At 70.2% G+C, this 56610-nt stretch carries 51 protein-coding genes, 3 tRNA genes and 1 pseudogene (1 of these 55 only partly in view); 37 read left to right on the forward strand and 18 right to left on the reverse strand.

From position 1 onward, the window contains the following. The 7 genes and pseudogenes from ACIBJH_RS20280 to ACIBJH_RS20310 all read left to right on the forward strand — a co-directional run. A pseudogene (locus ACIBJH_RS20280) lies at nucleotides 1–96 on the forward strand (6-phosphogluconate dehydrogenase); the annotation flags it as partial. Between the two features lie 62 nt (nucleotides 97–158). Then, a complete protein-coding gene (gene recF / locus ACIBJH_RS20285) occupies nucleotides 159–1280 on the forward strand; it encodes a DNA replication/repair protein RecF (protein ID WP_399118210.1) in 1122 nt (373 codons plus the stop codon). Then, nucleotides 1277–1813 (forward strand): DUF721 domain-containing protein, encoded by a 537-nt coding sequence (locus ACIBJH_RS20290; protein ID WP_399118211.1) that lies wholly within the window; start codon nucleotides 1277–1279, stop codon nucleotides 1811–1813. Before recF ends, ACIBJH_RS20290 begins: the two co-directional genes overlap by 4 nt. A gap of 353 nt (nucleotides 1814–2166) precedes the next feature. Continuing rightward, a complete protein-coding gene (gene gyrB / locus ACIBJH_RS20295) occupies nucleotides 2167–4227 on the forward strand; it encodes a DNA topoisomerase (ATP-hydrolyzing) subunit B (RefSeq protein ID WP_399118212.1) in 2061 nt (686 codons plus the stop codon). A 42-nt stretch (nucleotides 4228–4269) separates the two neighbouring features. After that, on the forward strand, nucleotides 4270–6864 hold the full coding sequence (gene gyrA, locus ACIBJH_RS20300; RefSeq protein ID WP_399118213.1) for a DNA gyrase subunit A: 2595 nt from the start codon (nucleotides 4270–4272) through the stop codon (nucleotides 6862–6864). An 18-nt stretch (nucleotides 6865–6882) separates the two neighbouring features. Continuing rightward, on the forward strand, nucleotides 6883–7707 hold the full coding sequence (locus ACIBJH_RS20305) for a DUF3566 domain-containing protein (protein WP_399118214.1): 825 nt from the start codon (nucleotides 6883–6885) through the stop codon (nucleotides 7705–7707). Nucleotides 7708–7843: 136 nt separating this feature from the next. Beyond that, nucleotides 7844–7920 (forward strand) — tRNA-Ile (locus ACIBJH_RS20310). 64 nt (nucleotides 7921–7984) lie between these two features. Here the strand turns inward: ACIBJH_RS20310 and ACIBJH_RS20315 are convergent. After that, complete coding sequence (locus ACIBJH_RS20315) at nucleotides 7985–8884, reverse strand: nuclease-related domain-containing protein (RefSeq protein WP_399118215.1); 900 nt, start codon at nucleotides 8882–8884, stop codon at nucleotides 7985–7987. Between the two features lie 249 nt (nucleotides 8885–9133). After that, a complete protein-coding gene (locus tag ACIBJH_RS20320; protein WP_399118216.1) occupies nucleotides 9134–9496 on the reverse strand; it encodes a DUF6344 domain-containing protein in 363 nt (120 codons plus the stop codon). Nucleotides 9497–9833: 337 nt separating this feature from the next. Between ACIBJH_RS20320 and ACIBJH_RS20325 the strand changes: the two genes are divergently transcribed. Both ACIBJH_RS20325 and ACIBJH_RS20330 read left to right on the forward strand, forming a co-directional pair. Continuing rightward, nucleotides 9834–9962, forward strand: coding sequence for a DLW-39 family protein (locus ACIBJH_RS20325; protein ID WP_003999697.1), 129 nt, complete (start codon nucleotides 9834–9836; stop codon nucleotides 9960–9962). A gap of 152 nt (nucleotides 9963–10114) precedes the next feature. Continuing rightward, entirely contained in the window at nucleotides 10115–11485 is a 1371-nt protein-coding gene (locus ACIBJH_RS20330; RefSeq protein ID WP_399118217.1) for a hypothetical protein, read from the forward strand. Nucleotides 11486–11513: 28 nt separating this feature from the next. Here ACIBJH_RS20330 and ACIBJH_RS20335 read toward each other — a convergent pair whose 3' ends face one another. Together ACIBJH_RS20335 and ACIBJH_RS20340 are read right to left on the reverse strand one after the other, a co-directional pair. Then, nucleotides 11514–12839: a serine/threonine-protein kinase gene (locus tag ACIBJH_RS20335; RefSeq protein ID WP_399118218.1), complete on the reverse strand. Its 1326-nt coding sequence runs from the start codon at nucleotides 12837–12839 to the stop codon at nucleotides 11514–11516. A 141-nt stretch (nucleotides 12840–12980) separates the two neighbouring features. After that, nucleotides 12981–13529 (reverse strand): DNA-binding protein, encoded by a 549-nt coding sequence (locus ACIBJH_RS20340; RefSeq protein ID WP_019073558.1) that lies wholly within the window; start codon nucleotides 13527–13529, stop codon nucleotides 12981–12983. Between the two features lie 180 nt (nucleotides 13530–13709). On the opposite strand from ACIBJH_RS20340, the gene ACIBJH_RS20345 reads away from it, so the two are divergent. Further along, nucleotides 13710–13782, forward strand: a tRNA-Ala gene (locus ACIBJH_RS20345). A gap of 427 nt (nucleotides 13783–14209) precedes the next feature. Here the strand turns inward: ACIBJH_RS20345 and ACIBJH_RS20350 are convergent. Continuing rightward, nucleotides 14210–14920, reverse strand: coding sequence for a DUF5324 family protein (locus tag ACIBJH_RS20350; protein ID WP_399118219.1), 711 nt, complete (start codon nucleotides 14918–14920; stop codon nucleotides 14210–14212). 320 nt (nucleotides 14921–15240) lie between these two features. Here ACIBJH_RS20350 and ACIBJH_RS20355 point away from each other — a divergent pair, with 320 nt between their 5' ends. Together ACIBJH_RS20355 and ACIBJH_RS20360 are read left to right on the forward strand one after the other, a co-directional pair. Then, nucleotides 15241–15768, forward strand: a complete 528-nt coding sequence (locus tag ACIBJH_RS20355) for a peptidylprolyl isomerase (RefSeq protein ID WP_399118220.1) — start codon at nucleotides 15241–15243, stop codon at nucleotides 15766–15768. A 97-nt stretch (nucleotides 15769–15865) separates the two neighbouring features. Then, nucleotides 15866–16777 carry a rhomboid family intramembrane serine protease gene (locus ACIBJH_RS20360; protein WP_399118221.1) on the forward strand — a complete coding sequence of 304 codons (912 nt, stop codon included), beginning with the start codon at nucleotides 15866–15868 and terminating at the stop codon, nucleotides 16775–16777. Between the two features lie 247 nt (nucleotides 16778–17024). Here ACIBJH_RS20360 and crgA read toward each other — a convergent pair whose 3' ends face one another. Next, nucleotides 17025–17279: a cell division protein CrgA gene (crgA, locus tag ACIBJH_RS20365; protein ID WP_019073554.1), complete on the reverse strand. Its 255-nt coding sequence runs from the start codon at nucleotides 17277–17279 to the stop codon at nucleotides 17025–17027. Between the two features lie 142 nt (nucleotides 17280–17421). On the opposite strand from crgA, the gene ACIBJH_RS20370 reads away from it, so the two are divergent. From ACIBJH_RS20370 to ACIBJH_RS20395, 6 genes are read left to right on the forward strand one after another with little or no spacing between them, the layout of a single operon-like run. Beyond that, the gene (locus ACIBJH_RS20370; protein ID WP_399118222.1) at nucleotides 17422–18201 is read left to right on the forward strand and encodes a DUF881 domain-containing protein; all 780 of its coding nucleotides are present in this window, start codon (nucleotides 17422–17424) and stop codon (nucleotides 18199–18201) included. Nucleotides 18202–18222: 21 nt separating this feature from the next. After that, entirely contained in the window at nucleotides 18223–18912 is a 690-nt protein-coding gene (locus tag ACIBJH_RS20375; RefSeq protein ID WP_399118223.1) for a class E sortase, read from the forward strand. Nucleotides 18913–18938: 26 nt separating this feature from the next. Then, nucleotides 18939–19127: a hypothetical protein gene (locus ACIBJH_RS20380; RefSeq protein WP_200713825.1), complete on the forward strand. Its 189-nt coding sequence runs from the start codon at nucleotides 18939–18941 to the stop codon at nucleotides 19125–19127. Continuing rightward, on the forward strand, nucleotides 19124–19762 hold the full coding sequence (locus tag ACIBJH_RS20385; protein ID WP_043675957.1) for an aminodeoxychorismate/anthranilate synthase component II: 639 nt from the start codon (nucleotides 19124–19126) through the stop codon (nucleotides 19760–19762). The genes ACIBJH_RS20380 and ACIBJH_RS20385 overlap by 4 nt, the downstream gene beginning before the upstream one ends. Next, entirely contained in the window at nucleotides 19759–20853 is a 1095-nt protein-coding gene (locus ACIBJH_RS20390; protein WP_399118224.1) for a class E sortase, read from the forward strand. The genes ACIBJH_RS20385 and ACIBJH_RS20390 overlap by 4 nt, the downstream gene beginning before the upstream one ends. Before the next feature lie 6 nt (nucleotides 20854–20859). Beyond that, the gene (locus ACIBJH_RS20395; protein WP_399118225.1) at nucleotides 20860–21615 is read left to right on the forward strand and encodes a class E sortase; all 756 of its coding nucleotides are present in this window, start codon (nucleotides 20860–20862) and stop codon (nucleotides 21613–21615) included. 81 nt (nucleotides 21616–21696) lie between these two features. Here ACIBJH_RS20395 and pknB read toward each other — a convergent pair whose 3' ends face one another. The 6 genes from pknB to ACIBJH_RS20425 all read right to left on the reverse strand — a co-directional run bounded on the left by pknB (nucleotide 21697) and on the right by ACIBJH_RS20425 (nucleotide 29836). Continuing rightward, the gene (gene pknB, locus ACIBJH_RS20400; protein WP_399118226.1) at nucleotides 21697–23682 is read right to left on the reverse strand and encodes a Stk1 family PASTA domain-containing Ser/Thr kinase; all 1986 of its coding nucleotides are present in this window, start codon (nucleotides 23680–23682) and stop codon (nucleotides 21697–21699) included. Nucleotides 23683–23852: 170 nt separating this feature from the next. Next, entirely contained in the window at nucleotides 23853–25340 is a 1488-nt protein-coding gene (locus ACIBJH_RS20405; RefSeq protein WP_399118227.1) for a peptidoglycan D,D-transpeptidase FtsI family protein, read from the reverse strand. Beyond that, nucleotides 25337–26779, reverse strand: coding sequence for an FtsW/RodA/SpoVE family cell cycle protein (locus ACIBJH_RS20410; protein WP_399118228.1), 1443 nt, complete (start codon nucleotides 26777–26779; stop codon nucleotides 25337–25339). The genes ACIBJH_RS20405 and ACIBJH_RS20410 overlap by 4 nt, the downstream gene beginning before the upstream one ends. A 27-nt stretch (nucleotides 26780–26806) precedes the next feature. Further along, complete coding sequence (locus ACIBJH_RS20415; RefSeq protein WP_399118605.1) at nucleotides 26807–28363, reverse strand: Stp1/IreP family PP2C-type Ser/Thr phosphatase; 1557 nt, start codon at nucleotides 28361–28363, stop codon at nucleotides 26807–26809. Between the two features lie 98 nt (nucleotides 28364–28461). Next, nucleotides 28462–28983 carry an FHA domain-containing protein gene (locus ACIBJH_RS20420; RefSeq protein ID WP_200713818.1) on the reverse strand — a complete coding sequence of 174 codons (522 nt, stop codon included), beginning with the start codon at nucleotides 28981–28983 and terminating at the stop codon, nucleotides 28462–28464. A 10-nt stretch (nucleotides 28984–28993) separates the two neighbouring features. After that, nucleotides 28994–29836 carry an FhaA domain-containing protein gene (locus ACIBJH_RS20425; RefSeq protein ID WP_399118229.1) on the reverse strand — a complete coding sequence of 281 codons (843 nt, stop codon included), beginning with the start codon at nucleotides 29834–29836 and terminating at the stop codon, nucleotides 28994–28996. A 432-nt stretch (nucleotides 29837–30268) separates the two neighbouring features. Here ACIBJH_RS20425 and ACIBJH_RS20430 point away from each other — a divergent pair. Next, nucleotides 30269–30352 (forward strand) — tRNA-Leu (locus ACIBJH_RS20430). Between the two features lie 90 nt (nucleotides 30353–30442). On the opposite strand, the gene ACIBJH_RS20435 is transcribed toward ACIBJH_RS20430, so the two are convergent. Then, nucleotides 30443–31096 carry an FMN-dependent NADH-azoreductase gene (locus ACIBJH_RS20435; RefSeq protein WP_399118230.1) on the reverse strand — a complete coding sequence of 218 codons (654 nt, stop codon included), beginning with the start codon at nucleotides 31094–31096 and terminating at the stop codon, nucleotides 30443–30445. A gap of 130 nt (nucleotides 31097–31226) precedes the next feature. On the opposite strand from ACIBJH_RS20435, the gene ACIBJH_RS20440 reads away from it, so the two are divergent. From ACIBJH_RS20440 to ACIBJH_RS20455, 4 genes are all read left to right on the forward strand, one after another. Next, entirely contained in the window at nucleotides 31227–31589 is a 363-nt protein-coding gene (locus tag ACIBJH_RS20440; protein WP_399118231.1) for a winged helix-turn-helix transcriptional regulator, read from the forward strand. A 140-nt stretch (nucleotides 31590–31729) separates the two neighbouring features. Then, the gene (locus ACIBJH_RS20445) at nucleotides 31730–33139 is read left to right on the forward strand and encodes a DUF2252 domain-containing protein (RefSeq protein ID WP_399118232.1); all 1410 of its coding nucleotides are present in this window, start codon (nucleotides 31730–31732) and stop codon (nucleotides 33137–33139) included. A 444-nt stretch (nucleotides 33140–33583) separates the two neighbouring features. Next, entirely contained in the window at nucleotides 33584–34429 is an 846-nt protein-coding gene (locus ACIBJH_RS20450) for a J domain-containing protein (RefSeq protein WP_399118606.1), read from the forward strand. 14 nt (nucleotides 34430–34443) lie between these two features. Continuing rightward, nucleotides 34444–34773, forward strand: coding sequence for a rhodanese-like domain-containing protein (locus ACIBJH_RS20455; protein ID WP_399118608.1), 330 nt, complete (start codon nucleotides 34444–34446; stop codon nucleotides 34771–34773). A 78-nt stretch (nucleotides 34774–34851) separates the two neighbouring features. Here the strand turns inward: ACIBJH_RS20455 and ACIBJH_RS20460 are convergent, their stop codons facing one another. Beyond that, nucleotides 34852–35985, reverse strand: a complete 1134-nt coding sequence (locus ACIBJH_RS20460) for an acyl-CoA dehydrogenase family protein (RefSeq protein ID WP_399118233.1) — start codon at nucleotides 35983–35985, stop codon at nucleotides 34852–34854. A gap of 194 nt (nucleotides 35986–36179) precedes the next feature. Here ACIBJH_RS20460 and ACIBJH_RS20465 point away from each other — a divergent pair, with 194 nt between their 5' ends. From ACIBJH_RS20465 to ACIBJH_RS20475, 3 genes are read left to right on the forward strand one after another with little or no spacing between them, the layout of a single operon-like run. Further along, the gene (locus tag ACIBJH_RS20465) at nucleotides 36180–36956 is read left to right on the forward strand and encodes a DUF5819 family protein (protein ID WP_399118234.1); all 777 of its coding nucleotides are present in this window, start codon (nucleotides 36180–36182) and stop codon (nucleotides 36954–36956) included. Continuing rightward, nucleotides 36953–38161, forward strand: coding sequence for an HTTM domain-containing protein (locus ACIBJH_RS20470; RefSeq protein ID WP_399118235.1), 1209 nt, complete (start codon nucleotides 36953–36955; stop codon nucleotides 38159–38161). Before ACIBJH_RS20465 ends, ACIBJH_RS20470 begins: the two co-directional genes overlap by 4 nt. Next, on the forward strand, nucleotides 38158–38904 hold the full coding sequence (locus tag ACIBJH_RS20475) for a TrmH family RNA methyltransferase (RefSeq protein ID WP_399118236.1): 747 nt from the start codon (nucleotides 38158–38160) through the stop codon (nucleotides 38902–38904). The genes ACIBJH_RS20470 and ACIBJH_RS20475 overlap by 4 nt, the downstream gene beginning before the upstream one ends. A gap of 71 nt (nucleotides 38905–38975) precedes the next feature. Here ACIBJH_RS20475 and paaN read toward each other — a convergent pair whose 3' ends face one another. Further along, nucleotides 38976–40667: a phenylacetic acid degradation protein PaaN gene (paaN, locus tag ACIBJH_RS20480; RefSeq protein ID WP_399118237.1), complete on the reverse strand. Its 1692-nt coding sequence runs from the start codon at nucleotides 40665–40667 to the stop codon at nucleotides 38976–38978. 172 nt (nucleotides 40668–40839) lie between these two features. On the opposite strand from paaN, the gene ACIBJH_RS20485 reads away from it, so the two are divergent. Further along, nucleotides 40840–42354: a 3-hydroxyacyl-CoA dehydrogenase gene (locus ACIBJH_RS20485; RefSeq protein ID WP_399118238.1), complete on the forward strand. Its 1515-nt coding sequence runs from the start codon at nucleotides 40840–40842 to the stop codon at nucleotides 42352–42354. Next, complete coding sequence (locus tag ACIBJH_RS20490; protein WP_399118239.1) at nucleotides 42351–42941, forward strand: TetR/AcrR family transcriptional regulator; 591 nt, start codon at nucleotides 42351–42353, stop codon at nucleotides 42939–42941. The genes ACIBJH_RS20485 and ACIBJH_RS20490 overlap by 4 nt, the downstream gene beginning before the upstream one ends. 18 nt (nucleotides 42942–42959) lie before the next feature. On the opposite strand, the gene ACIBJH_RS20495 is transcribed toward ACIBJH_RS20490, so the two are convergent. Continuing rightward, nucleotides 42960–43460 (reverse strand): Lrp/AsnC family transcriptional regulator, encoded by a 501-nt coding sequence (locus ACIBJH_RS20495; RefSeq protein ID WP_374192817.1) that lies wholly within the window; start codon nucleotides 43458–43460, stop codon nucleotides 42960–42962. A 174-nt stretch (nucleotides 43461–43634) separates the two neighbouring features. On the opposite strand from ACIBJH_RS20495, the gene pdhA reads away from it, so the two are divergent. Genes pdhA through ACIBJH_RS20530 form a run of 7 tightly spaced genes read left to right on the forward strand, consistent with a single transcriptional unit; the run spans nucleotide 43635 to nucleotide 51746 of the window. After that, entirely contained in the window at nucleotides 43635–44771 is a 1137-nt protein-coding gene (gene pdhA / locus ACIBJH_RS20500) for a pyruvate dehydrogenase (acetyl-transferring) E1 component subunit alpha (protein ID WP_399118240.1), read from the forward strand. Beyond that, nucleotides 44768–45772: an alpha-ketoacid dehydrogenase subunit beta gene (locus ACIBJH_RS20505; protein ID WP_399118241.1), complete on the forward strand. Its 1005-nt coding sequence runs from the start codon at nucleotides 44768–44770 to the stop codon at nucleotides 45770–45772. The genes pdhA and ACIBJH_RS20505 overlap by 4 nt, the downstream gene beginning before the upstream one ends. Next, on the forward strand, nucleotides 45772–47136 hold the full coding sequence (locus ACIBJH_RS20510; protein ID WP_399118242.1) for a dihydrolipoamide acetyltransferase family protein: 1365 nt from the start codon (nucleotides 45772–45774) through the stop codon (nucleotides 47134–47136). Before ACIBJH_RS20505 ends, ACIBJH_RS20510 begins: the two co-directional genes overlap by 1 nt. 54 nt (nucleotides 47137–47190) lie before the next feature. Then, a complete protein-coding gene (locus tag ACIBJH_RS20515) occupies nucleotides 47191–48246 on the forward strand; it encodes an NTP transferase domain-containing protein (protein ID WP_399118243.1) in 1056 nt (351 codons plus the stop codon). Beyond that, nucleotides 48243–49628: a molybdopterin molybdotransferase MoeA gene (locus ACIBJH_RS20520; protein ID WP_399118244.1), complete on the forward strand. Its 1386-nt coding sequence runs from the start codon at nucleotides 48243–48245 to the stop codon at nucleotides 49626–49628. Before ACIBJH_RS20515 ends, ACIBJH_RS20520 begins: the two co-directional genes overlap by 4 nt. Next, nucleotides 49625–50719 (forward strand): potassium channel family protein, encoded by a 1095-nt coding sequence (locus ACIBJH_RS20525; protein WP_399118245.1) that lies wholly within the window; start codon nucleotides 49625–49627, stop codon nucleotides 50717–50719. Before ACIBJH_RS20520 ends, ACIBJH_RS20525 begins: the two co-directional genes overlap by 4 nt. 46 nt (nucleotides 50720–50765) lie before the next feature. Beyond that, on the forward strand, nucleotides 50766–51746 hold the full coding sequence (locus ACIBJH_RS20530; RefSeq protein WP_399118246.1) for an NAD(P)H-quinone oxidoreductase: 981 nt from the start codon (nucleotides 50766–50768) through the stop codon (nucleotides 51744–51746). 12 nt (nucleotides 51747–51758) lie between these two features. On the opposite strand, the gene ACIBJH_RS20535 is transcribed toward ACIBJH_RS20530, so the two are convergent. Then, nucleotides 51759–52355 (reverse strand): hypothetical protein, encoded by a 597-nt coding sequence (locus ACIBJH_RS20535; protein WP_399118247.1) that lies wholly within the window; start codon nucleotides 52353–52355, stop codon nucleotides 51759–51761. Between the two features lie 116 nt (nucleotides 52356–52471). Here ACIBJH_RS20535 and ACIBJH_RS20540 point away from each other — a divergent pair, with 116 nt between their 5' ends. After that, the gene (locus ACIBJH_RS20540; protein ID WP_019073519.1) at nucleotides 52472–53011 is read left to right on the forward strand and encodes a bacterial proteasome activator family protein; all 540 of its coding nucleotides are present in this window, start codon (nucleotides 52472–52474) and stop codon (nucleotides 53009–53011) included. 78 nt (nucleotides 53012–53089) lie between these two features. On the opposite strand, the gene ACIBJH_RS20545 is transcribed toward ACIBJH_RS20540, so the two are convergent. Continuing rightward, a complete protein-coding gene (locus ACIBJH_RS20545; RefSeq protein WP_399118248.1) occupies nucleotides 53090–54730 on the reverse strand; it encodes a protein kinase in 1641 nt (546 codons plus the stop codon). 375 nt (nucleotides 54731–55105) lie between these two features. Here ACIBJH_RS20545 and ACIBJH_RS20550 point away from each other — a divergent pair, with 375 nt between their 5' ends. Further along, a protein-coding gene (locus ACIBJH_RS20550) for a protein kinase (protein ID WP_399118609.1) crosses the window boundary here: on the forward strand, nucleotides 55106–56610 show its 5' portion. 25 nt of this gene lie beyond the right edge of the window; only the first 1505 of its 1530 coding nucleotides appear in the window; it begins with the start codon at nucleotides 55106–55108; its stop codon lies beyond the right edge, outside the window.

A 56610-nucleotide genomic window follows, 5' to 3' on the forward strand; every position in this document is an offset into this window, starting at 1 on the left:
GCGCGGTTCGCCTCCCGCCAGGAGGACTCGCCGCAGATGAAGATGGTCGCGGCCCTGCGCAACCAGTTCGGCGGCCACGCCGTCGAGACCAAGTAATCCACAGATCCACAGGCCCCGGGCCCGTGGATCCACAACCTGGGGGAGGTCGGCGAACGACCATGCACGTCACGCATCTGTCGCTGGCCGACTTCCGCTCGTACGCCGGGGTCGACGTTCCGCTCGACCCCGGCGTCACCGCGTTCGTGGGCCCCAACGGGCAGGGCAAGACCAACCTCGTCGAGGCGATCGGCTATCTCGCCACCCTGGGCAGCCACCGCGTCTCCTCCGACGCCCCGCTGGTCCGGGTGGGCGCCGACCGCGCGATCATCCGGGCGCAGGTCAGACAGGGCGAGCGGCAGCAGCTGGTCGAGCTGGAGCTGAACCCCGGCCGCGCCAACCGGGCCCGCATCAACCGGTCCTCGCAGGTCAGGCCCCGGGACGTGCTGGGGATCGTACGGACCGTGCTGTTCGCGCCCGAGGATCTCGCCCTGGTGAAGGGGGATCCCGGGGAGCGGCGGCGTTTTCTCGACGAGCTGATCACCGCGCGGTCGCCGCGTATGGCCGGTGTGCGGTCCGACTACGAGCGGGTGCTCAAGCAGCGCAACACCCTGCTGAAGTCGGCCGCGTTGGCGCGGCGGCACGGCGGGCGGTCGATGGACCTGTCCACGCTCGACGTGTGGGACCAGCATCTCGCGCGCGTGGGGGCCGAGTTGCTCGCCCAGCGGCTCGATCTGATCGCCGCGGTGCAGCCCCTCGCCGACAAGGCGTACGAGCAACTGGCGCCCGGCGGCGGCCCGGTGGCGCTGGAGTACAAGCCGTCGGCGCCCGGTGAGGCGCACACCCGCGAGGACCTCTACGAGCAGCTGATGGCGGCGATCGCGGAGGCACGCAAGCAGGAGATCGAGCGGGGCGTCACCCTCGTAGGACCGCATCGGGACGATTTGATTCTCAAACTCGGTCAGATGCCCGCCAAGGGATACGCCTCGCACGGGGAGTCCTGGTCGTACGCGCTGGCGCTGCGGCTCGCCTCGTACGACCTGCTCAGGGCCGAGGGCAATGAGCCGGTGCTCGTGCTCGACGACGTGTTCGCCGAGCTGGACACGCGCCGCCGGGAGCGGCTGGCCGAGCTGGTGGCGCCCGGTGAGCAGGTGCTGGTGACGGCGGCGGTCGACGACGACGTACCGCATGTGCTGGCCGGGACGCGGTACAGCGTGGCGGAGGGGGCGGTGGAGCGCGTATGAGCACCGAGGACGAACCTGTACTCCCGAAGGCCGCCGAGCCCTCCGGCGTCGACCTCGCGCGCGTGGCGCTGCGCGCCGCGAAGGAACAGGCACGCGCGCGTGGGGACGCGGCGCAGCAGAAGAAGCAGGCGCGGCGCGGGGGCCTGCGCTCCGGCGCGCGCGCCGACGGCCGCGACCCGATGGCGCTCGGCGCTGCGATCAACCGGCTGCTGAACGAACGCGGCTGGGAGACGCCGGCCGCGGTGGGCGGTGTGATGGGCCGCTGGCCGCAGATCGTCGGCGAGGACCTGGCCAAGCACTGCGTACCGGAGCGGTACGACGAGGACGAGCGGGTGCTGGTCGTGCAGTGCGACTCCACGGCCTGGGCGACCCAGTTGCGGCACCTCACGCCCACCCTGGTGGCCAGGCTCAACGAGGACCTGGGGCACGGCACCGTGAGGTTGATCAAGGTGCTCAACCCCGGTGGACCGCCCCGCCGCTACGGCCCGCTGCGGGCTCCCGGCAGCACGGGTCCCGGCGACACCTATGGGTGACCGACATCACAGTGCGGGTGTCGGCGGGCAACCGGACGCGGTTGCGAACAGCGACCTGACCCAGGAGTAGCAAAGGGTTCATACCCGGAAGCGCTGAGTGCCGCTGTAAGCCTCTTTGAGCCCCGTTCCGCATATGGGGAGTCGGGAGAGACCGGTTGAGGGCGGCACATGCGGACTCAGGTACCGGCAAACCCCCATCACTGTCGGCGCTACCGGTAGACTGGAAGCAATCCCGCCCCACTTGTGGGACACACACCGAGCAACGCTGACTAAGGCTTACCAACGCAACACGCCGCAGCCGCTCCGGCCAACCGCCGGGAGCCTGGCTTGTGCTGTGCCAGAAAGGGCGCTTCGTGGCCGATTCCGGCAACCCCAACGAGAACATCCCGTCCACCGACGCCGGCGCCGACGGCGAGGCTCACTCCTCGAACGGCGAGGTCACCGGCTCGTACGACGCCAGCGCGATCACCGTCCTCGAAGGGCTGGACGCGGTCCGCAAGCGACCCGGTATGTACATCGGCTCGACCGGTGAGCGAGGCCTGCACCACCTGGTGCAGGAGGTCGTCGACAACTCCGTCGACGAGGCGCTGGCCGGCCACGCGGACACGATCGACGTCACGATCCTTCACGACGGCGGCGTGCGCGTCATCGACAACGGCCGCGGCATCCCGGTGGGCATCGTCCCGTCCGAGGGCAAGCCCGCCGTCGAGGTCGTGCTGACCGTGCTGCACGCGGGCGGCAAGTTCGGGGGCGGCGGCTACGCGGTCTCCGGCGGTCTGCACGGCGTGGGCGTCTCCGTAGTGAACGCGCTGTCCAGCAGGGTCGCCGTCGAGGTCAGGACCGACGGCTACCGCTGGACCCAGGACTACAAGCTGGGCGTCCCCACGGCCCCGCTCGCGCAGCACGAGGCCACGTCCGAGACCGGCACCTCGGTCACCTTCTGGGCCGACCCGGACATCTTCGAGACCACCGAGTACTCCTTCGAGACGCTGTCGCGGCGCTTCCAGGAGATGGCGTTCCTCAACAAGGGTTTGACGATCAAACTCACTGACGAGCGCGAGCTGGCGAAGGCCACGGCCGGTGCCGACGAGGCGGGTGCGGACGAGAAGGACGAGGTCAAGACCGTCACGTACCACTACGAGGGCGGCATCGTCGACTACGTGACGTACCTCAACTCCCGCAAGGGGGACGTGGTGCACCCGACCGTCATCGACCTGGAGGCGGAGGACAAGGAGAAGAGCCTCTCCCTTGAGGTCGCCATGCAGTGGAACAGTGGTTACAGCGAGGGTGTGTACTCCTTCGCCAACATCATCCACACGCATGAGGGCGGCACGCACGAAGAGGGCTTCCGGGCCGCGCTGACGTCACTGATCAACAAGTACGCGCGCGACAAGAAGCTGCTCCGCGAGAAGGACGACAACCTCACGGGCGACGACATCCGCGAGGGTCTGACCGCGATCATCTCGGTGAAGCTGGCCGAGCCGCAGTTCGAGGGCCAGACGAAGACCAAGCTCGGCAACACCGAGGCGAAGACCTTCGTACAGAAGGCCGTCTACGAGCACCTGAACGACTGGCTGGACCGCAACCCGAACGAGGCCTCGGACATCATCCGCAAGGGCATCCAGGCGGCCACCGCGCGCGTGGCGGCCCGCAAGGCCCGCGACCTCACCCGTCGCAAGGGCCTCCTGGAGACCGCGTCCCTGCCGGGCAAGCTGTCCGACTGCCAGTCGAACGACCCCACCAAGTGCGAGATCTTCATCGTCGAGGGTGACTCCGCCGGCGGCTCGGCCAAGTCCGGCCGGAACCCGCAGTACCAGGCGATCCTCCCGATCCGAGGAAAGATCCTCAACGTCGAGAAGGCCAGGATCGACAAGATCCTGCAGAACCAGGAGATCCAGGCACTGATCTCCGCCTTCGGCACCGGGGTCCACGAGGACTTCGACATCGCCAGGCTGCGCTATCACAAGATCATCCTGATGGCGGACGCCGACGTCGACGGACAGCACATCAGCACCCTGCTGCTGACCTTCCTGTTCCGCTTCATGCGGCCGCTGGTCGAGGCCGGGCACGTGTTCCTGTCGCGCCCCCCGCTCTACAAGATCAAGTGGGGCCGTGACGACTTCGAGTACGCGTACTCGGACCGCGAGCGCGACGCCCTGATCGAGCTGGGCCGGCAGAACGGCAAGCGCATCAAGGAAGACTCGATCCAGCGCTTCAAGGGTCTCGGCGAGATGAACGCCGAGGAGCTGCGCATCACCACGATGGACCAGGAGCACCGCGTCCTCGGCCAGGTCACCCTGGACGACGCCGCGCAGGCCGACGACCTGTTCTCGGTCCTCATGGGCGAGGACGTCGAGGCGCGCCGCCAGTTCATCCAGCGCAACGCCAAGGACGTCCGCTTCCTCGACATCTGAGTCGGTCTCAGCTGACCGCACCAGGAAGGATCCCCACCAGCAATGGCCGACGAGAACACTCCCAGCACGCCTGAAGAGGGCGCCATCATCGCCCAGCGCGTCGAGCCCGTAGGGCTTGAGACGGAGATGCAGCGCTCGTATCTCGACTACGCGATGTCCGTCATCGTGTCGCGCGCCCTGCCCGACGTCCGCGACGGCCTCAAGCCCGTCCACCGCCGCGTCCTGTACGCCATGTACGACGGCGGCTACCGGCCCGAGAAGGGCTTCTACAAGTGCGCCCGTGTCGTCGGCGACGTCATGGGCAACTACCACCCGCACGGCGACTCCTCGATCTACGACGCGCTGGTCCGCCTCGCGCAGCCGTGGTCGATGCGGATGCCGCTGGTGGACTCCAACGGCAACTTCGGCTCCCCGGGCAACGACCCCGCCGCCGCCATGCGCTACACCGAGTGCAAGCTGGCGCCGCTGTCCATGGAGATGGTCCGTGACATCGACGAGGAGACCGTCGACTTCACGGACAACTACGACGGCCGCTCCCAGGAGCCGACCGTCCTGCCGGCCCGCTTCCCGAACCTGCTGATCAACGGCTCGGCGGGCATCGCGGTCGGCATGGCCACCAACATCCCGCCGCACAACCTCCGTGAGGTCGCGGCGGGCGCCCAGTGGTGCCTGGAGAACCCCGAGGCCTCCCACGAGGAGCTGCTCGACGCGCTGATCGAGCGCATCAAGGGCCCCGACTTCCCGACCGGCGCGCTCGTCGTCGGCCGCAAGGGCATCGAGGAGGCGTACCGCACCGGGCGCGGCTCGATCACCATGCGCGCGGTCGTCGAGGTCGAGGAGATCCAGAACCGCCAGTGCCTGGTGGTCACGGAACTGCCGTACCAGACCAACCCCGACAACCTCGCGCAGAAGATCGCCGACCTGGTGAAGGACGGCAAGGTCGGCGGCATCGCGGACGTCCGCGACGAGACGTCGTCCCGTACCGGCCAGCGCCTCGTCATCGTCCTCAAGAGGGACGCGGTCGCCAAGGTCGTACTGAACAACCTCTACAAGCACACCGATCTGCAGTCGAACTTCAGCGCCAACATGCTGGCCCTGGTCGACGGGGTGCCGAGGACCCTCTCCCTGGACGCGTTCATCCGGCACTGGGTGGCGCACCAGATCGAGGTCATCGTCCGCCGTACGAAGTTCCGGCTGCGCAAGGCCGAGGAGCGGGCGCACATCCTGCGTGGCCTCCTGAAGGCCCTGGACGCCATCGACGAGGTCATCGCGCTGATCCGGCGCAGCGACACCGTGGAGATCGCGCGCACGGGCCTGATGGAGCTCCTGGAGATCGACGAGATCCAGGCGAACGCCATCCTGGAGATGCAGCTCCGCCGACTGGCCGCCCTGGAGCGCCAGAAGATCATCCAGGAGCACGACGAACTGCAGGCGAAGATCACCGAGTACAACGCGATCCTCGCCTCCCCGGTCCGCCAGCGCGGCATCGTCAGCGAGGAACTCGCCGCGATCGTCGAGAAGTTCGGCGACGACCGCAAGACGATGCTGGTGCCCTTCGACGGTGACATGTCCATCGAGGACCTCATCGCCGAAGAGGACATCGTCGTCACCATCTCGCGCGGCGGCTACGTCAAGCGCACCAAGGCGGACGACTACCGCTCCCAGAAGCGCGGCGGCAAGGGCGTACGCGGCACGAAGCTCAAGGAAGACGACATCGTCGACCACTTCTTCGTGTCGACCACGCACCACTGGCTGCTGTTCTTCACCAACAAGGGCCGCGTCTACCGCGCGAAGGCGTACGAACTCCCGGACGCCGGCCGTGACGCGCGCGGGCAGCACGTGGCGAACCTGCTCGCCTTCCAGCCGGACGAGGCGATCGCGGAGATCCTCGCGATCCGCGACTACGAGGCGGCGCCCTACCTGGTCCTCGCGACCAAGGGAGGGTTGGTGAAGAAGACGCCTCTGAAGGATTACGATTCGCCCCGTTCCGGCGGTGTCATCGCGATCAATCTCCGTGAGACGGAGGACGGTTCCGACGACGAACTGATCGGCGCCGAACTCGTCTCGTCCGAGGACGATCTGCTGCTGATCAGCAAGAAGGCACAGTCGATCAGGTTCACCGCGACCGACGACGCCCTGCGCCCCATGGGGCGTGCCACCTCCGGTGTCAAGGGCATGAGTTTCCGCGAGGGCGACCAGCTTCTCTCGATGAATGTTGTTCGACCCGGTACGTTCGTGTTCACTGCCACAGACGGCGGGTACGCGAAGCGCACCGCCGTCGACGAGTACCGCGTCCAGGGTCGCGGCGGCCTGGGTATCAAGGCCGCCAAGATCGTCGAGGACCGCGGTTCTCTCGTCGGCGCGCTGGTGGTCGAGGAGACCGACGAGATCCTCGCCATCACGCTGTCCGGCGGTGTGATTCGTACGCGAGTCAACGAGGTCAGGGAGACGGGCCGTGACACCATGGGCGTCCAACTGATCAACCTGGGCAAGCGCGATGCCGTCGTCGGTATCGCTCGTAACGCCGAGGCGGGATCCGAGGCGGAGGAAGTCGCCGGCGACGAAGCCGTCGACGAGACCGCAGAGGGTGTCGCGACCACCGGCACGGACGAGGGTGACGCACCCTCGGTCGAGTAGCACGAGGAGAGAGTCATCGTGAGCGGAGCCACGGGCGCCGGATCGACCGGTACGGACACGGACGGCGGCGGCCGTGGCTCCGCCGCGAACGCGACAGATCCGCACACGACCCAACTGCGTGCGATCGACGTGAAGAAGGCCGACTCGCACGCGCCCGACGCACATGGATCCCAGGGATCCCAGGGGGGAACTGTGACGGACACCCGAGGTCCGGGCACCCAGCAGCAGCAGCAGCAGTCGGCCGGGGCCGGCGCCAAGGCTCCGGCCCAGGGGCAGCAGGCGCCCCAGCCGCCCGCACCGGCCGCGCCGCCGACGGCGTCCCCGCTGCCGGGTTCGCCGCTGCCCGGTGAGCGTCAGTCGCAGCAGGCGGCCGGGCCGTACCACCCGCCGCAGGCCTACCCCACGCAGCCGCCCGGCGCCGCCCAGAGCGGTGCCGTACGGCGTCCGCGCACGGGCGCGCGCACCGCGCCCCGCACCCGCAAAGCACGCCTGCGGGTGGCCAAGGCCGACCCGTGGTCGGTGATGAAGGTCAGCTTCCTGCTCTCCATCGCGCTGGGCATCTGCACGGTCGTGGCGTCTGCGGTGCTGTGGATGGTCATGGACGCGATGGGGGTCTTCTCGACGGTCGGCGGCACGATCTCGGAGGCGACCGGATCGAACGAGTCGAACGGCTTCGACCTGCAGTCCTTCCTCTCCCTCCCGCACGTCCTGACCTTCTCGGGGATCATCGCGGTCATCGACGTCGTCCTCGCCACGGCCCTCGCGACCCTCGGCGCGTTCATCTACAACCTCTCCGCCGGCTTCGTCGGCGGCATCGAGCTGACGCTCGCCGAGGACGAGTGAGAAGTTCGACGAGAACGCGGGTGTACGGGGGTTGAAACCTCCGTCGGCGGTCCTGTGACTATCGATTTTGGGACTGCCCATGTCGTGCGCTAATCTTCAGGAGTCAGCGCGCGGGACACACTCCGCACAGCGCGGCGGGGCTATAGCTCAGTTGGTTAGAGCGCATCCCTGATAAGGATGAGGCCACAGGTTCAAATCCTGTTAGCCCCACCAGCACAAAGACCCCCAACCGATCGTGGTTGGGGGTTTTTGGCGTCTACGGCCGTTGAACCGTGGGTCAGGACTGCAGCCAGACGCGGCGGTGTCGTGCGACGGCGTAGACCTGGTCGATCTGCGCAGCCGTGAGCCTGCCGGTGAGGGGACCGAGCGCCGACACCTCGCGCTCCTGGTAGATCCGTACGGTGTACTGCGTCGCGGCGCGGTGCAGTGAGGTCACGCCGACGAAGACGAGGACAGGTTCCACCGGGACGGAGAAGCCGCAGTGCCGCTCCAACACGCCCTGGACGTAGGCCGCCTCGGCCCTACTGGCTCTGGCGTACGGGGCCGGCCGACCCCCGTTGACCTTGGCCATGGTGTCGCCCACCCAGACCGAGGCGCCCTGGTGGCACTTGGTGTTGATGCTGAAGACTCCGCCGGGGCCGATCAGTAAGTGGTCGATGTCACCACCGTTGCCCTTGGGGACGCCGTGCAGGACGCGCCAGCCGCGAGGGGCGAGCCGCGCCAACTCCCGGCTCACTCGCCGTTCCCCTTCGAGCCCGACGTACCAGCTCTCCCACTCCGAGGGGCGTCTCAGCACCCTCAGCAACAGCCTCCGCGCCGGTGACGGGCCACGGGCGGCGATCGCCTCGATCAGGGCCGCACCGGGACGGTTCTCCGCCAGATCGTCGGCGACGGTCGCCTTGGGCAGTTCCACCGGCCCAGTCGGGCGACGCGGGGCGGGTGGCTCGGGGCGCCGAACAGCCTCTCCAGGGCGTGCGCCGGGCGCGGGGCGAAGAGTCACCGAACTGCCGAGATGCTGCCGCAGCAGGGCCAGGGCCTCCCCCTGATACCGCTGCTCCTTGATCGTGACCACCTTCGTCGGCCGGTCCGCCCAGGCGACAGTGGTCCCGTCCGGAAGGTTCACGTAGAGCCGGTCCTTGCCGTGCCGTTTCCACGGTTTCACCGTGAGATCGCCCATGGGCCCGCCCCCGAGTATGTGCCGTCCCCCCACACATGGCAGCAGCAGACCAGGTGACCTGCAAGAGCGCCGGGGCAACATGGCCGAGTAGTGGCGTGCGCGGAGCGGCAGGCCGACAGCAGTGAGAGACCCCCGGCCGCGACGGGCCGGGGGTCTTCAGGGTCTTCTCTGGAGCGTTGTACGCAAGTTCGCCGCTGTGTCAGAGATGTCGGGGCGGTGGGTGAGCGGTGAGGTGGCGCGTGTCGGGCGTCAGCGCTGGAGGGGGGCCGCCAGGGGGGCCGTCTGCTCGGTGTGGGCCGGCTCGGTGGAGTCGGTGGTCTCCGTGGCCTCGTCCGCGTCCGTCGGCGGGCGGTGGCGGCAACTGGGGGACTTGCCGTGGGCCTCGGCCCGGATGCGCTGCTTCATCGTGGGGGGCAGGGACCTGGTGAAGGACCAGGGGGAGATCGTCGGTGCCGTCGGCTGTGCGGTGGCGCTGGTGCCGGTCGCCCCGGAGCGGGGCGTCGCCGCGGTGGCGGCCGTCGCGGTGATCGTGATGAGTCCGAGCGCGGTGCACAGAGAGATGAAGGCGGTGACGAAGGCGGTCCACAGCTTCATGACCTTGATCTGGGTCATGGCCCCTCACTTTCAGGTTGGGCGATTTGCGTACTTTCCTCATGATGTGTATGGGCGTCGCGAAGTGTGGGACCGGCGGCCGTGGCGCGTCGATGTTCTGATGAACACCACTCGGATGGGTGCAAGAGGCCTGAAAAGTGAAGGAAAGGGAGGAAGCGGGGCCAAATTAACGGTCCGTGGGGGTGTGATCACCCTCCGATCGGAGCGGTTCCATCCGCTTCTACTGCGCTGTCCCGGGCGGGAGTTGGCCGCGGAGGCAGGTCACCGATCGGTCTCGGTCGGTGTGTATAGTCGGGCGACAGAGGTCCCCTACGTCAAGGAAAGACGAGGTCGCGCGGTGAAGAAGCTTCTCCTGGTCGCACTGGCCGCCATCGGCGGGCTCCTCGTGTACCGCCAGATCCAGGCGGATCGCGCCGAGCAGGATCTGTGGACGGAGGCGACCGACTCCGTGCCCACGGGTTCGTGAGTACCGAGATCCAGTTCTGAGCACGCCCCGACCGCCTGGCGGTCGGGGCTTTGTGTTGCGCTGTCGCGCGAACCCGGTTACGACCGCCACGACCCGGGCGTTTCGGACGCTCGCACGAATTGCCGGGATGCCACGCGCGCGTGCGGGGCAGGATGGGCCACGTCCGGAGCAACGACGAGGGGTGGCGCGTGATGGGGCGGCGGCGTACGGCGTGGTGGCGGACGCGCACGCGAGCACAGGGCGGCCGTACGACCGTTGCCGGGGCGGCCGTACGACGTGCCGGTGTCGTCGCCGCCGTGCTGTGCGCGACCGTCGCCCTGGTGGGGCAGCCCGCCGCCGCGGCCGGGGCGCCCGGCTCCTACGGGTACGACAAGGGCGACCGGGCCGTCAACGGCGCGACCGGTCCGGCGGACGCCGTGGGCCTGAAAACCGGCGGGACGTACCGGAGTTCCCTTCCGAAGGGCGCCACCCTCTACTACGGCCTCACCCTCGACGCCGTGTCCGACGTCTATGCCTCCGTCACCGCCGTGCCTCCGGCCGGCACCACGGTCGCCGCCACCGACGGCATCAGGGTGTCGCTGCAGAACGCCGCCGGCACCGCCTGCACCCACCGGAGCGCCACCTTCGGGGCCAGCAGGAGCCCGCACCCGGTGGCCGCCTGGGCCGTGCGGGAGACGGGCAACGCGCTGTGCAAGGGGGACGGCCAGTACTACGTGGCCGTCGAACGCGTCGACGCGTCGAGTTCCTCGTCGGACACCTGGGGGCTGGAACTCACCGTGGTGTCGGAACCGCCGCTCACCCAGGCGGGTACCTCCGACGCGCCCCAGGACTGGAACTCCGCGTCACCCGAGCCCGCCACGGGGGAGGCCAGGAACCGTGCGGGCGGTTCGGGGTTCGCCGGGGCGGTCGCCGTCGGACAGGGCGTGTGGCGAGGCGACATCACCCCTGGCGGGACCCTCTTCTACAAGGTGCCGGTCGACTGGGGCCAGCAGCTCTCCGCCACCGCCGACCTGGAGGCCTCGAACGCGGGCAGCGGCTATGTGAGCCGCGCGCTCGACCTGGCGCTCTACAACCCCGTGCGCGCCTCCGTCGACGAGGCGGGCGTCAGCTATCAGGGCGGTGCGAGATCGGCCGCTCTCGAAGCCCTGCCGCCCGTCGAGTACCGCAACCGCTACTTCGTCGTCGACCACGAGAGCGGGATGCGCTTCGCCGGGTCGTACTACCTCGTCGTGCACCTGGCCCCGCAGGTGGCCGACGACTTCGGCCAGGGGCCGTTCCAGGTGACGCTGCGCGTGCGGGTCGCCGGTACGGCGCACGCGGGGCCCGGGTACGCGGGGCGGTCCGAACCCGGGAACGCCTTCGACGTCACCGCGCAGGACCGCGCGGCGGCCGTGACAGGGAGCGGCGGGGGAGGCGACACCGCGATGAAGGTGCTCGCGGTGGCCGGGATCGGCGCGGGCAGCGTGCTGTTGGCGACGCTCGGCGCGTGGACGCTGGCGGCCCGGCGCCGGACCGCGATGTAGCCGCCGTATCCCTCCCGACACCCGTCGGTCAGACGCGGGCCAGCGCCCAGAACCCCACCGCGTAGCAGGCCAGCGCCAGCAGCAGGACCGGTATCGCCACCTTCGCGGGCGGCCCGGGCCGCCGCCGGGCGCGCCTGCCATGGTGCTGCGGAAACGGCGGCGCGGGGGGCGGAACCAGCGGGACCTGGGCGGTGTATGAAGCAGTAGAGGGTTCGGCACGCGGCTGGGGGGAGGGCAGGACATGCGGCATCTGCGGAATCCGAGGGGGCGGCAGATGGAAGCTGCCGGTGTCCGACATCGGGGTCGGGGCCGTGGTGGGGGTAGGGGTCGGTGTCGACGTGGACGGCTGGGAGACGATGTCCTGCCGCGGGTCGAGGAGGCCGGAGTCCGTGCCGTTCGTACCTGTACCGATATCCGTGTCGGGTCTCGTCGCGCGCGACGGAGTCGACCCCGTGTCCACCCCGGAAGCCCGCGTCAGCGGTCCCTCGGGTGCGAACCCCGTTGGCAGCGGCCCCACTTGGTCGAAGATCTCGATCAACTCGTCGTCGGGGCCGGGCTCGGGCAGGAGTTCCACGGCCGCCGCGAGCGCCTTGCGCGCCCCCGTGGCCGTCCGGAAGCGAGCCCCTGGATCGGGCTGCAGCAGCATCGCCACGACCTGCCACAGCGGCTCGGGAACGCTCTTGGGCGCCCCCGGAGTCCCGTGCTCGGCGAAGTACTGGATGAGCGCCTTGGAGTCCGGCTTGGCCCCTTCCAGCAGATACAACGCCACCAGTCCTACGGCGAACAGGTCGGCGGGGAAGTCGGGTTCCGCGCCCATCATCTGCTCGGGCGCGAGGTAACCCGGCGTGCCCACGACGAGGTTGGTCTCCGTCAGGCGCGCTTCGCCCAGCCGCATCGCGATGCCGAAGTCGGACAGCCGCAGCCGTGGGCGGGCCGTGCCGGTGGCTTCGAGGAGCAGGTTGGCGGGCTTGATGTCCCGGTGCACGACACCTTCCGCGTGCACCGCGGCGAGGCCGGAGAGGAGCTGGTCGAGCAGTGTGCAGACGAATGCGGGGGGCAACGGGCCGTAGTCCCCGATGAGATGGACCAGCGAACCGCCGGCCACCAGGTCCATGGTGAACAGGACCTTGTCGTCGTCGGCGGCCCAGCTGGCCGGTGCGAGCACATGGGGGTGGTCGATCCGCAGCGCCTGCTCGCGTACGAAGCGCAGCAGCGAGTGCGCGTCGCTCTGCTGCAGGACCTTGGCCGCGACATAGCGGCGCCGGCGGTGGTCCCAGGCGCGCCAGACCGCGCCGACACCTCCGCGCCCGATCGGGTCGACCAGTTCGTACCGGCCGGCGAAGACCTCACCCATGGCTGTCCGTCGCTCCTCCCCCTGCGGCTACCTCCGTTGCTTCCCCCGAGACGAGCGATACGACTCCCCTTTGCGTCCCCCGTGCGGCAGTTGCCGTGCGCCCGGCTGTCGAACCCCCGATCGACGGCCGGGCCGTGGTGCTCAGCTCTGGTGGGACTGGTAGTGCGCGACCGCGTCAGAGGTACGGCCGGCGCCGTACACCCGGAGGAACTCTGCCAGTTCGGGGTGGCTCGGGGCGAGAGTGTCGGCCGCGTCGATGATGTCGCCGGCGGCGGCCACCGAGCGCAGCAGTGACTGGATCTCGCGGACCACCCGTTTGACCGTGGGCGCTCCCGAACTGCTTGTCGTGGTCGTGGTGTTGCTGAGCACCGAGCCCCCCTGGGACTTCTTGATCTCGTCCATCCGCTCGGTCGCCTCGGCCGCGCTCACGCTGCCGTCCGCGACCTGCCCCGCCAGGTCCTGCAGCAACTGCACCCGCTGCACCACCGCGGGATTGCCGATCTTCGCCCGCTGACCGCTCATCAGCTGGGACAACATCGGCGCGGACAGTCCCAACACCCCCGCGAGACGAGCCTGGTTGAGGCCAAGATCGTCGATGAGCTTACGGAAGAGCGCCCCCAAAGGCTCCCCGTACCAATTCCGCTGCAGCTCCCGCGCTCTGGCGGTGGCTTCCTGCTGTGCGGCGTCCATTGCGTCTCCCCATCGCTTCCCCAAAACCGCGGTTCGCTCTAGCGAACCACGACGAGCATCTTACGGAGAGTGGTCGTCCACCGGGAGCCCCAAGTTTTTGCGAGATACCGGGGGTGACCCGGTACGCTGGTCTCCGAAGCCCGCCGGTGCCCGGTTGTGCCGGTCGGACGCTTCCCTAGCGGGGCCTTAGCTCAGTTGGTAGAGCGCTGTCTTTGCATGGCAGATGTCAGGGGTTCGACTCCCCTAGGCTCCACATCCCGCACCGGCCGGTCGCCCTCAGTGGCGTCCGGCCGGTGTTTGTTTGTGCCCGTGAGGTGACGTGCGTCACATAAACGGCGGCTTGTCGTTGCAGTTGTTTGCGCAAATATCGGTGCCGGATGGGGTCCACCGGGGCGATGGGGTGGCGGTCGGCGCGGTGTGGGGAAGGTGTGTTCCCATGTGCGGGACGTGTGTGAGCTGGCTGAATACGGTCGTGTAATCAGGGGTGTGCGGTCCGTTAAGGGAGTTCCTGCGGTACTTGTTCACCTGGGGCGTTGCAAACGTCATCGCGGGCAGCTTGCGTAAATCAAGGGAGTCCCTCCGCCCGTGGGACTGTTCCACGTGAAACATCGAGGTGGGGCAGGAGACCCTCAAGTCTCCTGCCCCACCTCGATATTGACGGTGCGTCTGATGTCAGGACGTCAGCGGTGCTCGTCGCGGTCCGCGGCATCCGCGGCCTCGTCCTCGGCCTGCTTCGCCTGGACCTCGGGGTCGAGCACGGACTGACCGCTGCCGTCCACCGAGGAGAGACGGCCCGTCTCGGGCACCTCGGTCGCGGCGGGGGGCTCGACCAGCCAGTCGGGGTTGGCCTGCTTGTCCCACCACTTCCAGGCGGCGAAAGCACCGCCCGCCAGGATGCCCAGCACCGCCAGCCCCTTCGCGAGCCGGCCGGCTCGCGCCCGCCGCTCGTGCTTGCGGACCAGTTTCTGGATCTCCTGGGGCGAGACCTGGCCGCGCAGCGCGGCGAGCGCCGCCGCGCCACGCGCGGCGGCCTCGTCCCTGACCGGACCGGCGGCGGCGACCGCCTGTTCGATCCGCGGCCGGGAGTACTCGGCGGCCTGCTGAGCGGCCTTGCGGGCGCGGACGGCGGCCTCCTGGGCGGCCTGGTCCACCTTCGGCGGCACATGGGTGCGGGCCTGTTCCAGGCGGGGTGCGAGATGGGCGTCGTACTGCACACGGGCCTGGTCGGCGGCCAGGGACACCTTGGGCGCGAGTCGTACGCGTGCCTCGTGGGCGTAGAACGCGGCCTTGTCCTTGGCCGTGTCGGCGTAGGGCGCCACCACTTCCGCGGCGTGCAGCACGCTGTCCTTCGCCGAGCCGGTCGCGGAGCGCACGCTGTCGATGCGGGTCACGGGTTCCTCCTCCTCGGTGGCGTACGTTTCTTCGTCTGTCCACCCAAATAGGGATCATGCCTGCCAGAGGGCCACTGGGCATGTGAGGGCGGGCATCCGGGTCACGATCACGGGTAATAGCGGATGAATACGGGGGAACTGGGGGAACGGGGGCTTGTCGTCGACAATGCCACGGATCCCCGCCGCCTGCCCCTGTCCCGGAGTCACTCGGCCGGATTTCTGCGAGCTGACCCGCCGGACAGGCCCTCGGCCACCGGGCGACTCGGCGCGATCGGCGTGCGAAGATCTGGGGGTCACAGAAAGACAACGGAAGGCAGATCGTGGCTGAGCAGCTTTACGCCACCCTGAAGACCAACCTTGGCGACATCGAGGTCCGGCTGCTGCCGAACCACGCTCCCAAGACGGTCCGGAACTTCGTCGAGCTCGCCACGGGTGAGCGTGAGTGGACCAACCCCGAGACGGGCGAGAAGTCCAAGGACAAGCTCTACGACGGCACGGTCTTCCACCGGGTGATCAGCGGCTTCATGATCCAGGGCGGGGACCCGCTGGGCAACGGCACCGGCGGCCCGGGCTACCAGTTCGAGGACGAGTTCCACCCGGAGCTCCGCTTCGACAAGCCCTATCTGCTCGCCATGGCCAACGCCGGTCCGGGCACCAACGGCTCGCAGTTCTTCGTCACCGTCTCCCCGACGGCCTGGCTGACCCGCAAGCACACCATCTTCGGCGAGGTCACCGACCCGGCGAGCCAGAAGGTCGTGGACACCATCGCGACCACACAGACCAACCCGCGCACCGACCGCCCGCTCCAGGACGTCGTCATCGAGTCGGTCGTCGTCGAGACCCGCTAGGGCCGACATCTGCTCTTACCGCCGGGAACCAAACGCCCCGTTCATCCGTAAGGATGGGCGGGGCGGTGCATTGCGTACGAAGGATTGAGGGGACCCCATGGACCAGGCGTCAGGCAGCCCGCAGGGCCCGGAGGAACAGCGGCCCCCGGACGCCCAGAGCCTGCCGGGCTGCTATCGCCACCCGGACCGCGAGACCGGCATCCGCTGCACTCGTTGCGAGCGCCCGATCTGCCCCGAGTGCATGGTCAGCGCCTCGGTCGGCTTCCAGTGCCCGGAGTGCGTGCGCAGCGGCTCCGGCACGGGCCACGCCCCGACCGCGGCCCAGCCCCGCACGATCGCCGGCGGCACGGTGGCGGCGGACCCGCGGCTCGTCACCAAGATCCTGATCGGTATCTGCGTCGCCGTGTACCTGGTCCAGATGGTGAAGGGCGACCGATTCACCGACCGCTTCGACCTCATCGGTCAGGCGTACGTCCCGGTCCTCGGCTCGGTCGAGGGCATCGCACAGGGCCAGCCGTACCGGCTGCTGACGGCGATGTTCCTGCATGCCAGCCCGATCCACATCATCTTCAACATGATGAGCCTCTGGTGGATCGGCGGCCCCCTGGAAGCCGCTCTCGGTCGCGCTCGCTATGTCGCTCTCTACTTCGTCTCGGGCCTCGCGGGCAGCGCGCTCACGTACCTGCTCGCCGCCTCGAACTCGCCCTCGCTCGGTGCCTCCGGCGCCATCTTCGGGCTCTTCGGTGCGACGGCCGTTCTGATGCGCCGCCTCCGGTACGACATGCGGCCGGTCATCGCCCTGCTGGTGATCAACCTGATCTTCACCTTCGGCTGGGGCAACATCGCCTGGCAGGCCCACATCGGCGGCCTCGTAGCCGGAGTCATCACCGGCTACGCGATGGTCCACGCCCCGCGCGAGCGGCGGGCCCTGATCCAGTACGGCACCTGTGCCGTCGTACTCGTGATCGTCGTGGTGTTGACGCTGATCAGGACGGCTCAGCTCAGCTGATATCAAACCGTTGTCCACAGTGCGTGGCGGATCTTGTGCATACCGTGGAGAACAGCTGTGCCCCCTGTCACCGACCTGTGTTTCTGCAGGTCAGGCAGGGGGCGAACAGGCTTGCGGTTGCCGGTGTGTCAGTCACACCAGCGTCAACACTCAGTGGGTTATCCACAGATCGTCGTTCTTTTTCCCCAGGCCCGCTGTGGATACTTCTCTGGCCTGTGGATAACTCAGTGGAAAGCCGTGGGCAGAGCTACTTCCACTGGGTCGAGACACCGAACCCGGCGGCGATGAAGCCGAAGCCCACCACGATGTTCCAGTTGTCCAGGCTGTCGATGGGCATGGAGCCGTCGGTGACGTAGAAGACGACGATCCAGGCCAGTCCGATGACGAACATGGCCAGCATGACCGGAGCGACCCAGGCACGGCTGTTCAACTTGATGGCGGTCGCCGTCTTCGCCGGCGGCGGCGTGTAGTCGGCCTTCTTGCGGATACGTGACTTCGGCACGAGGGTCTCTCCTGTCGATGCGCTGCGTGGCCGCGCAGGGAACTGGGGCGGGCTCCGGGGCAGCGTACAAGGGGACACTGAGTGCTCCCCCGGGCGTCCGTTAGCGTAGTGCTTCCGCGGCGCCGAAGGAGATAAGGGTACGTTGAGCAATTCTGCCGACTCCCCCGGGACGGGTACCAGTCCTGCCGGTATCCGCCGTTTCCGTCCCGTGCGGATTCTCACGGTGGCCGTCTTCGCCCTCGCGGGGCTCATCTTCTTCACCAGTTTCAACACCGCCAAGGGCACCAACATCCGCACGGACGCCTCCCTGCTGAAGCTGTCCGACCTCATCCAGAACCGCAGCGAGAAGAACGGCCGGCTCGACGACGCCAACGGCGTCCTGCGCGACGAGGTCGACGCCCTCCGCAAGGAGGACGACACCGGCACGGGCGCCGACGACGAGAAGCTGACGAAGCTGGAGCAGAGCGCGGGCGCGCAGAAGCTGAAGGGCAAGGCCGTCACGGTCACCCTCAACGACGCCCCGCCCAACGCCACCGCCAAGCTCCCCGGCTATCCCGAGCCGCAGCCCGACTACCTGGTCATCCACCAGCAGGACCTCCAGGCCGTGGTGAACGCCCTCTGGCAGGGCGGCGCCCAGGGCATCAAGGTCATGGACCAGCGGCTGATCGCGACCAGCGCCGTCCGCTGTGTGGGCAACACCCTGATCCTCCAGGGCCGCGTCTACTCACCGCCGTACAAGATCACGGCCGTGGGCGACCCGGGGAAGCTGCAGCAGGCGCTGGCGGCGTCCAAGGCGATCCAGAACTACATGGTGTACGTCAACGTCTACGGGCTCGGGTGGAAAGTGACCGACGACGGGACGGTGACTCTTCCGGGGTACTCGGGCACAGTGGATCTGCACTACGCGAAGCCAGTGGAGTAGGCGTCCGTACGGGAGCTGCCGGTGCGCGTGATCGTCAGGAGCGTCAGCGAACTCTGCATCACCGTGGGCACCCTGATCGTCCTCTTCGTGGTCTACGTGCTCTTCTGGACCGGTGTGAAGGCCGACCACACGATGAGCGACCAGATCCATCAGCTGCAGAACCAGTGGTCGCGGCAGACCGCCCGCCCGAAGGCGTCCCAGGCCCCCACACCCACCGCCCCGGCGAAACCGGCCGCCTACAAGGACGGCGAGCCCTTCGCGATCATGTACATCCCGCGGCTTGGTTTCACGTGGAACAAGCCGGTTCTTGAGGACACGGCCGTGGACACCCTCAAGAAGGGGCTCGGGCACTACGCCGGCACCGCGCAACTCGGGCAGGTCGGGAACTTCGCGGTGGCCGGGCACCGGCGGACCTACGGCAACCCCTTCGTGAACTTTCCCGAGCTCCGCAAGGGGGACGCGATCGTCCTGACCGACGGGACGACCTGGTTCACGTATCGGATCGACAAAGGGCCTTACAAAACCGTTCCCACCGACATTGAGGTGATCGATCCTGTGCCACGTAAGTCCGGGTACACGGCCTCGGGCCGCTATCTCACGCTGACCACGTGCGATCCGGAGTGGGGGCACAGCCACCGGCTGATCGTCTGGGCACACCTGGACTCCACACAGCCTGTGGAGGCCGGGAAACCAGCCGCGCTGCGCCGTTAGTCTGGTGGCGTACGGCGTGAGTCTGGATGCCGTGGTGCGACGGAAGGGACGGCATGTACGGCTGGATCTGGCGGCATCTGCCGGGCAACGCGTGGGTCAAGGCGCTGATTTCGCTCGTCCTGGCCCTGGCCGTGGTCTACATCCTCTTCCAGTACGTCTTCCCGTGGGCCGAACCGCTGCTGCCCTTCAACGATGTGACGGTGGACAACCAGTGAGTGCACGGATTCTCGTCGTCGACAACTACGACAGCTTCGTCTTCAACCTGGTCCAGTACCTGTACCAGCTGGGCGCCGAGTGCGAGGTGCTGCGCAACGACGAGGTGTCGACCGCGCACGCCCAGGACGGCTTCGACGGCGTCCTCCTCTCGCCGGGCCCCGGCACCCCCGAGGAGGCCGGCGTCTGCATCGAGATGGTGCGGCACTGCGCCTCGACCGGGGTGCCCGTCTTCGGCGTCTGCCTCGGCATGCAGTCGATGCAGGTGGCCTACGGCGGCGTCGTGGACCGCGCCCCCGAACTGCTGCACGGCAAGACCTCGCTCGTCGAGCACGAGGGCAGAGGCGTCTTCGCCGGACTGCCCTCGCCCTTCACCGCGACCCGCTACCACTCCCTGGCGGCCGAGCCGGCGACGGTCCCGGCCGAGCTGGAAGTCACCGCCCGGACGCACGACGGCATCATCATGGGCCTGCGCCACCGCGAACTGCCCGTCGAGGGCGTCCAGTTCCACCCGGAGTCGGTGCTCACCGAGCACGGCCACCGGATGCTGGCCAACTGGCTGGTGGAGTGCGGCGACCAGGGTGCCGTGGCGAGGTCGGCGGGGCTCGCCCCGGTGGTGGGTAGGGCCACGGCGTGACCGCCCTGCGCCCCGAGCGCGAGTCCGAGGCCTCGTACGGGGAGCAGCCGTACGGGGAGCCGGGCGGGTTCGAGGAGTGGTACGACGTGTCCGCCCAGGGCGCGTCCGGGGTGCCGTACGGTCCGGTCGACGAAGAGACCATGGCGCTGCGGATACCGGAGCCGCCGCCGGTCCGGCGTGGCCACGGCCGGTCCATACCGGCGTCTGACGCCTCATCCGCCTCTTCCGCCACAGGAACCCCCACGGGTGGCCGTGCGGCCCGCAGAAAGGCCGCCAAAGGCCGTCACGGGCGTCATGGGGGTGCCGGGTCGGCGGAGGAGACCGCCGAGGGGCTCGAATCCGGTGCCGTCGGTGCGTCCGGCGGTTCCGCCGCGCCCGTCTCGCGGGTCGAGGCGCGACGGCGGCAGCGGGCGAACAAGCCGGGCCCCGCGGTCGTCGCGAGCCGCGCGATCGGCGAGGTGTTCATCACCACCGGTGTGCTGATGCTGCTGTTCGTCACCTACCAGCTGTGGTGGACGAACGTACGGGCGCACGCGCAGGCCGGCAGCGAGGCGAGCCAGCTGCAGAACGACTGGGCGAGCGGCAAGCGCGCGCCCGGGGAGTTCGAGCCCGGGCAGGGCTTCGCCATCCTGCACATCCCCAAGCTGGACGTGGTCGCGCCGATCGCCCAGGGCGTCAGCAACAAGAACGTGCTCGACAAGGGCATGGTCGGGCACTACAGCGAGGGCGCCCTCAAGACCGCGATGCCGGACGCCAAGACCGGCAACTTCGCGCTCGCCGCGCACCGCAACACCCATGGCGAACCGTTCCGGTACATCAACCAGCTCAAGCCCGGTGACGAGGTCGTCGTAGAGACCCAGACCACGTACTACGTCTACAAGATGACGAAGACGCTGCCCGTGACGTCGCCGAGCAACACCAGCGTCATCGACCCCATCCCCAAGGGCTCGGGTTTCACCCGACCCGGCCGCTACATCACGCTGACGACCTGTACGCCGGAGTTCACCAGCAAGTACCGGTTGATCGTCTGGGGCAAGATGGTCGAGGAACGGCCGCGCAGCAAGGGCAAGCCGGATGCGCTCATCCAGTAGGGGCAGATGAACGTGGCAGCGACCACCGACGACACCGAAGAGCACACCGACACGCCCGCGTCGCCGCCGGACCGCGCCCGCGGCACCGGCCCGATCGCGACCGCGGTCAGCGTCTTCGGTGAACTCCTCATCACGGCGGGCCTGATCCTCGGCCTGTTCGTCGTCTATTCCCTGTGGTGGACGAACGTCGTCGCCGACCGCACGGCCGACAAACAGGCCGACAAGGTCCGCGACAACTGGTCCAAGGACAAGGACACCGGCCCCGGCGCGCTCGACACCAAGGACGGCATCGGCTTCCTGCACGTGCCCGCCATGAAGAACGGCGAGGTCCTGGTCGAGAAGGGCACCGGGACGGACGTCCTCAACGACGGCGTCGCCGGCTACTACACCGACCCGGTCAAGGCCGCCCTCCCCACCACCGGCAAGACCGGCAACTTCACGCTCGCCGCCCACCGCGACGGCCACGGCGCCAAGTTCCACAACATCGACAAGCTCAAGAAGGGCGACCCGATCGTCTTCGAGACGAAGGACAAGTGGTACGTCTACAAGGTCTACGACATCCTTCCCGAGACCTCGAAGTACAACGTGAAGACCCTCGCCCAGATCCCCGTGGAGTCCGGCAAGAAGAAGGCCGGCCACTACATCACGCTGACGACCTGCACACCGGTGTACACGTCCCGGTACCGGTATGTGGTGTGGGGCGAGTTGGTCCGGGTCGACAAGGTGGACAGCGCGCGGACGCCGCCGAAGGAACTGCGGTAGGACCCGACGACACACTCGGCAACGCGAGAGCCCCGGCACCCTCAGGGTGCCGGGGCTCTCGCGTGCCTCTCGCTGGTACCGCTAGCCGTTCGAGCCCCCGAAGAAGCCCCCGTTGTTCCCGCCGTTGTTGTTGCCGTTTCCGACACTCACGGTGGTGAGGGTGATCGTCGTGTTGCTCGGGTCGACCGTGTTGCCGGCGCCCGGGTCGATCCCGGTCACGATCGCGTTGTCGCTCTGATCGCTGCCGTCGGCGAACTGGATGTTGGTGAAGCCCTGCTGCTGAAGCGTCTGCTTGGCGTTCTTCACCGTCTGGGTGACCACGTTCGGGACCTGGACCTGCGTCGACTTGCCGATCTGGATGTTGACCGTGGAGTTCTTGTCGACCTGGGTGTTGGCCTGCGGATCGGTCGAGACGACCTTGCCGACCAGGTTCGGGTCGCTGGTGTCGACCTCGGTGCAGTTGCCCACGAGGTTGTTCGCGGTCATCTGCGCCTTGGCGTCGTCACAGCTCTTGCCGCTGACGTCCGGGACCGTGGACTTCGCCTGGGCCTTGGCGACGGTGAGGGTGATGGTGGTGCCCTTCTCCACCTCCGCGCCGAGCTTCGGGTCCTGGTCCAGGACGGTGCCCGGGTCCTCGGCGGACACCTTCTGCACCGTCTTCACGACGAACTTGTACTTGTCGCCCTCAAGGGTCGAGGTGGCGTCGTCGACGTTCTGGCCGAGGACGCTCGGTACGACCACCTTCGGGGCGCCGGTCGAGACGACCAGGTTGATGGTGTCGCCCTTGTTGACGTCGACACCCGCCTTCGGGTCCTGCGAACAGACGCTGCCCTTCGGCGCGTTCGCGCAGGCCTTGCGGGTGGGCTCGGCCAGCTTCAGGCCGGAGTTGACGGCCATGGTCTTTGCCGCGTCGTAGGTCTGGCCGACGAAGTTCGGGGCCGCGAACGGCTTGTCCGTGTTCCCGCTGAACGCCCACTTCCCGATCAGGATCGCGCCCACCAGCACCAGAACGGCCGCCACGACCAGCAGGATCGTCGAGGTGTTCGACTTCTTCTTCTGCTGGCGGCGCCGGTCGGGGCGGTCGTCGTAGCCGAAGCCGCCGTCGTCCGGGTTCATCGGGGGCAGCATCGTGGTGGCGCCGGGGTCGGCGCGCAGGGCCGTGGTGGCCTGGTCGTCGCCGTAGCCGCCGTAGCCGACCGAACCCATCGCCGCCGTCGCCGCGACCGGCTGGCCGTCGAGGCAGGCCTCGATGTCGATGCGCATCTCGTCGGCGGACTGGTAGCGGTAGTTGGGGTCCTTGACCAGGGCCCGCAGCACGATCGCGTCCATCTCGGGCGTGATCTCGGGGTCGAAGACGGACGGCGGCTGCGGCTCCTCGCGCACGTGCTGGTACGCGACCGCGACCGGGGAGTCGCCCACGAACGGCGGCCGTACGGTCAGGAGTTCGTAGAGGAGACAGCCCGTCGAGTAGAGGTCCGAGCGGGCGTCGACCTGCTCGCCCTTGGCCTGCTCCGGGGAGAGGTACTGGGCGGTGCCGATGACCGCGGAGGTCTGCGTCATCGTCATGCCGGAGTCGCCCATCGCGCGGGCGATGCCGAAGTCCATCACCTTGACCTGGCCGGTGCGCGTCAGCATGACGTTGGCCGGCTTGATGTCGCGGTGCACGATGCCGTTGCGGTGCGAGTACTCCAGGGCCTGGAGGATGCCGATGGTCATCTCCATGGAGCGCTCCGGCAGCAGCTTGCGGCCGCTGTGGAGGAGCTCACGGAGGGTGGAACCGTCGACGTACTCCATGACGATGTACGGGATCGAGACCCCGTCGACGTAGTCCTCGCCCGTGTCGTAGACCGCGACGATCGCGGGATGGTTGAGCGAGGCGGCCGACTGGGCCTCCCGGCGGAACCGGGCCTGGAAGGAAGGGTCGCGCGCAAGGTCGACGCGCAGCGTCTTCACCGCCACCGTGCGGCCGAGGCGTGTGTCATGGGCGAGGTAGACCTCCGCCATGCCACCACGGCCGAGCACCTGGCCCAGCTCGTACCGGCCGCCGAGGCGACGCGGCTCTTCCATAGTTCCCTACCAGCCCTCTCCGTCGGTCCCGACCCGCACGGGTGTGCGGTCGGAGGCTAGCCGTCCGGGCCTACCGTACCCGGCTGGCTCTGTGTGACCTGGCCAAGCCCGTCACCCGATACAGGACCGGTATCGCAACGTGCACCGATGTGAAGGGGACGTGAGCGGGGTCACTTCTTGCTGTTGATGACCGCCTCCATCACGCTCTTCGCGATGGGGGCCGCGAGGCCGCCGCCGGAGATGTCGTCACGGTTGGCGCTGGAGTCCTCGATGACCACGGCCACGGCCACCGGCGAACTGCCGTCGGCGAGCTTGGCGTAGGACAGGAACCAGGCGTACGGGTTCTCGCTGTTGGCGACACCGTGCTGGGCGGTACCCGTCTTGCCGCCGACCGTGACGCCGTCGATCTGTGCCTTCTGGCCGGTGCCGTCCTTGACGACCGTCTCCATCATCGACTGCAGGATCTGCGCGTTCTTCGACGACAGCGGCTGGCTCAGCTCCTGCGGCTCGGTCTGCGCGATGGTGTCGACGTTCGACGACTGGAGCTTGTCGACCATGTACGGCTTCATCAGCTTGCCGTCGTTGGCGACCGCCGAGGCGACCATGGCCATCTGCAGCGGGGTCGCCGCGGTGTTGAACTGGCCGATCGAGGACAGCGCGGTCTGCGAGGAGTTCATGTTGTCGGAGAAGACCGAGGCACTGGAGCGGATCGGGGTGAACTGCTCGGAGTCGAAGCCGAACTTCTTCGCCTCGGCCAGCATCTTGGCGTTGCCGAGGTCGGCGCCGATCTTGCCGAACACGCTGTTGCAGGAGACCCGCAGCGCCTCCCGCAGGGTCGCGTTCTTGCAGGGGATGTTGCCCTCGTTCTTCAGCTCGGTCGTGGTGCCCTTCATGATGTAGGGCAGCGGCGAGTCGGTCGCCGTGTCGGCGGACGAGTACAGGTTGTTCTCCAGGGCGGCGGCCGCGGTGACCACCTTGAAGGTGGAGCCCGGCGGGTAGGTCTCGCGCAGCGCCCGGTTGAGCATCGGGTCGTTCGGGTCGTACTTCTTCTGCAGCTTCTGCCAGGCCTTGGCGTCCGTGGTGGTGGAGTTCCCGGCGAACGTCGACGGGTCGTACGACGGGTAGGACGCCAGCGCCAGGATCTTGCCGGTGGACGGGTCGAGGGCGACGACCGCGCCCTTGCCGCCCTGCTTCGTCAGACCGTTCCACGCGGCCTTCTGCGCGGCCTCGTTGAGGGTGGTGACGACGTCGCCGCCCGACTTGTCCTTGCCCGTGATCATGTCGAGGGTGTTGCGGAAGAAGAGCCGGTCGTCGGTGCCGGAGAGGATGCCGTCCTCGATGGACTCCAGCTGGTTGGCACCGAAGGCCTGCGAGGCGTATCCCGTGACCGGCGCCCACATCGCGCCGTTCTTGTAGGTGCGCTTGTACTTGAGGTCGTTCAGCCCGGAGGTGCTGGTCTCGGTGGAACCGGTGATCGGGCTGCCGTCCACGATGATGTCGCCGCGCGGGGTCGAGTAGCGGGCGATGGTGACCCGGCGGTTCTTCGGGTCGTCCTTGAGGCCGTCGGCCTTGACGTACTGGAGCCAGTTGTCGCGCAACAGCAGGGTGAGGACCAGCAGACCGCAGAAGAGCGCGATCCGGCGCAGGGGCTTGTTCATGACGGGCGGACCACCTGGGTCATCTCGGCGTCGGGACTGGGGGCGGGCGCGGGGGCCGGCCGGCGGGCGGTGTCGCTGATGCGGATCAGGATGCCGATCAGGGCCCAGTTGGCCAGCACGGAGGAACCGCCGTAGGCCATGAAGGGCATGGTCATACCGGTCAGCGGGATGAGGCCCATGACACCGCCGGCCACGACGAAGACCTGGAGGGCGAAGGCGCCGGACAGGCCGATGGCGAGCAGTTTGCCGAAGGGGTCGCGGGCGGCGAGCGCGGTGCGCACACCGCGTTCCACGATCAGGCCGTAGATCAGCAGGATCGCCATGATGCCGGCCAGGCCCAGTTCCTCGCCGAAGGTGGCGAGGATGAAGTCGGAGTTGGCGGCGAACCGGATGAGGTCGGAGTGGCCCTGGCCGAGGCCGGTGCCGAGGGTGCCGCCGGAGCCGAAGGCCCACAGGGCCTGCATCGACTGCTCGGAGTGGCCGCCCACACCCTGCTGGCTGAGCGTGTACTCCTTCATCGGGTTCAGCCAGGCCTGCACACGCTGCTGGACGTGCGATTCGAAGCTGGCCACACCGACCGCGCCGGCCGCGGACATCAGCAGACCGAAGACGATCCAGCTGGTCCGCTCGGTGGCGACGTACAGCATGATGATGAACATTCCGAAGAACAGCAGCGAGGTGCCCAGGTCGGTCTCGAAGACCAGGATCAGGATCGAGATGAACCAGACCACCAGGATCGGGCCGAGGTCGCGGCCGCGCGGCAGGTACAGGCCCATGAAGCGGCGGCTGGCCAGCGCGAGCGCGTCGCGCTTCACCATCAGATAGCCGGCGAAGAAGATCGCGAGGACGATCTTCGCGAACTCGCCGGGCTGGAGGGAGCCGAGGCCGGGGATCTTGATCCAGATCTTGGCGCCGTAGATGTTGGCGCCGAGGCCGGGCACCAGCGGGAGCAGGAGCAGCACCAGGGCGGCGAACATCGAGATGTAGGTGTAGCGCTGCAGGACGCGGTGGTCCTTGAGGAAGATCAGCACGACGACGAAGAACGCGATGCCCAGCGCGGTGTACAGCAGCTGCCGGGGCGCGGCGCTGCCCGCCTGGTCGATGGACTGGAGCAGCTTCGACTGGTCGAGCCGCCAGATGACGACGAGCCCGAGGCCGTTGAGCAGAGTGGCCAGCGGCAGCAGCAGCGGGTCCGCGTACGGCGCGAACTTGCGGACGCCCAGGTGTGCGACGCCGGCCAGCAGGCCGAGGCCCAGGCCGTAACTCAGCAGCCCGGTCGGCACCTTGTCGTTGATGGCCAGGCCCACGTTGGCGTACGCGAAGACCGGGATGACGACCGCGAACAGCAGCAGCGCCAACTCGGTGTTGCGTCTGCTCGGTGCGCCGATGGCGCCGATCGTGGACGTGTGGTGCGTCGGCGAATTGGTAGAACTGCTCATCGTGTGACGGGGCCTCTCACGGCTTGCCTATTGCTTGCTGCACTGCGAGACGACCTGCTGCTCTTCCTCCGAAAGACTGGGACCGGGGCTGGGAGTTGCAGACTTGGTCGGGGACGGGGACGTCGAGGCCGAAGGTGACGGCGTGGCCTTGGACGTGAGGGAGGTGCTGGTGGTTCCCGTGGTGCCGCCGGCCTGGCCCTGACCCGTCGCCGTGCCGGTCGTGCCCGAGGCGCTCGCGCGCTGGGCCTCCTTCTTGCACGCGGACGCCTGGACGGCCAGATCGGCGATCTTCTTCTGGGCGTCCTGGAGACCGCCCTCGGCGATCGTCGCCTTGACCTGCTTCTGCTGGTAGGGCGGCAGGTACTTGAGTTCGATCTCGGGGTGGTCCTTCTCCACCTTCGAGAGCGAGACCCAGGCGAGGTCCTGGCTGATGCCCTGGTAGAGCGCCACGTGCTCGCCGTTGGTGCCGACGAAGTACTGCGTCTGCGTCCAGCGCCAGCCGCCGTAGAGACCGCCGCCGATGACGGCCAGCGTGAGCACGGTGTAGAAGGATCTCTTCAGCCACTTGCGGCCCTTGGAGGGCTTCACGAAGTCGTCGTCGGTGTAGTCCCCGAAGCTGCCCGTGGGGACGTATCCGGTGGTGTCGCCGGAGCCGGGCGGGCCGAACTCGCCGCCCCCGCCGCCCTGTCCGGGCACCTGGCGGCCGAGCCCGGAGGCGCGTCCGGCCGGGGTCTGCATGATGCCGTTGTCGTGCAGGTGGAGCTGGTTCTCGGCGACCGCGCCGACGATGACCGGGGTGTCCGACAGCTGCGCGGCGAGGGTGTCGCCGGTGTCGAGGTCCAGGACGTCGGCGATGATCACCGTGATGTTGTCGGGGCCGCCGCCGCGCAGCGCGAGCTGGATCAGCTCCTGCACGGTCTCCTGGGGGCCCTGGTAGCTGGCGAGGGTGTCCTCCATCGTCTGGTGGGAGACGACTCCGGACAGCCCGTCGGAGCAGATCAAGTACCGGTCGCCGGCGCGGACTTCACGGATCGACAGGTCCGGCTCGACGTGGTCGCCGCTGCCGAGCGCGCGCATCAGGAGCGCGCGCTGCGGGTGGGTGGTGGCCTCTTCCTCGGTGATCCGGCCCTCGTCGACGAGGCGCTGCACCCAGGTGTGGTCCTGCGTGATCTGGGTCAGCACGCCGTCGCGCAGCAAGTAGGCGCGGGAGTCCCCGACATGGACGAGGCCGAGCCGCTGCCCGGTCCACAGCAGGGCGGTCAGGGTGGTCCCCATGCCCTCCAGCTGGGGGTCCTCCTCGACCATCATCCGCAGCTGGTCGTTGGCCCGCTGCACGGCGGTGCCGAGCGAGGTGAGGATGTCGGAGCCGGGCACGTCGTCGTCGAGCGAGACGATGGTCGAGATCACCTCGGAGGAGGCGACCTCACCGGCGGCCTGGCCGCCCATCCCGTCGGCGATCGCGAGGAGACGTGGACCGGCGTAGCCGGAGTCCTCGTTGCCCTCGCGGATCATGCCTTTGTGCGATCCGGCGGCGAAGCGCAGTGACAGACTCATGCGCACCTCGCCCGTCGGCTCCGGGTACATCCGCACGGTGCCCACCCTCCGGTCGGGAGCGCGCCGGGGTCCGCCAGGCGGTCCGCCGGTGCGTGCTCGCTCCGCTCGCGCTCATTCATGACGTGGCACTACTTCCGCAGCTCGATGACGGTCTTGCCGATGCGGATCGGCGCGCCCAGCGGAATCGGTGTGGGGGTCGTCAGCCGGGACCGGTCCAGGTACGTGCCGTTGGTCGATCCGAGGTCCTCGACGATCCACTGGCCGTCGCGGTCCGGGTAGATCCTGGCATGCCGGCTGGAGGCGTAGTCGTCGTCCAGCACGATCGTCGAATCGTGCGCCCGGCCCAGGGTGATGGTCTGGCCCTGGAGGGCGACGGTCGTACCCGTGAGGATTCCCTCACTGACGACGAGTTTGGTGGGGGCGTTACGGCCCCGCCGGCCGCCCCCGCTCGCTTGCTGCTGGCGCTGCTGCGGAGGCGCCGCCTGCCGGGCGGCCTGCTGCTGCGGCCGTCCGGCTTCCCGTCGCGAGCCGCGCTGTGTGACACGCGTTCCGAACAGGTCGCTGCGGATGACCTGCACGGCCACGATCACGAACAGCCACAGTACGGCCAGGAAACCCAGCCGCATGACCGTGAGGGTCAGCTCTGACATTGCCCCCGCTTCACCCTTCGGCTTGCCGGTAAATGATGGTGGTGCTGCCCACGACGATCCGCGAGCCGTCGCGGAGCGTAGCGCGGGTGGTGTGCTGCCCGTCCACCACGATGCCGTTGGTGGACCCGAGATCCTGGATCGTCGAGGGCGTTCCGGTCCGGATCTCACAGTGCCGGCGCGATACGCCGGGGTCGTCGATCCGCACGTCGGCTTCGGTGCTGCGGCCCATCACCAACGTCGCGCGGGAGATCTGATGGCGGGCGCCGTTGATCTCCACCCAGTACCGCATCCGCACGCCGGGCGCCGGGGCGGCCGGGGCCGACTGGAGATACGGCGCGGAACCACGGCCCGGCGGCGGCGAGGGCGGCATGGGCGGCGCGCCCGCGGGGGCGGCGGCGGGCGGATAGCCGTAGCCGCCGGGCCGTCCCGCGGCCGGCGGTGCCGCCGGAGCGGGGGTGCCGGGTGCCTGCTGGTTGGTGGAGGAGGCGAGCGTACGACTGCGCACCCGGTACAGACCGGTGTCGAGGTCCTCCGCCTTCTCCAGGTGGACCTTGATGGGTCCCATGAAGGTGTAGCGCTGCTGCTTGGCGTAGTCGCGCACCATGCCGGCGAGTTCGTCGCCGAGCTGGCCGGAGTAGGGGCTGAGCCGCTCGAAGTCCGGCGTGCTCAGCTCCACGATGAAGTCATTGGGTACGACGGTCCGGTCGCGGTTCCAGATCGTCGCGTTGTTGTCGCACTCGCGCTGGAGCGCGCCGGCGATCTCGACGGGCTGGACCTCGGACTTGAACACCTTGGCGAAGGTGCCGTTGACCAGACCTTCGAGGCGTTGCTCGAACTTCTTCAGGACTCCCATGGGGCACCTCCTCCGTCGTGGCCGCACTGCTTGTCGTGCCGACTGCCGTGCCGGCTGCCTTGGTACTGCTTACTGATCGTATCCACGCGCCGGTAAATCGGCTGGTTCCCCCTTGTCGGCCCGTCGAACTCCTTCTGCACTACTCCTGCCCAGGATCGTAGAGGGGGCCGCAGACAAGTGTCCCGCACCTGACTGTGGACCTTGCCCGCCTCCTGGGGAGATGGCCGCTACCGGTACGAGGTTGATACGTGAACCGGCCCACGTTGATACGTAGCGAGGGGGCCGGGGTGTTCGGAAGGGGTCCCCGGTGGTCCCCGGGCCAGGTCACGGGGTGCGGATAAGGGATGTGAATCCACCCCGGGCACCGTGCTAATCTTCTGCATGTCGGAAGGCGCCAGCCCCTTGGGGGAACAGCCCGAGGACACACCCAATGCGCGGGTGGCGGAATAGGCAGACGCGCTGGATTCAGGTTCCAGTGCCCGAAAGGGCGTGGGGGTTCAACTCCCCCCTCGCGCACAACGGAAGCCCCCCAGGTCTCGGACCTGGGGGGCTTCTTCTTGTGCAGTTCTCACCTCGGGTGAGGACAATCACAGGTCTGGGCCTGCCTCAGGCGGCGAGCCGTTGCGCCAGTTCCTTGGCCTTGGCCGCCGCGTCGTCGAGGGCGCGCTCGCGGGACGCCTCGTAGAGGGGGACCAGGTTGGACATCGCCGGGTTCTGCGGGGCCATGGTGAGCTCCGGGACGATGAACTCCAGTTCCGTGCCGAGGGCGTCGACGAAGACCGCGCGGAGATAGGTCTGCACGTATTCGAAGCCCTCGCGCGGGGTGCCGGGACCGTAGGCGCCGCCGCGGCTGGCGATCACGGTGACCGGGGTGCCCTTGATCTTCGAGTCCTCGGTGCCCGCGGTGCGGCCCATGAGGATCACGTTGTCCAGCCAGGCCTTCAGGGTCGAGGGGATGGCGAAGTTGTACATCGGGGCGCCGATCAGCACCGCGTCCGCCTGCTCCAGCTCCTCTATGAGCCGCACGCGCTCCGCGAAGGCCGCCGCCTGCTCGGGCGTGTGCGTGGCCGGGTCGGCGAAGCCGGCGGTGTGGGCGTCGGCGGTGATGTGCGGGACGGGGTGCGCGGCGAGGTCGCGGTGGATCACCGTGCCCTCCGGGTGCTGTTCCTCCCAGGACGTGCGGAAGGCGTCGGTGACCGCGCGGGAGGCGGAGGCGCCGGCGGGGAACACGGAGGAGTCGATGTGCAGAAGCGTGGCCATGGTGGTCTCCAGGGGGGCTGGACTCGCGAGCTAACATTTTGCTCAGCAGCTGAAGTTTCGTACTCGACTATGAATAACACAGGTACTTACTTTTTTTCACCTCCGTTCGGGAGGGCAGTACCCTGAAGCCATGACGGTCGAGCAGGAACACGGCACGGACCTGTGCAAGCAGGTCGACAAGGGCATCACCCGTGTCTTCCAGCTGTTCGGAAAGCGCTGGACCGGGCCGATCGTGGCCGTCCTGATGGCACAGCCCATGCACTTCTCCGACCTGCGCCGGGCGATCCCCGGCATCAGCGAGCGCATGCTCTCCGACCGGCTCACCGAACTCGGCGCCGCCGGCCTGCTCGTCCGCGAGGTCGACGAGGGCCCGCCGCTGCGCGTCTCGTACCGGCTGACCGAGGCCGGCAAGGCCTTGAACCCGGCGCTCCGGGAACTCGGCGAGTGGGCCAAGGTGCATCTGCCCGAGGGGTGGGAGTCGGGGGGCTGCTGAGGCCACGTGGGTTTTCCACAGGCACGGCGCTGTCCACAGGTCCCGAGTTGTCCACAGGGTCTGACGTGTTTTCGCCACCCGCTGTACGGTCGTCGCGAGTTGATGTTCGTGTGCGCGCAAGTGCGGGGGAGGCGGTCGGTATGACCGAGGCCGGAATCGGTGTGGGGCGCAGGCTGCCCGGAGTGCGGGGCTTCGCCACCTGGCCGGTGGAGGGATCGCCCAAGGAAGAGGGCCGGGCGCTGCGGGAGAGCGTCCCGCGCAGCGCGCACGCCGCGCTCGACCTGGACGGCTCCCGCCCCGACGCGGTGACCGCCGTCGAGGAGTCCGGCCGCGGCCGTATCCCCGGGCTCACACCGATACGGGTGGGCCGGATGGCGGCCACCCCCTTCGCCTTCCTGCGCGGTTCGGCAGGCCTGATGGCCCACGACCTCGCCCGCACCCCCATGACCCGGATCGGCGCCCAGATCTGCGGCGACGCCCACGCGGCCAACTTCGGCCTCTACGGCGACGCCCGCGGCGGCCTGGTCATCGACCTGAACGACTTCGACGAGACCGTGCACGGCCCCTGGGAGTGGGACCTCAAGCGGCTCGCCGCCTCCCTGGTGCTCGCGGGCCGGGAGGCCGGCGCCGACGAGGACACCTGCCGTACGGCGGCGCACGGCGCGGTGGGCTCCTACCGCCGCACCATGCGGCTGCTGGCGAAGCTCCCGGTGCTGGACGCGTGGAACGCCATCGCGGACGAGGAGTTGGTCTCCCACGCCGACGCCCGCGACCTGCTCGGCACGCTGGAGCGGGTCTCCGAGAAGGCGCGGGGCAACACCAGCGGGCGGTTCGCGGCCAAGTCCACCGAGGCCGCCGAGGACGGCGGGCGCCGCTTCGTCGACGCCTCACCGGTGCTGCGCCGGATCCCGGACGAGGAGGCCGCGGCGGTCGCGGCATCGCTGGAGGAGTACCTCGACACGCTCTCCGAGGACCGCCTCCCGCTGCTCGCCCGGCACACCGTGCACGACGTCGCCTTCCGCGTCGTCGGCACGGGCAGCGTCGGCACCCGGTCGTACGTCGTGCTGCTCCTCGACCACCGCGGCGAACCGCTCGTCCTCCAGGTCAAGGAGGCCCGCCCCTCGGCGCTGGTGCCGCATCTGCTGACCGCCGGGTTCGACGCGCCGTCCGTCGCGCACGAGGGCCGGCGCGTGGTGCTCGGGCAGAAGCGGATGCAGGTCGTCAGCGACATCCTGCTGGGCTGGACGACGGTCGACGGACTGCCGTTCCAGGTACGGCAGTTCCGCAACCGCAAGGGCAGTGTCGACCCCGCCGCCCTCGCCGCCGACCAGATCGACGACTACGGCCGGATGACCGGCGCCCTCCTCGCCCGCGCCCACGCCCACAGCGCCGACCCGCGCCTGGTCGCCGGGTACTGCGGCAAGAACGACGAACTGGACGAGGCCATAGCGACGTTCGCCGTCGCCTACGCCGACCGCACCGAGGCGGACCACGCGGAACTGGTGGCGGCCGTGCGGTCGGGGCGGATCGAGGCGGAGCTGGGGGTGTGAGGTCCCGGTGGAGCCGCCCGCGCACGCTGTTCGCGGCCTGCCGGGACCTGTCGGCCGAGTGCTCGGCGGCCGACTGTCCACAGGCGCGGGGCGGCCGTGGCCTACGCTGGTCGGGTGACGACCCCGGAAGCTGAGCAGTCCCAGTCCGCGCCCGTCGGAGAACCGGTGCCGGAGCAGGCGGGCGCCGAGGTGCCGTCCGCCGCCGGAGCCGCGGCGGGCGAGGGTGCCGCGCGCGAGGACAGCGGGGGCGGAGCGGCCGACACCGGACCTGTGGACGGCGTGGCCGGCACCGGCCCTGTGCACGGTGCGGCCGGCGCCGACCCGGCGAACGGCGTGGCCGGCACCGGCCCTGCGGACGATACGACCGGCACCGGCCCGGCGGATGAGGCGTCCGGTACCGACCCTGGGCACGGCGCGGTCGGCACCGGCCCCGCGGACGACACGATCGGCACCGGCCCGGTGGACGCTGCTGCGCCCCGCCCCGAGGAGCGGCTGGAGCGGGCCGTGCGGGCCGCCGAGCAGGCGTTGATCGAGTACGAGATCGCCGTGGACACCTTCCGCATCGAGGTCGAGAACTTCTCCCGGCTGCACCACCAGAAACTCGGCCCGATGTACTCCCGGCTCGACGAGCTGGACGCGCAGATCGCCGAGGCCCTGGCCGCACGCACCGGCAACCCTGAGGACATCCGCAAGGCGGACGAGGCGCGGGCCCGGGTGATGCCGATGCCCGCGGTCGAGGAGCTGTTCCACGGCTGGATGGACGGCAGCGGCCTGTTCCCGGAGGCCGAGGCGATGCTCACGGACCAGCCGGTCCGGCCCCCGCAGCGGGTGCGCCCCAGTGAGGAGGCCCGCAAGCTCTACCGCGAGTTGGCCCGCAAGGCCCACCCCGATCTGGCGCAGGACGACGACGAGCGCAAGCGGCGTGAGGAGTTCATCACCCGGGTCAACGCCGCCTACAGCCGCGGCGACGCCCCGCTGCTGCGCGAACTGGCCGAGGAGTGGGCCGCGGGACCCGCCCCGGCGGAGCGCGGCCCGAGCCCCAGCGAGGAGCTCTACGCCCGCCTCGAATGGCTCGCCCAGCGCAAGGAACTGCTCACCCTCGTCGCCCGGGAACTGGAGGAGGGCGCCATCGGCTCCATGCTCCGGATCGCCCCGGACGACCCGGACCGTCTCCTCGACGAGATCGCCGAGCAGTTGCTCGCTCAGGTCGCCGAGCGGGAGGCGGAGCTGGCGAACCTGCTCTCGCAGCCGCACGCGTCGGAAGGCCCTTCGGGTAGCGTCGGGGCATGAGTTTCGGAGCTGGTGTGCCCACGGTCGAGGTCGGCGACCTCAAGGACGGCGACTTCCTGCTGGACGTCCGCGAGGACGACGAGTGGCAGGCGGGTCACGCCACGGGGGCGCTGCACATCCCCCTCAGTGAATTCGTGGCCCGGTACGGCGAGTTGACCGAGGCGGCGCCGCAGGACGGCAGGGTCCATGTGATCTGCCGCTCCGGCGGGCGCTCCGCCCAGGTCACGAACTATCTGACCCAGCAGGGCATCGGCGCCGTGAACGTCGACGGCGGCATGCAGGTCTGGGCCGCCGCGGGCCGCCCGGTCGTCACGGACGAGGGCGAACCGGGCTTCGTTCTCTAGGACTAGGACTAGGACTAGGACTAGGACTAGGACTAGGACTTCGGGGCTTCAGGGCACCCAAGCCGACTCCAGCCGCCCCTAGGCGAGCGGATGGGCCGCCAGCAGATCCCCCAGTGCCTCCTCGTGTGCCGCCGCCGGGCCGAGCGACAGCTCCAGGTGCTTGGCCCAGGCGTGGTACCGGTGCAGGGGGTACTCGGTGTCGGCGCCGAACCCTCCGTGCAGATGCTGCGCGGTCTGCACGACCCGTCGTACTCCCTCCGCCGCCCAGATCTTGGCCACCGCCAGGTCCGCGGCGGCGGGCAGTGCGCCCGGTGCGCCCGAGGCGATGCGCCACGCGGCCTGCCACAGCGTGGCCTCCATCGCGCGCAGGTCGATGTACCGGTCGGCGGCCTGCACGGCGACGGCCTGGAAGGTCGCGACCGGGAACCCGAACTGCTCGCGCTTGCCGGTGTACTCGGCGGTCATGCGCAGGACGGCGGTGCCGAGCCCGAGGGCCAGCGCGCAGGTGCCGGCGGTCAGCAGGTCGCGCAGCCACTCCCAGGCGCCGTCGGCGTCGATGACGTCGACCACCGCGATCGGCACGGACTCCAGGCGCAGTTCGGCGAGCCGCTCGCCGGTGGTGGAGATCTGCTCGGCGAGTACGACGCCGTCCCGGTCCGGGGCCACCAGCGCGAGCACGCTCCGGTCGGCGTCCGTGTGCGCCGGTACGACGACCAGGTCCGCGTTGTACGCCCACGGCACCGCCGTCTGCACCCCGTCCAGCAGCCACCGGTCGCCGTCCCGCCGTGCCGTCACGGCCAGCTCGGCCGGGTCGTGACCGGTCCGCCCGTGCGCGGCGACGGTCAGCACGAGGTCACCGCGGGCCGCCCGCGCGAGCAGGCCGGCCCTCAGCTCCTTGCTGCCGAAGCCCTGTACGGCCGCCGCGGCGGCGCTGCTCTCCAGGAGCGGCACCCTGGCCAGCACCTTCGCGGACTCCCGCAGCAGCAGACAGAGGGCGATGGCGTCCAGGCCCGCGCCGCCGTACTCCTCGTCGAGCAGCAGGCTCAGCAGGTCGGCCTCGGCGAGCCTGGTCCACAGCGCCCGGTCGAAGTCCTCGGCGACGGCGCCCGTGGTGTCCGCCGGACTGGGCACGGAGTCCGGCACGACGTCGGCGAACACCCCCGCCGCCGCCTCGGCCGCCGCCTGCTGCTCCTCGCTGAAGGTGAAGTCCACGGTTCCCGTCCTTCCGCAAGACCTGATCTGACGGAGCGTCAAGATAGAACACGTTCTAGAAGAAGGGAACGGGTCGGCCGGTCGTCCCACGGACAACATGCCAACGTGCACGGCCTGTGAGGATCGGGACTGTGCCCGGAGCGCGGGGCTGAGTACCGTTCCGTCCGACGGACCGGAATCGGAGACGGGGCGGAATGGACGCGAACGACGGAGGCTCGAACGCCCCCGAGGGGGAGGAGACGCCGGTCGCCTCCCCCTCGGGGCCGCACGTGCCCGCGCAGCAGCCCGCACCCCCGCCTCCGCCTCCGCCCGCACCGGACCCGCCCGTAGGAGTCGCCGCGCTGTCCCTGCGCTACCAGGTGGGCGCCGCGCTGGCGGTCGCGGTCGTCGCGGTCGCCGCCCTGGTCCATCTCGGGATGGTGTTCCTGCACGTCGCGCCCTCGAACACGGTGACGAAGCAGCACGGCAAGGCGATCGACGAATGGATCTACCCGGAGTTCGAGCAGAACTGGAAGCTGTTCGCGCCGAACCCCTTGCAGCAGAACATCCAGGTCCAGGTGCGTGCCGACATCCGCACCGCGGCCGGTGCGACCCGTACGACCGGCTGGTACGACCTCTCGGCCGAGGACGGCGCGGCCATCGACGGCAATCTGCTGCCGAGCCACACCGAGCAGAACGAGCTGCGCCGGGCCTGGGACTTCCTGACCGCCACGCACGACGCCGGCAACAAAGCGATCGGCGTGCGCGGCACGCTCGCCGAGACGTATCTGCGGCGCATCGTCGTGCTGCGCCTGGGCCGGGACGACGCGGCCGGAGCGGGCGGCACCGTCCGGCGCGTCCAGGTCCGCTCCGTCACCACCAACGTGCCCCCGCCCGAGTGGAGTGACGAGCAGGTGTCGACCACGCCCCAGTACCGCACGCTGCCCTGGTGGACGGTTCCGGCGGACGAGGGCGCGGGAGGTGTCCGGTGAGCGGTTTCGCCCCGTCGGTCTCCCGCGGCATCGCCCGCGTCACGGAGTCGGCCCTCGGCCCGTACCAGAGCGCCGTGATCCGCATCGGCTTCGCCGCGACCTGGCTGCTGTTCCTGCTGCGCGAACTGCCCCACCGCCAGGAGCTCTACGGCCCCGAGGGCCCCTGGAGCTGGGACCTCGCCCGCCAACTGATCGCGGACAACGGCGCGTTCACGGCCCTGATGTGGTCGGACGGACAGTTCTGGTTCGAGACGGTGTACGCCCTCGCCGTACTGGCGAGCGTCCTGCTCCTGCTGGGCTGGCGCACCCGCACGACATCGGTGCTCTTCATGGTCGGTGTCCTCTCGCTGCAGAACCGCAGCGTCTTCATGGGCGACGGCGGCGACAACGTCCTGCACCTGATGTCCCTCTACCTGGTGTTCACCCGTTGCGGCCAGGTCTGGTCCCTCGACGCCCGCCGGGCCGCACGCGCGCGTGGGGGGCGGATTACCGATCGGCTGGGGCCTGTCCTGTGGGTGGCCCTCGGGGCGGTGCTCGTCGCGGTGACCTCGGCGGGCCGGTTCGACAGCGACTGGTTCGTGCCCGCGCTCCTGTGGTGCGTCTGGCTGGCGCAGGCCCTGTGGTGGGCCGTCGGGCGCTACGCGAAGTCGTACGAGCCCCGGGTGCTGCTGGACGTCGTCGCGAACGTGATCCACAACGGCGCCCTGCTCGTCATCGCGACCGAGGCCTGTCTGATCTACGCCACGGCCGGCTGGTACAAGATCCAGGGCTCCCGCTGGCAGGACGGCACCGCCGTCTACTACCCGCTCCACCTCGACTACTTCTCCCCCTGGCCCGGCCTCGCCGACGTGCTGTCCTCCAGCGGCACGATGGTGATGCTCGTGACCTACGGGACGGTGATCGTGCAGGTCGCCTTCCCGTTCACCCTCTTCAACCGGCGGGTCAAGAACGTCCTGCTGGCCCTGATGATGACCGAGCACGCGGTGATCGCCGTGCTCCTGGGGCTGCCGTTCTTCTCCCTGGCGATGATCGCGACGGACGCGGTCTTCCTGCCGACGTCGTTCCTGCGCCGGCTCGGCGGCTGGGCGGCACGCGCGCGTGGACGCTGGTTCACGCGGCGCGGCCCTGCGGTGCCGGACGCGGATCCGGGGGAGCCGCGGGCCCCGGAGAACCCCGAGCACAGCCACGTAGGCTTCACCGCATGACCCACCCCGCAGCGGCCGACTGGCACCGGCTCGCCGACACCTCCGTGCTGCTCGACGGCTTCCACGCCCTCAAGCACGCGCTGCGCTTCGGCGCCGAGGTCCCGCTGGCGGTCACCACGGACCGACAGGCGGCGCTCGCCCTCGCCGACGACCTGGCCCCCGACGTACGGGACACCCTGGACGCCCTGCTGACGGAGGTCCCGGAGCCCACGTACCGCTCCTTCGTACCGCGCCCCCACCCGACAGCGGTGGCCGCGCTGGCGGTACGCCCCGCGCGCGAGGCCAACCTCCGGACGCTGGGGCACACACCCCGCAGCGCGCCGGTGATCGTCCTCGACAACCCGCGCAACCTGGGCAACGCGGGTGCCGTGATCCGGCTCGCCGCCGGTTTCGGAGCGACCGGCGTGGTCACCACCGGCACGCTCGACCCCTGGCACCCCACGGTCGTACGCGCCGGAGCGGGCCTGCACTACGCGACCGCCGTGGAACGCTTGACGGTGGCCGAACTGCCGCCGGGCCCGGTGTTCGCCCTCGACCCGGAGGGCGACGACATCCGGGGCATGAAGCTCCCGGACGACGCCGTCCTGGCCTTCGGTTCGGAACGCAGCGGCCTCTCGGCCGAACTACGCACCCGCACCGACCACTTGGTGTCCCTACCGATGCGCCCCCAGGTCTCCAGCTACAACCTGGCGACAAGCGTGGCGATGACCTTGTACCACTGGTCGACCACAGCGCCCCTTTAGGGGCGCGGGGAACTGCGCGACCAGCCACAACGGACCTTTGGCCGCACAACAACCGCACCCCCCCCGAGCTCTTAGGCGTCCCGACGAACCTCGACAACCCGGAACCGGTTCGCGACAAACGCCCCGTCACACAGCGCAGCGTTCGCCGCCGGGTTGCCACCAGACCCATGGAAGTCCGAGAACGCGGCAGTCTGATTGACGAACACCCCACCGGTCAGATTCAACGACAACTGGGCGGCCTCCTCAAGGCAGACCTCCTCAACCGCATCCTCGACCCCGGCGTCAGTCGTGTACGCCCCGACCGTCATCGCCCCCTTCTCCCGCACCGTCCGCCGCAGCAGCTCCACCGCGTCGGACGCCGAGTCGACCGCGACGGCGAAGGAGACCGGCCCGAAGCACTCGCTCATGTAGGCGGCCTCGTCGTCCGGCTTGGCCCCGTCAAGCTTCACGATCACCGGCGTGCGGACGACCGCGTCCGGGAACTCCGGGTTCGTGATCTCCCGTGAGGCGAGGGCGACTTCACCCAGTCCGGCGGCAGCCTCCACGCGGGCCTTCACGTCCGGGTTGACGATCGCGCCGAGCAGCCCGTTCGCGCGGGCGTCGTCGCCCAGGAGACCGTCCACCGCGCGGGCGAGATCGGCGACGACCTCGTCGTAGGACTTGGGGCCCTGGTCGGTGGTGATGCCGTCGCGGGGGATCAGCAGGTTCTGCGGGGTGGTGCACATCTGGCCGCTGTACAGGGACAGCGAGAACGCGAGGTTGGACAGCATGCCCTTGTAGTCGTCGGTCGACTCGACGACGACCGTGTTGACGCCGGCCTTCTCCGTGTAGACCTGCGCCTGGCGGGCGTTGGTCTCCAGCCAGTCGCCGAAACCGGTCGACCCGGTGTAGTCGATGATCCGGATCTCGGGGCGGGTGGCGAGCGTCTTGGCGATGCCCTCGCCGGGGCGCTCGGCGGCGAGTGCCACCAGGTTCGGGTCGAAGCCGGCCTCGGTGAGGACTTCGCGGGCGATCCGGACGGTGAGCGCGAGCGGCAGTACCGCGCGCGGGTGGGGCTTCACCAGGACCGCGTTGCCGGTGGCGAGGGAGGCGAAGAGGCCCGGATAGCCGTTCCACGTCGGGAAGGTGTTGCAGCCGATGACCAGGGCGGTGCCGCGCGGGACCGGCGTGAACTCCTTGTTCATGACGAGCGGGTCGCGCTTGCCCTGGGGCTTGGTCCACTCGGCGACTGCGGGCGTGCGGACCTGCTCCGCGTACGCGTACGCCACCGCTTCGAGGCCGCGGTCCTGGGCGTGCGGGCCGCCCGCCTGGAACGCCATCATGAACGCCTGGCCGCTGGTGTGCATGACCGCGTGGGCGAACTCGTGGGTCCGGTCGCTGATCCGCTTGAGGATCTCGATGGAGACCACGGCCCGCGTCTCCGCGCCCGCGTCCCGCCAGGCCCGCTGTCCGGCGCGCATGGCGGGCAGCAGGACGTCGAGGTCGGCGTGCGGGTACGTCACGCCCAACTCGACGCCGTACGGCGACACTTCGCCGCCCACCCAGTCGTCGGTGCCGGGCTGGCCGAGGTCGAGGCGGGTGCCCAGGAGGGCGTCGAAGGCGGCCTTGCCCGCCGCCGCGTCCAGGCTGCCGTGCTCGCCGTAGGCCTTGGGGTGTTCGGGGTGGGGGGACCAGTACGCGCGCGTGCGGATCGCTTCGAGCGCCTGGTCGAGTGTCGGCCGGTGCCGGGCGATCAGCTCGTGCGCGGTCGGTTCGGCGGCCATGCGGGACCAACTCCTCTTCTCAAGAACTCGTCTGCGAGCTCATGACCTGGGCAGGAACAGGGCAAGGATCAGGGGCGGAAACAGGCGGTCAGAGTTAGAGTAACCGAACGATCGGTCGGGACAAGGGGGTCCGCCGCATCTGTGGAAAACCCTGTGCGGGAGGATCGCGGACATGACAGCACTGGACCTCAGCAGCCCCGTGGCCGTCGTCGGCACCGGCACCATGGGCCAGGGCATCGCCCAGGTCGCGCTGACCGCGGGTCACGTCGTACGGCTGTACGACACCGTTCCGGGGCGGGCCCGGGACGCGACCGCCGCGATCCATGCCCGGCTCGACCGCCTCGTCGAGAAGGACCGGTTCACCGCCGCCGACCGGGACGCCGCACACGCCCGGCTGCTGCCCGCCGAGACCCTCGCCGAGCTGGCGGACTGCACCCTGGTCGTCGAGGCCGTGCTGGAGCGGCTGGACGTCAAACAGCAGCTGATGCGCGACCTGGAGGACATCGTCGGCGAGGACTGTCTGCTCGCCACCAACACCTCGTCCTTGTCGGTGACGGCCATCGGCGCCGCCCTGCGCAACCCCGGCCGCTTCGTGGGCCTGCACTTCTTCAACCCGGCGCCCCTGATGCCGCTCGTCGAGGTCGTCTCCGGGTTCGCCACCGACGTCACGTCGGCCACGCGCGCGTACGAGATGTCCCGCGCCTGGGGCAAGACCCCGGTCGCCTGCGCGGACACCCCCGGCTTCATCGTCAACCGCATCGCCCGGCCCTTCTACGCCGAGGCCTTCGCCGCCTACGAGGCGCAGGCCGCCGACCCGGCCACCATCGACGCCATCCTGCGCGAGTCCGGCGGCTTCAAGATGGGCGCCTTCGAACTGACCGACCTCATCGGCCAGGACGTCAACGAGTCCGTCACGCACTCCGTGTGGCAGTCCTTCTTCCAGGACGTCCGCTTCACGCCCTCGCTCGCCCAGCGCCGCCTGGTCGAGTCCGGCCGCCTCGGCCGCAAGACCGGGCACGGCTGGTACGACCACGGGGACGACGCCGAGCAGCCCGAGCCGCACACCGCGGAACCGGCCCAGGCGCCCGCCTACGTCGTCGTCGAGGGCGACATGGGCCCCGCCGCCGACCTGATCGCGCTGATCCGCGAGGCGGGCATCGTCGTCCGCGAGGAGGAAGAGGACCACGGCACCCGCATGGTGCTGCCCGGCGGCGGACAGCTGGCGCTCGCCGACGGACAGACCTCCGTCGAGTTCCGTGACGTCGTCTACTTCGACCTCGCCCTCGACTACCGCAGGGCCGGCCGCATCGCCCTGTCCTCCTCCCAGGACACCGCCTCAGGGACCCTCTCCGAGGCGATCGGCCTCTTCCAGGCGCTCGGCAAGGACGTCAGCCTCATCGGGGACGCCCCCGGGATGATCGTCGCCCGCACGGTCGCCCGGATCGTCGACCTGGCGCACGACGCCGTCGCCAAGGGCGTCGCCACCGAGGAGGACATCGACACCGCGATGCGCCTTGGTGTCAACTACCCCCTGGGTCCGTTCGAATGGAGCCGCAGGCTCGGCCGCAGCTGGGCCTACGACCTCCTGGACGACCTGCACCTGCGTGATCCGTCGGGACGGTACGCGCCGTCCCTGGCGCTCTACCGCCACGCGTACGCCACCGAGAAGCGGGAGGGCACCCCATGACCACCGCCAAGCGCGACACATACACCCCCGAGAGCCTGCTCTCCGTCGCCGTCCAGGTCTTCATCGAGCGCGGCTACGACGGCACCTCCATGGAGCACCTCGCCAAGGCGGCCGGCATCTCCAAGTCGTCGATCTACCACCACGTCACCGGCAAGGAGGAGCTGCTGCGCCGGGCCGTGAGCCGCGCCCTGGACGGTCTCTTCGGGATCCTCGACGAGGAGCACGCGCGCGTGGGGCGTGCCGTCGACCGGCTGGAGTACGTCGTACGGCGGATGGTCGAGGTGCTGACCTCCGAACTGCCGTACGTGACGCTGCTGCTGCGGGTGCGCGGGAACACCGACACGGAACGGTGGGCGCTGGAGCGGCGGCGGGAGTTCGACCACCAGGTGGCCGACCTGCTGAAGGCCGCGGCGGCAGACGGCGATCTCCGCGGCGACGTGGAGGTACGGCTCGCGACCCGGCTCGTCTTCGGGATGATCAACTCCATCGTGGAGTGGTACCGGCCCGACGGACGGGGCATGGGCGAGCGCGAAGTGGCCGACGCGGTGGCCCAGTTGGTGTTCTCCGGGCTGCGCGCCCCGCACTGAGCCGGGGACGGGCCGGGGTCAGCCCTCGGGCTCCAGGTCCTCCTCCTCGAACACCAGCAGGGTGCGGGTGCTGAGCACCTCGGGGATCGCCTGGAGCCGGTTGAGGACCAGGTCGCGCAACGCCCGGTTGTCCAGGGTGTGCACCAGCAGCAGGACGTCGAAGTCGCCGCCCACCTGAGCGATGTGCGAGGCGCCCGGGAGGAGCCTCAGCTGCTCGCGGACCGTGCGCCAGGAGTTCTGCACGATCTTCAGGGTGATGTACGCCGACGTGCCCTGACCCGCCCGCTCGTGGTCGACCCGGGCGCCGAAGCCGCGGATGACGCCGTCCTCGATGAGCCGGTTGATCCGCGCGTAGGCGTTGGCGCGCGAGACGTGCACCCGCTCGGCGACGGACCGTATCGACGCGCGGCCGTCCGCCTGGAGCATCTGGAGGATGTCCTGATCGATGGCGTCGAGCGGACGCGGGGGCGGCAGCTCACGTCCCGCCTCCGGGCCGTCGGCCATTTGTTCAGGTGCCATGTCCCCCCGCCTCCCTACCATGGACGTACTGCGTTCATTTCAGGTTGTGGAGAACCGTTTGTCCACAGCCTGGAGCCGCGTGTAGCCAAAATGTGCCGACGACCGAACAATCGGTAGGGAGGCGCCGCACGTCCGAGGCGTCTCTCCGAGCCACTCCCCCGAGGAGGTGCCGTCATGACGGTCATGGAGCAGCGGGGCGCGTACCGGCCCACACCGCCGCCCGCCTGGCAGCCGCGCACGGACCCCGCGCCGCTGCTGCCCGACGCGGTGCCGTACCGCGTGCTCGGCACCGAGGCCGCCGCGCAGGCCGACCCCGGGCTGCTGCGCCGCCTGTACGCCCAGCTGGTGTCCGGCCGCCGGTACAACGCGCAGGCCACCGCCCTCACCAAGCAGGGCCGACTCGCCGTGTACCCCTCCACCACCGGCCAGGAGGCCTGCGAGGTCGCCGCCGCGCTGGTCCTCCAGGAGCAGGACTGGCTCTTCCCGAGCTACCGCGACACCCTCGCCGCCGTCGCCCGCGGCCTCGACCCCGTACAGGCCCTCACCCTGCTGCGCGGCGACTGGCACACCGGCTACGACCCGCGCGAGCACCGCATCGCCCCCCTCTCCACCCCGCTCGCCACCCAACTCCCGCACGCCGTCGGCCTCGCGCACGCCGCCCGCCTCAAGGGTGACGACGTGGTCGCGCTCGCCATGGTCGGCGACGGCGGCACCAGCGAGGGCGACTTCCACGAGGCACTGAACTTCGCCGCCGTCTGGCAGGCCCCGGTCGTCTTCCTGGTCCAGAACAACGGCTTCGCGATCTCCGTCCCCCTCGCCAAGCAGACCGCCGCCCCCTCCCTGGCCCACAAGGCCGTCGGCTACGGCATGCCCGGCCGCCTGGTCGACGGCAACGACGCGGTCGCCGTGCACCAGGTCCTCAGCGAAGCCGTACGGCACGCGCGCGAGGGCGGCGGTCCCACGCTCGTCGAGGCGATCACGTACCGCATCGAGGCCCACACCAACGCCGACGACGCGACCCGCTACCGCGGCGAGACCGAGGTTGAGGCCTGGCGCGCGCACGACCCGATCGCCCTCCTGGAGCACGAACTCACCGAGCGCGGCCTCATCGACGAGGCCGGCATCCAGGCCGCCCGCGACGCCGCCGAGGCCATGGCGGCCGAGCTGCGCGCGCACATGAACCAGGACCCGGTGCTCGACCCCATGGACCTGTTCGCCGACGTGTACGCCGAACCCACCCCCCAACTGCGCGAACAGCGCGACCAGTTGGCGGCGGAGCTGGCGGCCGAGCGGGAGGGGACGCACTCATGACCACCGTCGCCCTCAAACCGGCCACCATGGCGCAGGCCCTCACGCGCGCGCTCCGCGACGCGATGGCCGCCGACCCCACCGTGCACGTCATGGGCGAGGACGTCGGCACCCTCGGCGGCGTCTTCCGCGTCACCGACGGCCTCGCCAAGGAGTTCGGCGAGGACCGCTGCACGGACACCCCCCTCGCCGAGGCGGGCATCCTCGGCACGGCCGTCGGCATGGCGATGTACGGCCTGCGCCCGGTCGTGGAGATGCAGTTCGACGCGTTCGCCTACCCGGCCTTCGAGCAGCTGATCAGCCACGTCTCCCGCATGCGCAACCGCACCCGCGGCGCCATGCCCCTCCCGATCACCGTCCGCGTCCCCTACGGCGGCGGCATCGGCGGAGTCGAGCACCACAGCGACTCCTCCGAGGCCTACTACATGGCGACCCCGGGCCTCCATGTCGTCACCCCCGCCACGGTCGCCGACGCCTACGGCCTGCTGCGCGCCGCCATCGCCTCCGACGACCCGGTCGTCTTCCTGGAGCCCAAGCGCCTGTACTGGTCGAAGGACACCTGGAACCCCGACGAGCCCTCGCCCGTTGAACCGATCGGACGCGCCGTGGTCCGCCGCCCGGGCAGCAGCGCGACACTCATCACGTACGGCCCGTCCCTGCCCGTCTGCCTCGAAGCTGCCGAGGCGGCCCGCGCCGAGGGCTGGGACCTCGAAGTCGTCGATCTGCGCTCCCTGGTCCCCTTCGACGACGAGACGGTCTGCGCGTCGGTACGGCGCACCGGCCGCGCCCTGGTCGTGCACGAGTCGGGCGGCTACGGCGGCCCGGGCGGCGAGATCGCGGCCCGCGTCACGGAGCGCTGCTTCCACCACCTGGAGGCACCGGTGCTGCGCGTCGCCGGGTTCGACATCCCGTATCCGCCACCGATGCTGGAGCGGCACCACCTGCCCGGCGTCGACCGGATCCTGGACGCCGTGGGACGCCTGCAGTGGGAGGCGGAGAACTGATGGCACAGGTACTGGAGTTCAAGCTCCCCGACCTCGGCGAGGGCCTCACCGAGGCGGAGATCGTGCGCTGGCTGGTCCAGGTCGGCGACGTCGTCGCCATCGACCAGCCGGTCGTCGAGGTCGAGACGGCCAAGGCGATGGTCGAGGTCCCCTGCCCCTACGGCGGCGTCGTCACGGCCCGCTACGGCGAGGAGGGCACCGAACTTCCGGTAGGCGCCCCGCTGTTGACGGTCGCGGTGGGCGCACCGGCCGCCGACACCGACGCGGAGACCGAGGGCTCGGGGAACGTGTTGGTGGGCTACGGCACGGGGGCGCCTCCCGCGCGGCGGCGCAGGGTACGGCGGATGGCCGCGGACGTCGTGACCTCGGTGGCGGACGCGCCCGCACCCGCGCCCGCACCCGCCCCCGCCGCCGGGAACGGCGGTCGCGGTGACGGTCCCGTACCTGTGATCTCCCCGCTCGTACGACGGCTCGCGCGCGAGAACGGCCTGGAACTGCGGGAGTTGACGGGTTCCGGACGGGACGGGCTGATCCTGCGGGCGGACGTCGAGAAGGCGCTCCGCGCGGCGGCGGCCCAGGAGGCGATGGCACAGGAAGCGACACTTCTCCCACCGGCGACGCTCCCCACCGCCCCGGCCGCGCTCCCCACCGCAACGACCACCGCCACGACCGACGGAGTCACCCGCACCCCCCTCCGCGGCATCCGAGGAGCCGTGGCCGACAAGCTCTCCCGCAGTCGCCGCGAGATCCCGGACGCGACCTGCTGGGTGGACGCCGACGCGACGGAGCTGATGCGCACCCGCGCGGCCATGAACGCCGCAGCCGGGCCGAAGATTTCCGTACTGGCCCTCCTCGCCCGGATCTGCACGGCCGCGCTGGCCCGGTTCCCCGAGCTGAACTCCAGCGTGGACATGGAGGCGAGGGAGGTCGTCCGGTTCGACCGGGTGCACCTCGGGTTCGCCGCGCAGACCGAGCGCGGACTCGTCGTACCCGTCGTACGGGACGCGGGGGCGCGAAACGCGGAGGCGTTGAGCGCGGAGTTCGCCCGGCTCACCGAGGCGGCCCGGAGCGGGACGCTGACCCCCGGGGACCTCACCGGCGGGACCTTCACGCTGAACAACTACGGGGTCTTCGGCGTCGACGGCTCCACGCCGATCATCAACCACCCCGAGGCGGCGATGCTCGGGGTCGGCCGGATCGTCCCCAAACCGTGGGTGCACGAGGGCGAGTTGGCGGTGCGCCAGGTCGTGCAGCTCTCGCTCACCTTCGACCACCGGGTCTGCGACGGGGGTACGGCGGGCGGTTTCCTGCGGTATGTGGCGGACTGTGTGGAACAGCCGGCGGTGCTGCTGCGCAACCTGTGATCACGGCGGCCCGCACAAGTTCCCTGCGATCAGGGCGGCCCGCATACTCGGGGGGTGACCGCGTACGAGCCCCCCGACTCCGCGCCCGGCGACGCGTACGACGCCGTCGTGCTCGCCGGTGGCGCCGCCCGGCGGCTCGGCGGTGCCGACAAACCCGGGCTGCGCGTGGGCGGCCGGGCCCTGCTCGACCGCGTGCTCATCGCCTGCGCCGACGCCCGGACCACCGTCGTAGTCGCCGCCCCCCGGTCCACCCCCCGGCCGGTGCGCTGGGCGCGCGAGGATCCGCCCGGCGCGGGCCCGGTCGCCGCGCTCGACGCCGGTCTGCGCCACACCACGGCCGACACCGTCCTGGTCCTCTCCGCCGACCTGCCGTTCCTCGAACCGGCCACCGTACGGCGGCTGTTGACCGCCCTGCGGACCGGCGGCACCGAAGGCGTGCTGCTCACCGACGCCGACGGACGCGATCAGCCCCTCGTGGCCGCGTACCGCGCGCCGGCGCTCCGCCGCGAGCTGACCAGGCTCACGGATGAGCACGGCGGCCTCACCGGGCTGCCCCTTCGCCGGCTCACCGCCGCGCTCGATCTCACCCGCGTCCCCGACCCCGTCGCGTCCTTCGACTGCGACACCTGGGACGACCTCGCCATCGCCAGGGCACGCATCAGGGAGCATGGGCACGTGTTGGATGAATGGATTTCCGCAGTCAAGGACGAACTGGGCATCGACCTGGACGTCGACACCGGCATCCTGCTCGACCTCGCCCGCGACGCCGCCCACGGAGTGGCCAGGCCCGCCGCCCCGCTGACCACCTTCCTGGTCGGCTACGCGGCGGCACAGGGCAAGGGCGGACCCGAGGCCGTCGCCGAGGCGGCCCGCAAGGCCGCCACGCTCGCGCTGCGCTGGGCGGACGAGGACACCGCCGGGTCCGGGACCGGGACCGGTACCGGGTCCGACGCCAAGCCGGACACCCCGTCCGCCGCCACATCCGAGGCAACCCCCGGGACGAAGCCCGCCCCCGGCCCCGACGCACCGCAGGATCCCGCGCCCGAGCCGAACCCCGACGCCTCGTCCGCCCCCGCCCCCTCCGCCCCCGGCCCGGACGCCGTCGGATGACCGCGCGCGGCACGCACACGCACGCCGGCGAGCATGCCCAGGACGTCGAGGACCTCGACGTCGAGGAGGTACTCGCCCTCGTGAACGAAGCCGGCACCGGCGGGCAGGCCGAGCCCCCGCCCCCACCGCAGGGCACACCTCAAGTCCCCGGCGCACCCCGCACGTCGGAGACCCGTCAGCACAAGGCCACCCCGTGGCCCGAGGCCCGGGCCGTCGCCGCGCGCGCCGCACGGTCCGGCGGCCACCGCGCCCCCGTCTCCGTGCCCCTCGACTCCGCCCTCGGCCTGGTCCTGGCCGCGCCCCTCGCCGCCCTGAGCGACCTGCCCTCGTTCGACACCTCCGCGATGGACGGCTGGGCGGTCGCCGGACCCGGCCCCTGGGCCGTACGCGAGGACGGGGTGCTCGCCGGGCACGCGGAGTCGGAGCCGCTCGGCGACGGCGAGGCCGTGCGGATCGCGACCGGCGCCCGGGTCCCCGCCGACACCACCGCCGTCATCCGCAGCGAACACGGCCGCACCGACGACAAGGGCCGCCTCCACGCGGCCCGGGAGGTCGGCCACGGTCAGGACATCCGCCCGCGCGGCCAGGAGTGCCGCAGCGGCGACCACCTGCTGCCCGGCGGCACCATGGTGACCCCGGCGGTGCTCGGTCTGGCCGCGGCCGCCGGCTACGACACGCTCACCGCCGTACCCCGCCCCCGGGTCGAAGTCCTCATCCTGGGCGACGAGTTGCTCACCGAGGGGCTGCCCCACGACGGGCTCATCCGGGACGCGCTCGGCCCGATGCTGCCGTCCTGGCTGCGCGCGCTCGGCGCCGAGGTCACCGCGGTCCGTCGGCTGCGCGACGACGAGAAGGCGCTGCACAAGGCGATCACGGCCAGCACCGCCGACCTCATCATCACCACCGGCGGCACCGCCTCCGGCCCGGTCGACCACGTCCACCCCACCCTGCGCCGCCTGGGCGCCGAACTCCTCGTGGACGGCGTCAAGGTGCGCCCCGGCCACCCCATGCTGCTGGCCCGCATCAAGGACGACCAGCACCTCGTGGGCCTGCCCGGCAACCCGCTCGCCGCCATCTCCGGCCTGCTCACCCTCGCCGAACCGCTGCTGCGGACCCTGTCGGCACACCCCGCCCCGGAGCCGTATGAGCTGCCCCTCCAGGAGGCGGTGCATGGGCACCCGTACGACACCCGGCTCATCCCCGCCGTCCTGCGCGGGGACAGTGCCGTCCCGCTGCACTACAACGGCCCGGCGATGCTGCGCGGTATCGCGGCGGCCGACGCGCTCGCGGTCGTACCGCCGGGTGGGGCGCGGCAGGGGCAGCGGACGGAGCTGATCGATCTGCCCTGGGCGGTTGCCGGAATCGGGGTGTGTTTCACGTGAAACAGTCGGGCCATGACGCGATCGCCCGCCAGGCGGACGAACATCTCGTGACCCATCGGGTGAAACTCCCGAAGAAAGTGGTCGAGCACCCCTTCCAGCAGGTGGCCAAACGACTGTCCATCGCCCTGTGCCTGCTGATCGCGACCGCGCTGATCGTCTATGCCGACCACGACGGCTACAACGACAACTCGGACGGCTCGGTCGACTTACTCGACGCCTTCTACTACGCCACAGTCACCCTCTCGACCACCGGCTACGGCGACATCACCCCGGTCAGCGACAGCGCCCGGCTCACCAACATCCTCGTCGTCACACCCCTGCGCGTGCTGTTCCTGATCGTCCTGGTCGGCACCACCCTGGAAGTCCTCACCGAACGCACCCGGGAGGAATGGCGTCTGAAGCGCTGGAGGTCCGCGTTGCGGGATCACACCGTCGTCGTCGGCTTCGGGACGAAGGGGCGGTCGGCGATTCAGACCGTGTGCGCGACGGGGCTCAAGATGGAACAGGTCGTCGTGGTCGACCCCAGTGCGAAGGCGATCGAGGCCGCGAGCAGTGACGGGTACGTCGGGGTCGTCGGGGACGCCACCCGCAGTGAGGTCCTGGAGCGCGCCGAGGTGCACAAGGCGCGGCAGATCATCATCGCGACCCAGCGCGACGACACGGCCGTGCTGGTGACCCTCACCGCTCGGCAGCTCAACCGCGGCGCGAAGATCGTGGCCGCCGTGCGCGAGGAGGAGAACGCGCCGCTGCTCAAGCAGTCCGGCGCCGACGCCGTCATCACCAGCGCCAGCGCGGCCGGCCGGCTGCTCGGTCTGTCCGTGCTCAGCCCCGCCGCCGGCATGGTCATGGAGGACCTCATCCAGCAGGGCAGCGGGCTCGACATGACCGAGCGGCCCGTCATAAAGGCCGAGGTGGGCAAGGCGCCCCGCGAGACGGACGACCTGGTGGTGAGCGTCGTACGCGGGCACCGGGTGCTCGGCTACGACGACCCGTCGATCGGGACGCTTCAGCTGACCGACCGGCTCATCACCATCGTGCGCGTCTCGCCCGGCTCGCAGGTCGCGCCGGACACCCGGCCGCTGCCGGAGTGATCGACCCTCAGGGTTCCGCCGTATGACGAGGAGTAGCGTCGGCCCCATGCATGCGATCACGATTTCCGAACCTGGTGGGCCCGAGGCGCTGGTGTGGGACGAGGTCCCCGATCCGGTGGCCGGCGAGGGCGAGGTCCTGGTCGAGGTGGTGGCCACCGCCGTCAACCGGGCCGACATCATGCAGCGCCAGGGTTTCTACGACCCGCCGCCCGGCGCTTCCCGCTACCCCGGCCTCGAATGCTCCGGCCGGATCACCGAGGTCGGACCCGGGGTCTCCGGCTGGTCGGTCGGCGACGAGGTGTGCGCGCTGCTCGCGGGCGGCGGTTACGCGCAGAAGGTCGCCGTACCGGCCGGGCAGCTGCTGCCGGTGCCGCGGGGCATCGACCTCAAGCAGGCCGCCGCGCTGCCCGAGGTGGTCTGCACGGTCTGGTCGAACGTCTTCATGGTCGCCCACCTCCGCCCCGCCGAGACCCTGCTCGTGCACGGCGGCTCCAGCGGTATCGGCACCATGGCGATCCAGCTCGGCAAGGCGGTCGGCGCCAAGGTCGCCGTCACGGCCGGCACCAAGGAGAAGCTGGACTACTGCGCCGAGCTGGGCGCGGATGTCCTCGTCAACTACCGCGAGCAGGACTTCGTCGCCGAGATCGCACGGGCCACGGGCGGTGCGGGCGCCGACGTCATCCTCGACAACATGGGTGCCAAGTACCTGGACCGCAATGTCCAGGCCCTCGCCGTCAACGGGCGGCTCGCGATCATCGGGCTGCAGGGCGGTATCAAGGCCGAACTCAACATCGCCGCCCTCCTCGGCAAGCGGGCCGCGATCAGCGCGACCTCGCTGCGGGCCCGCCCGCTCGGCGAGAAGGCGGCCATCGTCGCCGCCGTACGCGAGCATGTGTGGCCGCTGATCGAGTCCGGCCAGGTCCGTCCGGTCGTCGACCGTGAGCTGCCGATGAGCGAGGCGGCGGCAGCGCACCAGGTGGTCGAGGACAGCGGGCACATCGGCAAGGTGCTGCTCGTCGCGCCGTAGGCCGGAGAGGCTTCAGCCCCGCCGTACCCGGAGGCCGATGAAGGCCAGGCCCAGACCGAGCCCGATGAGGATCAGACCGCTGCCCAGCGGGAGGATCCGCAGCACGGGCTCGGCCGGGTCCTCGGCGTGGGTGACGGACTGGTGCACGGGCTGGAGCGGCGGCGTGGACGGCACGTCGGCCGCTTCTTGGGACGGCGACGCGGAGTCGGTGGGCGTCGGAACGGCCGACGTGCCGTTCTCGTCCGCCGTCGGCTCGGCCGTGTCCCCGTCGTCGCCTCCGTTCTCGTCCTCGGCCGCGCTCGGCTGAGCCGTCCGCCCCGGCCGTTCCCGCCCTTCGCCGGCCTGGCTTCCGGCCCGGGAGGGCTCGGGGCGGGCGGGGTGAGCGGGGGCCTGATCGTGGTGGTCGGGACCGGGAGCGGGCTTCAGGGCGGTCGCGGTGGCGGTGGCGGGGGCCGAGGGAGAAACGGGGGCATGGGCGGCGCCGGACGCGGGTGCGCCGCCGGCGCCCCCCGCTCCCGCGCCGTACGCCGGAACACCCCCGTACGGATTCACCACCGCGCCCGTGCCCAGCACAAGCAGCAGTCCCGTGGTGCGCAGCCATGGAGTCACGGGACAAGCGTCACATCGGGCGGGTTTCCCGGCATTCCGGGTTCGGGCAAACGGTGGATCACCTTACGAGGGGGGCACCACGGTGGTGAGGTGTAGGGGTGCGAGAGAATGGCGGCATGGAGATGCCGAGGAACGAAAGGTCACCGGAGAAGCCTCAGATCCTGGTCGTGGGCCAGGACGGGATGGCGCTCGGTGGCACCGGGGACGAGGACTCCCGAGAGATCCCGGTGACGGAGATGGTGGAACAGCCCGCCAAGGTCATGCGGATCGGCAGCATGATCAAGCAGCTCCTGGAGGAGGTGCGTGCCGCTCCTCTCGACGAGGCGAGCCGGGTGCGGCTCAAGGAGATCCACGCCAGCTCGGTGAAGGAGCTGGAGGACGGTCTCGCGCCGGAGCTGGTCGAGGAGCTGGAGCGGCTCTCGCTGCCCTTCACGGACACGGCGATCCCGAGCGACGCGGAACTCCGCATCGCGCAGGCGCAGTTGGTGGGCTGGCTGGAGGGACTCTTCCACGGGATCCAGACCACGCTGTTCGCCCAGCAGATGGCGGCGCGGGCGCAGCTGGAGCAGATGCGCCGGGCGCTGCCGCCGGGTGTCGGTGACGGCGGCGAGGAGGGCCAGCCGGGCGGCGGCCGGGTGGGCGGTCCGTACCTGTAGAGACCCGTACATGTAGACACCCGTTACATGTTCAAAGGGCCCGGCAGCGGTTGCTGCCGGGCCCTTCCGCGTCACGGGTCAGGACGGGTTGCCCGTCGAGACGTTCAGCTGGATCTGGGGCATCTTCTTGGGGTCCACGTCCGTGCCGGCCGCCGGGAACTGCTCCATCACGGTGCCCTGGCCGTAGGTGTTCTCGTCCTCGGGTTTGGTCTTCACCTTCCAGCCCGCGGCCTGGAGGCAGGACTTGACCGAGTCGATGTACTTGAACTGGAAGTCCGGGATCTGGATCTCGGTGGGGTCGTTGTACGACTCCTCCGGTTCCGTGCACGCGGTCGTCTCGATCGTCTTCGTCGTGTCGCCGTCGCGGTGGCCCTCAACGGCCGTCACAGAAGCGCTCTCACTGGAGCTGCTGCCGTAGCTGCCCGAGTCGTCCGAGCCGCTGTTGGCCGACGCCAGTCGCCCGATCAGCGCGACGATCACGATGAGAGCGACGATGACCGCGCAGATGATCACGGGCTTGTTGCTTCTGCCGCCGCCTCCCCCGGGGGTCGGCGTGGGGTGCTGCGGGTTCAGGTTGTACGGCGGCGGGGTGGAGATGCCCTGCTGCCCGAACCCGACCGAGGCCGGCGTCTGGTAGCCCGGCTGCTGCGGATAGCCGTAGGCGGGCGAGGGCGGCGTGGGCGCCGGAGTGCCGTGGTGGTACGGGCCCGGGTGGTACGGCGTCTGGACGGGGCCGGTGGGCGCCGGGGCCGCCTGGTCGACGGGCGGGAACACCGCGGAGCCGACGCCTGCGCCGCTCTGCGCGGGGGCGCCCGGCACGATGCTCGGGGCCGCCGCGTGCAGCGAGGACGCCACGCGCAGACACTCCTCGCGCATGGACTCGGCGTTCGGGAAGCGCTCGTTCGGGTTCTTCTTCAGCGCGCGGGCGACGAGCGCGTCCACGGCCGGCGGCAGCGAACGGTTGATCGAGGAGGGCGCGACCGGCTCCTCCTGGACATGCGCGTACGCGATGGCCAGCGGCGAGTCCGCGTCGAACGGGAGCCGCCCGGTGACCAGTTGGAACAGCATGATGCCGACCGAGTACAGGTCGCTGCGCGCGTCCACGCCGCGGCCGAGCGCCTGCTCCGGGGAGAGGTACTGCGGGGTGCCGACGACCATGCCGGTCTGTGTCATCGAGGTGACCCCGGACTGCATGGCGCGGGCGATGCCGAAGTCCATGACCTTCACGACGCCGCGCTTGGTCATCATCACGTTGCCCGGCTTGATGTCCCGGTGGACCAGGCCCATCTCGTGGCTGATGTCCAGCGCCGCCAGCACGTCCGCGGTGATCTTCAGCGCCTTGTCGGCGGGCATCGCGCCGAACTGCCGTACGTCCTCGTCGAGTACGGAGCCCAGCGGGCGGCCCTCGACGTACTCCATGACGATGTACGGCATCGTCGAGCCGTCGAGCGCGTCCTCGCCGGTGTCGAAGACGGAGACGATGTTGGTGTGCGTGAGCTTGGCCACGGCCTGGGCCTCGCGGCGGAAGCGCTCGCGGAAGGCCTGTTCACGGCCGAGCTCGGTGTGGAGTGTCTTGATCGCGACCTGGCGGTCGAGCACCGAGTCGTAGGCGAGGTGCACCGAGGCCATGCCGCCCTCGCCGAGCAGGTCGCGCAGCTGGTACCGGCCACCCGCCAGCGCGCGCCCCGTATACCGGCCGTGTGGGCCGTCCTGGCTCATGTTCCGTGTCCCCCATCGGCGCCGGCTCGGTGATCGAAGCTGCCATTCCCGGCCAAGTCTGCCGGAGGGCACTGACACGTCAAGCGCGGTGCCCGATCCGTGACCGTACGCGAAAGAAGAGTCGTGGAAGCGTTACAGGTGCTGTACCGGCGGTACACAGAATTTGCACGGCGGCCCGTGGTACCGATTTGATGGCCGGTCCGTCTCCGGACGATTCCGGCACTCATCCCGGAACGGCGGCTTGCGCCGAGCCTGTAGCGTGGCCGACGGAGACCGTGACAACACCGCGCGCACCGCGGGCAGAAACGACGGCGAGGACTGATGGCACAGCAGCACGCTCAGGGCCCGTCCGACCCCGAGGCGGCTGGCGGCGGAATGTCGGACGCACCGGAACTGTGGGGCAACGGCGGACTGGTCGGCGACGGCCGGTACCGGCTCACCCACAGACTGGGCCGGGGCGGTATGGCCGAGGTTTTCGCGGCCGAGGACGTCCGGCTCGGACGCACGGTCGCGGTCAAGCTGCTCCGTTCCGACCTGGCCGAGGACCCGACCTCCAAGGCCCGCTTCACGCGCGAGGCCCAGTCGGTGGCCGGGCTCAACCACCACGCGATCGTCGCCGTGTACGACTCCGGCGAGGACACGGTGTCCACGGGCGGTTACGGCGCGGGCGGCGCCCAGTCCGTGCCCTACATCGTCATGGAGATCGTCGAGGGGCGCACGATCCGCGACCTGCTCCTCAACGCCGAGGCGCCCGGACCCGAGCAGGCCCTGATCATCGTCTCCGGGGTCCTGGAGGCGCTCGCCTACTCCCACCAGCACGGCATCGTGCACCGCGACATCAAGCCCGCGAACGTGATCATCACGCACAACGGCGCGGTCAAGGTCATGGACTTCGGCATCGCGCGCGCCCTGCACGGGGCGTCCACGACGATGACGCAGACCGGCATGGTCATGGGCACCCCGCAGTACCTCTCCCCGGAGCAGGCCCTCGGCAAGGCCGTCGACCACCGCTCCGACCTGTACGCGACGGGCTGCCTCCTCTACGAACTCCTCGCGCTGCGGCCCCCGTTCACCGGCGAGACCCCGCTGTCGGTGGTCTACCAGCACGTCCAGGACATCCCGGTCCCGCCGTCCCAGACCTCGAACGGGGTCTGCCCGCCGGAACTCGACGGCCTCGTCATGCGCTCCCTCGCCAAGGACCCGGACGACCGTTTCCAGACGGCCGAGGAGATGCGCGGGCTGGTCCAGTACGGCCTGCAGATGCTCTACGACCAGGGCGGCCACACCGGCACCTGGAACACCGGCCCGGTGACCGTGGCGAACGGTCAGGGGACCCCGCCCGGGGGCTTCGCCGGCACGACCGTGATGCCCCAGGGCGACCCCTCCGGCACCGCGCAGATCCCGCAGCCGATCCTGCCGGGCGGTTACGGCAACGGCGACGACGGCGGCTTCGAGGGGCACGGCAACCACGGCAGCGGCCGGGGCAAGCTGTGGATCCTCGCCGTGCTCGCGGTGATCGCCATCGCGGCGGGCGTGGCGCTGGCCATGAACAACACCGGGAACGGCAGCGGCGGTTCGGGCACCACGCAGTCGCCCACGACCTCGCAGTCCGCGACCGACGACCAGTCCTCCGAGACACCGAGCGACGAGGCGTCGGCCACGCCCTCGGACACGGAGACGGACGACAGCGGCACGAGCTCCGGTTCGGGCTACACGCCGTCGCGCACACCCTCGTACACCCCGTCGGAGACGGCCTCCGAGGAGCCGTCGAACACCCCGACCCCGTCCGCCACGGAGCCGTCGGACACTCCGACCGCGAGCACCTCGCCGGATCCGACGGACACGGGCGACCCGGGTGCCGACGGCGGTACCGGCGCCGT

Origin of the sequence: Streptomyces sp. NPDC050548, from assembly GCF_044457385.1 — a bacterium.
Taxonomy (GTDB): Bacteria; Actinomycetota; Actinomycetes; order Streptomycetales; family Streptomycetaceae; genus Streptomyces.

Bases quoted from the DNA above. Each gene is read 5' to 3' on its own strand.
- recF (WP_399118210.1), top strand. From the start codon at position 159: ATGCACGTCACGCATCTGTCGCTGGCCGACTTCCGCTCGTACGCCGGG.
- ACIBJH_RS20290 (WP_399118211.1), top strand. From the start codon at position 1,277: ATGAGCACCGAGGACGAACCTGTACTCCCGAAGGCCGCCGAGCCCTCC.
- gyrA (WP_399118213.1), top strand. From the start codon at position 4,270: ATGGCCGACGAGAACACTCCCAGCACGCCTGAAGAGGGCGCCATCATC.
- ACIBJH_RS20315 (WP_399118215.1), bottom strand. From the start codon at position 8,884: ATGGGCGATCTCACGGTGAAACCGTGGAAACGGCACGGCAAGGACCGG.
- ACIBJH_RS20320 (WP_399118216.1), bottom strand. From the start codon at position 9,496: ATGACCCAGATCAAGGTCATGAAGCTGTGGACCGCCTTCGTCACCGCC.
- ACIBJH_RS20330 (WP_399118217.1), top strand. From the start codon at position 10,115: ATGGGCCACGTCCGGAGCAACGACGAGGGGTGGCGCGTGATGGGGCGG.
- ACIBJH_RS20335 (WP_399118218.1), bottom strand. From the start codon at position 12,839: ATGGGTGAGGTCTTCGCCGGCCGGTACGAACTGGTCGACCCGATCGGG.
- ACIBJH_RS20340 (WP_019073558.1), bottom strand. From the start codon at position 13,529: ATGGACGCCGCACAGCAGGAAGCCACCGCCAGAGCGCGGGAGCTGCAG.
- ACIBJH_RS20360 (WP_399118221.1), top strand. From the start codon at position 15,866: ATGGACCAGGCGTCAGGCAGCCCGCAGGGCCCGGAGGAACAGCGGCCC.
- ACIBJH_RS20380 (WP_200713825.1), top strand. From the start codon at position 18,939: ATGCCGTGGTGCGACGGAAGGGACGGCATGTACGGCTGGATCTGGCGG.
- ACIBJH_RS20395 (WP_399118225.1), top strand. From the start codon at position 20,860: ATGAACGTGGCAGCGACCACCGACGACACCGAAGAGCACACCGACACG.
- pknB (WP_399118226.1), bottom strand. From the start codon at position 23,682: ATGGAAGAGCCGCGTCGCCTCGGCGGCCGGTACGAGCTGGGCCAGGTG.
- ACIBJH_RS20405 (WP_399118227.1), bottom strand. From the start codon at position 25,340: ATGAACAAGCCCCTGCGCCGGATCGCGCTCTTCTGCGGTCTGCTGGTC.
- ACIBJH_RS20410 (WP_399118228.1), bottom strand. From the start codon at position 26,779: ATGAGCAGTTCTACCAATTCGCCGACGCACCACACGTCCACGATCGGC.
- ACIBJH_RS20415 (WP_399118605.1), bottom strand. From the start codon at position 28,363: ATGTACCCGGAGCCGACGGGCGAGGTGCGCATGAGTCTGTCACTGCGC.
- ACIBJH_RS20420 (WP_200713818.1), bottom strand. From the start codon at position 28,983: ATGTCAGAGCTGACCCTCACGGTCATGCGGCTGGGTTTCCTGGCCGTA.
- ACIBJH_RS20425 (WP_399118229.1), bottom strand. From the start codon at position 29,836: ATGGGAGTCCTGAAGAAGTTCGAGCAACGCCTCGAAGGTCTGGTCAAC.
- ACIBJH_RS20435 (WP_399118230.1), bottom strand. From the start codon at position 31,096: ATGGCCACGCTTCTGCACATCGACTCCTCCGTGTTCCCCGCCGGCGCC.
- ACIBJH_RS20440 (WP_399118231.1), top strand. From the start codon at position 31,227: ATGACGGTCGAGCAGGAACACGGCACGGACCTGTGCAAGCAGGTCGAC.
- ACIBJH_RS20445 (WP_399118232.1), top strand. From the start codon at position 31,730: ATGACCGAGGCCGGAATCGGTGTGGGGCGCAGGCTGCCCGGAGTGCGG.
- ACIBJH_RS20465 (WP_399118234.1), top strand. From the start codon at position 36,180: ATGGACGCGAACGACGGAGGCTCGAACGCCCCCGAGGGGGAGGAGACG.
- ACIBJH_RS20475 (WP_399118236.1), top strand. From the start codon at position 38,158: ATGACCCACCCCGCAGCGGCCGACTGGCACCGGCTCGCCGACACCTCC.
- paaN (WP_399118237.1), bottom strand. From the start codon at position 40,667: ATGGCCGCCGAACCGACCGCGCACGAGCTGATCGCCCGGCACCGGCCG.
- ACIBJH_RS20485 (WP_399118238.1), top strand. From the start codon at position 40,840: ATGACAGCACTGGACCTCAGCAGCCCCGTGGCCGTCGTCGGCACCGGC.
- ACIBJH_RS20490 (WP_399118239.1), top strand. From the start codon at position 42,351: ATGACCACCGCCAAGCGCGACACATACACCCCCGAGAGCCTGCTCTCC.
- ACIBJH_RS20495 (WP_374192817.1), bottom strand. From the start codon at position 43,460: ATGGCACCTGAACAAATGGCCGACGGCCCGGAGGCGGGACGTGAGCTG.
- pdhA (WP_399118240.1), top strand. From the start codon at position 43,635: ATGACGGTCATGGAGCAGCGGGGCGCGTACCGGCCCACACCGCCGCCC.
- ACIBJH_RS20505 (WP_399118241.1), top strand. From the start codon at position 44,768: ATGACCACCGTCGCCCTCAAACCGGCCACCATGGCGCAGGCCCTCACG.
- ACIBJH_RS20510 (WP_399118242.1), top strand. From the start codon at position 45,772: ATGGCACAGGTACTGGAGTTCAAGCTCCCCGACCTCGGCGAGGGCCTC.
- ACIBJH_RS20520 (WP_399118244.1), top strand. From the start codon at position 48,243: ATGACCGCGCGCGGCACGCACACGCACGCCGGCGAGCATGCCCAGGAC.
- ACIBJH_RS20530 (WP_399118246.1), top strand. From the start codon at position 50,766: ATGCATGCGATCACGATTTCCGAACCTGGTGGGCCCGAGGCGCTGGTG.
- ACIBJH_RS20540 (WP_019073519.1), top strand. From the start codon at position 52,472: ATGGAGATGCCGAGGAACGAAAGGTCACCGGAGAAGCCTCAGATCCTG.
- ACIBJH_RS20545 (WP_399118248.1), bottom strand. From the start codon at position 54,730: ATGAGCCAGGACGGCCCACACGGCCGGTATACGGGGCGCGCGCTGGCG.